The following is a 57,415-nucleotide window of genomic DNA, read 5'->3' as shown; positions in this document are numbered from 1 at the left end:
GTGGGCGTAGTAGCACTAGTAGCAGGCGTGGCGTTAGGATTTTTCATTGCCCGCAAATATATGATGAATTACTTACAAAAAAATCCACCAATTAACGAACAAATGTTAAAAATGATGATGATGCAAATGGGACAAAAACCTTCCCAAAAGAAAATCAATCAAATGATGAGCGCAATGAACAAGCAACAAATGAAATAAGCGCTAAAAGACACTCGCTAAGAGTGTCTTTCTTTTTGTTAGTTATAGTTTTTAAAACTTTTAAAAATTCTGTATTTTTGGTAAACTGAAAACATCGCTCATTTTAAGGGAGGAGGAAAAAAATGAAAGTGTTTATGAATTTAGCGTGGTTTTTTAAACAAGAAAAACGAGCGTACATAACTGGAATTATTTTATTGTTTGGCGTTGCACTTTTAGAACTTGTAGCACCAAAAGTAATTGGAATCGTTGTAGATGAAATTAATGATGGAACATTGACGACCGATAAGTTACTAAAATGGGTTGTACTATTAGTAATTGTAGGCATTACGATGTACATATTACGTTACATATGGCGTATTATGATTTTCGGGTCTTCATTAAAATTAGCTCGCCAATTACGAAAAAATTTATATGAACATTTTACAAAGATGAGTCCATCTTTCTATCAGTCAAATCGAACAGGTGATTTAATGGCACATGCGACCAATGATATTCAAGCGATCCAGCAAACTGCTGGAGCAGGTGTTTTGACGCTTGTTGACTCATTAGCTGTCGGAGGATGTGTACTCGTAGCGATGGGTTTTACAATTAGCTGGAAGTTAACATTATTAAGTTTAATTCCAATGCCGATTGTAGCTATTTCGACAAATTATTATGGAACTTTATTACATAAAAGGTTTCATAAAGCACAGCAATCGTTTTCGGAAATCAATGATAAAGTGCAAGAGAGTATGAGTGGAATGAAAGTGATTCGCTCGCTTGGACAAGAGAAAGAAGATTTGCAGGCGTTTCGAAGAAAATCAGAAGATGTTGTACATAAAAATGTGTTAGTTGCACGTATTGATTCGTTATTTGATCCGACAATCTCTCTTATCGTTGGATTTTCTTTTTTAATCGCAGTATGTTATGGATCGGTATTAGTTGTAAGAGGTGAATTAACAGTAGGTGATCTCGTTACATTTACGACATATTTAGGTACCCTCGTTTGGCCAATGTTAGCGTTTGGATGGTTATTCAATATTATGGAGCGTGGGCGTGCTTCATATGACCGTGTAGAAAAAATTCTTTCACAAAAATCAGATGTAGTAAATAGCGAAAATGCTGTACAGACAATAGCGAGCGGTAATGTTTCGTTTGCCGTTGATTCATTTTCGTATAAGAAAAATGAATTGTTACATTTAAACGATATTCACTTTGATTTGAAGAAGGGCGAAACGCTAGGAGTTGTAGGACGTACAGGCGCAGGGAAAACAACTTTATTAAAATGTTTAATCCGTGAGTATGATCATTTTAATGGTGAATTAAAAATTGGGGAGCGAGATATTCGAGATATAACACTTCATGGTGTCCGTTCTGCCATTTCATACGTGCCGCAAGATCATTTTTTATTCTCAGCAAGTATTGGTGAGAATATTGCCTTTGGAAAGGCGGATGCTACATATAATGAAATTACCCAAGCTGCAGAGATTGCTTGTATTCATAATGACATCCTCCAATTTTCAGAAGGATATGAAACAGTAGTAGGGGAAAGAGGTGTTTCGTTATCTGGTGGTCAAAAACAGCGAATCTCTATTGCTCGTGCTTTATTAACAAATGCTGAAATTTTAATTTTGGATGATTGTTTATCAGCAGTAGATGCAAAAACAGAAGAGACGATTTTAAGTGCCTTAAAGAGGGAAAGAGCAGGGAAAACGACGATTATTACTGCACACCGATTAAGTGCAATTCAGCATGCCAATCTAATTCTTGTTGTTGATGAAGGTAGAATTGTACAAAGAGGTACACATGAGGAATTAATGAAGGAAAACGGCTGGTATAAGGAAATGTATGAAAGCCAGCAATTAGAAGCTTTAGTCGAGAAAGGAGGCGTATGATGGTAGAGAAGAAGCGAAGTGATTTAAGTAGATTGCTTTCCTATATGAAGCCATATAAAGGGTTGCTATCTTTAGCATTTATCTTTTTAGTTGGTGCGACAGTAACGGAAATGATGGGTCCTTTTTTAATTAAACAATTCCTCGATGAACACCTAGTACCGCGGGATTTTGAACGATCAGCGCTCGTTACTTTATTTGTAATTTACATAGTTGCTCATTTATTAAAAGTATTATTTACGTATTTAAATCTATTGTACTTTCAGAACATTGCTTTTAAGATTGTTCAAGATATGCGAGTTGAAGTATATGAACATGTTCAAAAGCTGTCATTAAGTTTCTTTGATCGTACGCCGATTGGTACACTTGTATCGCGTATAACAAATGATACGGAAGCGATTAAAGATTTTTATGTTAGTGTATTATCAACATTTGTGAAAAATGTAGTCTTTTTAGTAGGTATTTTAGTAGCGATGTTTTTATTAGATGTAAAATTAGCGCTATTTTCTCTCGTATTAATTCCGATAATGTTTGCGATTATGGTATTATATCGCCGGAAAAGTGCAGCTTTTTATTTAGAAGTACGTAATCAACTAAGCGTGTTAAATGCAAAGTTGAACGAGTCCATACAAGGAATGAATATTGTTCAAGTGTTCAGACAAGAAAAACGTATGAGAAAAGAGTTTGAAGAAGTGAATAATAAACATTATAGTGCAGGGCGACGTACTTTGAAGTTAGACGCATTACTTTTACGACCAGCTACGGATTTAGTGCATATTGTAGCTATTGCGTTAGTACTAGGTTTATTTGGGATTGATGCTTTAAAGAGCCCTGTTGAAGTAGGAGTTTTATATGCTTTTGTTAACTATATACATCGTTTCTTCCAACCTGTAAATGAGATGATGATGAAATTGTCCTTTTTCCAACAGGCACTTGTTTCGTCATCACGTGTATTTCATTTAATGGACGAGAAAGATTTAGCACCGGTTCAAAAAGGCAATGAGAATCCTCAAGTTGTGGATGGGGATATTGAATTTAAAAATGTTACTTTTTCATATGATGGAAAGCGTGACGTTTTAAAAAATGTATCATTTCACGTGAAACAAGGGCAAACGGTTGCTTTTGTTGGGCATACTGGTAGCGGAAAAAGTACGATTATGAATTTGTTAATGCGATTTTATAATATTAAGTCAGGAAATATTGTAATAGACGGTGTAGATTTAGAAAAATTTGAAGAACGAGAAATTAGAAAGAAAATAGGACTCGTATTGCAAGATGCATTTTTATTTGCTGGAAATGTAAAGCAAAATATTCGTATGTATAATGAAGAAATTACGGATGAAGAAGTAAAAGAAGCTGCTCGATTTGTGCAAGCAAATACGTTTATTGAAAAGTTACCAAAACAGTATGAAACAGAAGTAGTAGAAAGAGGTGCAGCATTTTCAAGCGGTCAACGACAATTAATTGCTTTTGCTAGAACGATAGCAACGAATCCGAAAGTATTAGTATTAGATGAAGCAACAGCTAATATCGATACAGAAACAGAAGAGGCTATTCAAACAGCGTTGCAACAAATGCGAAAAGGTAGAACGACGATAGCCATTGCGCATAGGTTATCTACAATTCAAGATGCAGATCAAATTTTTGTGATGCATGATGGAGAGATAGTAGAAAGAGGAACACATCAAGAATTACTAAGTGAGCAAGGTTTGTATTATAATATGTACTTGCTACAAAATAAAGTGAGTTTGCAAAAGGCCTTGTAATACAAGGTCTTTTTTATTTTGTATACAACATATGTTTACTCTTTGTTTCTATAGCATAAATGTTGTGTCCTCTTATGAAACTTGTACATATTGTATGTATACGAAGTAAAAAAATTGATAGGAGATTTTATATGCAAAACAGATCAAGTTCAAATGTTACGTTTATTGATGTGTCTCATTGGGAAGGGAATATTGATTGGAATGCAGTGAAGGCATCTGGAGTTCCAGCAGCGTATGCAAAAGCGACAGAAGGTGTAAACTACATTGATCCTACTTTTACTAAGAATGTACAAGCAGCACGAAATGCGAATGTATTAATTGGTGCATACCATTTTGCACGCCCAGAACAAAATGATGCAATTTCAGAGGCGAAATATTTTGTGGGTATATTACAAAATAACCAGACAGACTTAATGCCAGTTCTGGATTTAGAATCACCAACAGATCCGAGCAACAGTAATTTAACTGGTAACGCTATATCGAATTGGGCAAGAAGCTTCATAAATTATGTGAAACAGGCTACTGGAAAAGATGTAATGTTATATACAGGAGTTTGGTATATTAATGAGTTCGGAATTAGCGGATTAAGTGATATACCGCTTTGGATTGCTAAATACTCGAGTACACCGCCTGCTGATGCTGGTGGATGGACAGCGTGGACAGCGTGGCAGTACACAGATTCTGGACAAATTTCAGGCGTAGGAAATTGTGATGTATCAGCTGCAGTTTCATTAGAAGCTTTAAAAGGGAATGGAGCAAGTGGTGGAGGGAATGTTTCCCCGCCTAATAATGCAACTCCAGTGTACGGGGTTGCTATAATTAATGGAGATAATGTGAATTTGAGAAGTGGACCATCTTTACAGTCTAGTGTAATTCGCCAATTGAATCGTGGCGAAACATATGAAGTTTGGGGAGAACAAGATGGATGGCTTTGTTTAGGGACAAATCAGTGGGTATATAATGATCCGAGTTATATTCAGTATAAACATTATGTGGCGACTATTACTGGTGATAATGTAAATTTGCGTGATGCTCCATCATTAAATGGAAATGTTATAAGACAGTTACATCAGGGTGAATCGTATCGAGTGTGGAGTAAGCAAGATGGATGGCTTTGCTTAGGGACAAATCAATGGATATACTACGATCCGAGTTATATTCAGTATGGTGTACAATAGAGTGAAAATAAAAGGTGCCCCGTCAGAGGTGCCTTTTATTAAAAATATACAACTTTTACAAAGTCTATATCGAAACCATAGTATACTATAGTAGATATATTTATAAAAAATAATCGAAAATGAAATAAAGGAGTAAAAATATGAATTATGTGCTAATAGGTGCGATTTTAATATTATTAGCTGTAGCATTTGTGCTGTTTTATAAAAATAAACAGTTAGAATCAGAGAGTCAGCAAGTAGAATTTGAAAAGAAACAAGCGATTGAAACGTATAAAAATGAAATTGCAGCTACAGTGATAGAGCATAAAGAACAACAAAATAATTTAAAAAATATGGAACAGAAAAAATACAATGATTTACAAGTAAGTGCAAATAGAGAAATTGAAAATATGCGTATGATGAAAAATCAATTAGCTATGCAGCATAGTAAAGAACGTAGTGAAATACAAAATAAACATAATAACGAAATACATATGTTTCAAAAATTAATTGCAAATTTACGAGAATATACTAAAAACGGTGCTGAAATGAATACGTACGAAACATTACATTATATGAAGCGAGGATTCATAGAGCAAGGCATCATATTAGATGCTGAAATTCAAATCATGCCGAATGTTTTTATTAAAAATAATAGTGAAATAAACGATAATCGAATCCATCATCTCATCTTGTGCAAAACTGGTATTTATCTACTTGAGACGAAAGAATGGGAAGAGAAATTAATTCATGGTTTAACGAAAGAAAATGCTGGTATATATTCATTTATGATTGATGAAATGGGTAAGTATCAACAAGAAGTTGAAAAAGAAGAGACATTTGAATATATAGTAGGTAAAGATTCGTCAACTATACAAGTGAAAAATGAAGGAAATCCAGTATATAAGGTGAAGAAACTATCTCAAATTTTATACAATTGTTTGAAAGAAATGCAGGCTAATAGTATAAAAGAAAAGGTAAAACCAGTTGTATATTTTTATAATGAAAATGGAAAAGAAATAATAGATCTTTCTAGTGAGGAAACACCTAGATTAAAAAATCGGGAGCAAATTGTAACGTTCTTCAGAAATGAAATCTTAGCAGGGAAAGTAGTATATACAGTGCAAGAATTAGAACAGATTCGAGAAATGATTAGCCGGATGAATTATATAGTGAGTTAAAAGGGGAGATCTTTCTGAACGCTATGTTACGTGGCATTTTGTATGTCTATTTTTGTTTGTATATAGTAATGTACATTCTATTTATATTCGTCATTGATATGGTCCATATACCCTTAAGTGTAAGGAGCATTTTTGTAGTATTCATACCATTTGTTTTATTAGTCATGATTCAAAGGGCTATTTTATATGTTTCTAAAAATCGTAATGAAGAAAAGAAGCAAATGTTGGGGGTTTTAATAGTAGCACTCATACCATTAATAGTGTGCACTGTACAACTAAGTGTAAATGAATATACATCAAAGTTTAATCAAAATAGATGGTTAAATCATGCAGATAAGCGGGTATATATGGTAGATGATCTATTACAAAAATATAAATTAATAGGGAAATCAAATGAAGAAATTATACAATTGTTAGGAGCTCCAACGGAAACGAGAAGTGGGGAAGAAGGAGTTACCACTTTGTATTATCTTGGGACTGAACGTGGCTTTATTCCAATAGATAGCGAACAGCTTGTTTTCCAATTTGATAGAGATGGAAAAGTCATGGAATATACGGTGCATAAAGATTAAAGAAACGTAGAGGGAAGCTATATGTTATAGCTTCTTTTTTATTTTTCAATATGTCACGGAAGGGGGAGAAGGTTTTTGAGTGGAATAAGGAATGAAAGCGGAGGTGATGCATATATATAGATGCATTGGGTGATTATTAGTCCGATTGGTGAGGGGTAATAATTAATAAGTACGGACAAAAACCCCACTCATTAAAGTTTTACTTTATCATATTGTATAAATGAAAAGGAGGTAAGACGGTGAAAGCAATCCCGACTGATGTCCTGAGTAAAGAATTGATGGAAAGAGAAGGAGTTATATCTATTACAGTAAAGGAATTTGAAAAAATAGAAGTAGCTGGAGTAGTGGTCGCTGGTCCAGCGGTTATTTTGATTAATCAAGATTAAGTACATATTTTTGAAATAAAAAGCATCCGTCTAGGATGCTTTTTATTTGTATGTAAGGATAAATATGATGGATAATTGTGTTACTGGAGGGAAAGTCTGTGGCAATTATTATAACAATGTTAGTAATGGGTATTTTATTAGGATTTGTTGGAGCTGGAGGAGCTGGGTTTATTATCGCGATACTCACTTTAGTATTTCATATTCCTATTCATGTTGCTCTTGCAACATCTTTAACTGCAATGGCATTTACGACATTATCAGGTGTTGTCAGTCATTACCGTGAAGGCAATGTTGCATTTATTATAGGCGGGATTGTTGGAGGATTTGGCGCAATTGGCTCTTATATTGGTTCTAAATTTGGTTCACTTATACCAGCACATCTTCTTCATTGGTTTACAGCTGGGATGTTATTTTTATCGGCAATTTTTATGTTTATTAAATTAATTATGTTCCAAAACAAAGAACAGTCATCTTTATATAAGCATAAAGAGTTTTCCATGAACTACTTGTTGAAATGTATATGCCTTGGATTAGTTACTGGAATGATGGCTGGTTCATTTGGGATTGGTTCTGCACCGTTTATTCAGCTTGGATTAATGGTTCTATTGAGACTAACGATTCAGCAATCTGTAGGGACAACGATGCTTGTTATATTACCGATTGCAATTGGAGGTGGGCTAGGATATAGTTCGGAAGGATATTTAGATTATATATTGTTATTGCAAGTATTAATTGGGACCATGTTAGGGGCATATATTGGCGCGAAGTTTACAAATTATGCACCGCGAATGCTTTTGAGGTTTTCGATGATTATGACACCGGTTTTAGCTGGATGTATGCTATTGATGGAATAAGGTGAAATTATAATAAGTAGGGGGTTACTGCTTACAAATAGCGGGATAAAATTAATATAGCAAACTATTAATATATTTTACGAATGAATTATGTAGGTAATTCATATTTCCCATATAAAAGGATTTGTTTTAATATTATGAGTGTAAAGTTCGAGTATTCGAAGTACTACTTGAATTATATCCCTATCCCTTTTCTAAAAATGCGAACAAGTTTTGCCCTATTCTATTCAATAGTTAATTGTATAGAAATATATTGTTCGATGACCATTATGGAACGTACATAATGGGAAAATCCCGATCCTTAAAGAGGATGCCCCTAATCTTCATGTGAAAATATGATCGGATAAGAAAGCTGACCAATTGATGGTCAGCTTTCTTTTTGTTCAAAAACAATTTTTTCTTTAATTTCTGTTTGTAATAATACAGTTTTTCCGAAGCGACGTTTGCATTCCGCACGCACTTTTTCAATGGCTAGTAGCTGAGTAGTGGCGGGAACTGTGACAATAGCTTGGCGAGGCTTTCGATTTTCTTCACAAAAGACACATTCCACAACATAATTAGAAATCATATTTTCATCCTTCCAGTTTTAATTTCTAAGAAGGGATTGCCTATGAAGTTGATGTAATCTTTCGTCATTGTTTTATTTTTTTCCTCTTTTTTTCAAGGGGAAAATAAAAAAGAGGGCGAATTTTAGTAGGGGAGGGATGTTTATGGAGAGATGGATAGGTAGTGCAGCGGTATGTGTAAATGAAAAAAAGGAAGTTTTAATGGTACTGCAGGGCAAAGAGGGAGAAGAAAAAAGGTGGTCTGTCCCAAGTGGAGGACTTGAAAAGGGAGAGACACTAGAAGAATGTTGTATTAGGGAAGTTTGGGAAGAAACAGGTTACAATGTGGAAGTTGTAAATAAAATATATGAAAAAGAGGGTATTACATACGGTGTTCCAGTGTATGTCCATTATTATTTTGTTAAACAAATAGGCGGTAATATGAAAATCCAAGATCCTGATGAGTTAATACATGAAATTGCTTGGAAAGGGATACATGAAGTTGAACAATTGTGTTTAGCTTTTCCAGAGGATTATGAATTGCTGTGCCAATATATAGATAAAGAAGCAAGTATGTAAATACTTGCTTCTTTAATGTATCCAAGACAAGAAAAGCGGAACGATAACTAAACTAGCGCCTGCTGTTAAAAGCATAGATAAACTTGCAATTGTTCCTTCCACAGGACCGATTTCGAATGCTTTTGATGTACCGGTTCCATTTGCGCTTGTTCCTAACATAATACCTTTTGCGATTGCTGTTTTAATACGGCAAATACGTATGAGAGAAGGACCGAGCAATGCTCCTGTTAAGGCAGTTAAAACGACAAATACAGCAGTTAATTGTGACATGCCACCAATCATTTCTGAAATAGCCATTGCGATTGGTGTTGTTACGATATGTGGCGCTAAACTATGTTCTAGTGATGAATCAATTTGAAAATAATTTGCTAGTAGTGCTGAAGTAATGACTGATAAAAACGAACCGACAATGACATTAAGTAAGATAGCCATTCCATGTTTCTTTAATAAATCAAAGTATTTATAGATTGGCCATGCAAAAGCAACTGTTGCGGGTTTTAATAATTCAGTTAACCAATGACCACCAGATTCATATGTTTCATAAGGTGTATCTAATCCGAGCAATAAAGCAATTAAAATAATGGGACAGACGAGAAGAGGAGAAAGTAGACTCCAATTCCAGCGTTGATACATTTTTTTTGATAGCCAATATGTGAATAGTGTTAATAGTAAACAAAGAAATCCGATCATTGCGTTGATCCTTTCCGCTTTAGTAGCAATTCTGTTAAAAGTCCTGTAACTAAGGTAACGCAAAGAGTGCTAATCATAATAATTAAAATGAGATCGATTCCATATTGTGTTAGTGTATCTCTGTAACGTATGACAGCGACTGCAGAAGGGATGAAAAATAAAATAAGTTCTTTTAATAAAAAATCTGCTCCGTCCTGTATCCATTCTTTTTTAACTAGGTTAAATTTTAATGAAATTAATAATAAGAAAATACCGATTATACTTCCTGGAACTGGGAGGTGTGCCTGTTTTGCAATCCATTCACCTGTCCAAGCGAAACAAAATAGTAATAAAATTTGTCCGCTTAACTTCCACCATTTCATACAGTAACCACCTCTTTCTTTTGTTACATAAAAATTGTAAAAAAGAATTAACAATTTCTACTATACGTTCATTCAAAATATTTGTCTAATATATAAATTATATGTTATTAATATATAAGACATATTAATCGAAAGTGAAAAGGGTGTCCAAAAATGGAATTACGGCATTTGCAATATTTTGTTGTTGTGGCAGAAGAGTTACACTTTGGACGGGCGGCTGCTCGTTTACAAATGACACAACCACCACTTAGTCAACAAATACAGCAATTAGAAAAAGAAATGGGAGTTACATTATTTTCAAGAACGAAAAGAAAGGTTGAACTAACAGAAGCAGGAGAAATGTTTTTAAAAGAAGTAAAAAAGGCGTTTGAACAAATTGAAAAAGCAGTAGAAGTTGCACAAAGTGCACAAAGGGGAGAAGTAGGATCACTTTCAATTGGTTTTGTAGGTGCGGCGATATATGATATTTTACCATCAATTGTTAGGGAATATAGAAAGAAATTTCCGAGAGTGTCTGTTGCATTACATGAATTGTCAACACCAGATCAAGTTCATGCACTTCATGATAACCGTATCGATATTGGCTTTTTACGTCCACCAATTCCAACGCAATTATTAGAATTAGAGCCAATTCAAAGGTTATCTTGCACTTTGTGTTTACCAAAGGCACATCCACTTGCAGAGAAAGATGAAATACATATAGAAGATTTACGAGATGAGCCGTTTGTATTTATTACGAGACCAGTATGGCCAGCTTTGTATGATACAATTTTATCTCTTTGTAGAGAAGTTGGATTTAGTCCACGTATTGTACAAGAAGCAACAGAGTATCAAACAGTTATGGGGCTTGTAGCAGCAGGGATTGGAATTACAGTAATACCCGTGTCGGCAAATAAGTTATATAAAACAGAAGTTGTATATAAAGAGTTATATGATTCTAATTTCGTTGCAGAAATGTCAGTGGCTTACAAAAAAATGAATAGTAATCCAGAGCTGCTAGAGTTTTTAAAAATTGCAAGAGAGAAGAAAAGAATAGAAGTAGAAGATGAGTAATAGTAGTAACAGAAAATGGATTTGATTCAAATCCATAAAAGTACACCTTATTAAACAATAAAGCGGAAATGCAACTTAAGTTGCATTTCCGCTTTATTGTTCTTTTTTTAGCTCGATACTAAATAGATAAACGTGTTCATTTTCTTTTAAGAGTAAATCAATACCCTTTTCTTCGTCAATTGTAGGAACACTTACAGTTTCTTTACTGGTTTGGATTACAGCAGCTAAAGTTGTTTTTTGATTGTATTTTAAATTTTTTATAGATTGGATTGTAGTAGTTGCAGAGCTATTTACGCTTGGTGGCGCTTCTTCAGGAACAAGTGTTGAACCACCTTCAATATTCAGATACCACTGCCTTTTTTCTTGTATATCTTTATCAAATTGGAAATGTGGTGGTAAAAAAGAAAGCTTTACTTTCTTTTTTGAAAAATGTGAGGTAGCTATATTAGCAATTTCTTTTGTTTTCTTACCATTGTTATAATAATCAATTGTAGCATTTATTTCATCTTTATCATTTTTAAGCGTAACGTTATAAAATATGCTATTTCCTTCTTGAAAAGGAGTCATTTGTAAAATAGAAGCTTGCTCTTTTGTTAATTTGTATGGCTCAACAATGGCAACTTCATTGTTTTTTATTTGGCTACAACTTGTGAGTAATAATAAACACAAGATTGATAGTAATTTTATATGCATGCAACCTCCTCCTTTTTACAATTATATTCTAAATGTGATTTTTTATCATTTCGTTTTCTAGGACTAAAGACTTAGAAGAAATTCCGATTGTAGTGCGATGTTTAAAATGTCATATTTTTATACACTAGTAGTATAGAATGCGTATGTAATAAGGTAGGGGAAGAATTTTATGTCTTTATGTCGGTTAGCGAGAAAAAATATTATAACATTTGCTACCAAAAGGATGAAGCAATTTATGTGGATTGCTATGAGTACTATGATTTTGTTTTTTATGATATCGTTACAATTTAATGAAGGAGCTATTTTGAAAGTAGGGAATGCATTTGTATTTCAAATGTACTTTTACACACTTTTTATTGTACTAATTTTCATATGTATTTTTACTACATATAAAATGATGTACTCCCTTTTGCATGTGAGGAGGGAGGAGTTTATATCTTATGTAGAAGAAAATATGAAAAGAAAAGAGGTACTATGTGTATTATGTCAGGAGCAATTATTCATTTATGGAGCAGCATTTGTTTTTGGATTAATTAATGGGATGCTATTTTTGAAATTATTCACGGTTATCTTTATGAAAATCGCAGGGATACAAGGAATAAATAGTGCGCCAATTACAATATATGCAGTTGTAATTATTAGTGTAATTATGATGACTGTCGTTTTAATATCGATGATGCAATGTTATCGATTTGTTCGAAATTTAAAAGATGAAAATTCGTTGCGGTTTAAAGAAAGGGCATGAGAAAGCATGCTTTTTTCTATTTTACACATAAAAATAATCATGTTACAGTGAAAAGACCTGACAAAGAATGGGAAGGAAAGGTTGTATAGAATGACAAATGAACAATCAATTGTAAAAGTCGATCGGTTAACGAAGCGAATCGGATCAAAGACACTTGTACAAAATATTAGTTTTGAAGTGAAAAAAGGCGAGGTTGTCGGTTTACTCGGACCAAACGGTGCTGGAAAAACGACTTTAATGAGAATGATGGTTGGTATGATCCGTATGACAGAAGGTGAAGTATGGATTGATGGTCAATCTGTGAAACAGCAATTCGAAAAAACAGCTGCGAAAATTGGAGCGGTAATTGAGACACCTGAATTTTATCCTTTTTTGAGCGGCTATGAAAATTTAACATATTTCGGACGAATGAATGGTAATGTGACCGAAGAACGCATCGATGAAGTAGTGAAATTGTTAGGGATGGGACAAGTAATTGATCGCAAAGTAAAAGCGTATTCACTCGGCATGAGACAACGTTTAGGAATCGCTCAGGCACTTATTCACGATCCAGACGTGTTGATACTAGATGAACCGACAAATGGATTAGACCCTAGTGGAATACATGAAATGAGAATGTACATAAAAAAAATTGCACATGAACAAGGAAAAGCTGTACTTGTATCAAGTCACTTACTTTCAGAAGTTGAATTAATGTGTGACAGAGTTATCATTATTCAGCACGGGGAATATGTGGCTACGCAAAATATTCAGCATAGCCAAAGCGAAGAGATGGAGACGATCCGTATACGTGTAGATGATGCGAATAAAGCAGCAGAAATATTAGGGCATGATGTTTTAGTAAAAGATAATGAATTACTTATTAATGTAAAAGATGAAGAAATCCCAAATGTTATTCGTACATTGCTTGAGAAAAATATTCAAGTGTATCGTGTATATGAAGAAAGAAAAACGTTAGAAGAGCAATTTTTAGAATTAACAGGGGGAAAAGATATTGTTTAATTTAGTATATAACGAACTGTATAAAATATTTAAGCGGAAGCGAACGATTATTCCATTTGCAGTTATTGCAGTATTAATAATCGGATTAGGATGGGTTACGGTAAAGTATTTTGAACCGGAAACAAAAGGATGGAAAGTAGATTATACAGAACGAACTGTAGAAATTGAGAAAAAGCTTGGCATGAAAAAAGAAGCTATTTTAGCAGAAAAATCAGGGGATGAGCTTGTAAAAGAATACCAGCTTAAGATGAAGCATTTAGATACGGATACAGCACCGGCAAGCAGTTCTCCACTTTCTTTCATGAGAGATACAGGTTTTATCGTATTTCCAATTTTGCTCCCATTTATCCTCGTGTATGCAAGTACAATTTTTGCGAATGAATATAGCTGGGGAACATATAAATTTTTAACGATACGACCAGCGAGTCGCTTTAAAATTTTAACAGCAAAATTTTTAGCAATTGTTATATTTGCAGCTTTATTATTTATATTTAATATGATCTTCTCCGCTTTATGTGGACTTGTTATTTATAAATTCCAACAGCCTGCATGGAGTGAGTTTATTTTCCAAGATGGAAATATAATAAAACAAAACATTTTTGTAGAAGCAAGTAAATATTATGTTTTATCGTGGTTACCAACGGTTGTGTACGCATCGTTTGCATTTATGATTTCTGTGTTAACAAGATCTAGTGGAGGTGCAATTGGTATTTCACTATTCCTTGCTTTATCAGGCAATATTGCGCTATTAGCAGCCACTAGATATAACTGGGCGAAATATTTATTGCCAGCAAACACAGATTTATATAGTATTTCAAAGAATGGAAGTTTTATTGATGGAGTAACATTCCCGTTTGCATCATGTATGTTGTTACTTTATTTGTTCGTATTTTTATGTATTTCATATACTGTGTTTTTAAAACGTGATTTAACTTAATAAGAAAAGCCGTTCAGGGTGCTGAGATGCACTTTGAACGGCTTTTTTTATGAGAATTGTTTAAGTGCTCTTTCGGCTAGTAAAGCAAAGTATTCTGCACTTATAGGCAGTGCCTCTTCATTAATTGTAAAAGCAGGATGATGCCATTCATGTGTACCGCTCGTTCCCATAAAGACGAATGAACCTGGTATTTCCTGTTGGTAAAATGAGAAATCTTCTCCAGCCATTGACGGACTAGGCGAGATGATATTAAGATTCATCTTTGTGGCAACTTGAGTAGATAAGTCTGTAAGAGCTTTATCGTTGTGAACAGCAGGAGGACCTGAATAAAAACAGAATTTCGTTTTTACACCTAATGCATCAGATACACCTTTAATAATACGCTCCATGAGTGCTGGAATCTTTTCACGTGTTTCAGCTTGGAATGTGCGAATCGTTCCTTCTAACGTAGCTTTTTCAGGAATCACGTTCCACGTATTTCCTGCATGAATATTTGTAACACTAACAACTGCATTATGAGATGAACTTATATTTCGGCTTACAATTGTTTGCAGTGCCATCACAATTTGAGAGGATGCGACAATAGGATCTACTCCAGCATCTGGTACAGCCGCGTGTGTACCAACTCCGTGAATTTCAATTTCAAATCGATCAACTCCGGCCATCAGTGGACCATCTTTAATGCCAATTGTACCTATTGGTAAATCAGGTTTATTATGCATGCCGAAAATCGCTTGCACATTACGTAAATGTCCAGCATCAATAACTTTGCAAGCGCCATTACTACTTTCTTCAGCTGGTTGGAATATGAAGCGAACCGTTCCATTTAGGGAAGATTCTCTTTCTTTTAATAAGAAAGCAGTACCTAAAATAGCAGCTGTATGAAAATCGTGTCCACAAGCATGCATTTTCCCTCGTACTTTAGATGCATAGGACAAATGTGTTTCTTCTTGAATAGGAAGGGCATCAATATCAGCACGAACTGCTACAATTGGTCCGTTTTTATTACCAGACACTTCAGCGATAATTCCTGTTTCTAAATTGGAATCAATGATAGTAATGTTTTTTTCTTCTAACCAATTTTTTATTGCTTTTGTTGTTTCGAACTCTTCATATGATAGTTCGGGATACTCATGTAAATGTCGACGGATGGAAATAAGTTTTTCTTTTAGTTGATTTGAAATAGATACCATGTAGTATGCCTTCTTTCTTGAGCAAAATATTTATCATAAGTATACAACAATAAAAGAGAGGATTCTCAAATGAAAATCCTCTCTCGTTTATCCCATAAAAGCCCGATTGGTTCAACTAATTAAAGTTTCACTTTATGCTGCGACTTTTTTATGCGTATGATGTTTACGATAACGTCCACGCATTGCGTATGCAATTTGCGGGATTGCAATCCCAATTAATATAAGTGATACACCGAACCATTGTGAAGATAGTACAGCCTCTTTTAAAACGAATACTGACATAATTGTTGTAACTGGTAGTTCCGCTGCACCAAGAATAGTCGCTAAGCCAGAACCGATTTTTGGAATCCCGATTGTAAAGGCAATAGATGGAATAACGATACTAAATGTTCCTAATCCTAAACCGTATTTCCAAAGACCTTGAGAAATGGCACCATTAAAAATAAATGTTGGTGGGAATACAATCATGACTAAAGTTAAAGCACCAGTCATTAAGAGAACACCGCGCGGTAATGAAGGTACTTCAACAGCAACTTTTCCGCTTACGAAAATGTATGTTGCGAATGTAACAGCAGATAATAAACCTAAAATGACCCCAGTCGTATCGAAAGCACCTACTGATTGTTCAAGTAAACCACTTGATAAAAATGTCCCTACAAGTAAGAAAATAACAGAAATAACTTTTTCTCTTGAAGGTAATGTTTTTGTTGCGACTGCTTCAATGATAATTCCGACCCAAACGAATTGGAATAAAAGAATAATTGCAATAGAAGCTGGTACAGTTTTTAATGAAGCATAATAAAAAATTCCGGTAAAACTTGCAGATGTTCCTGCAACGAATAAAAGTAATGCTTGCTTTAAAGGAACGCGATGTCTAGAAAATAGAAGTGTAATAGCAAGCAAAATAATCCAACCGAACAAATATTGGCTGCCAATTACCTCTCCAAGTGAAAATCCTTCTGCATATGCAAGCTTAACAAAAATAGCTAAAATTCCATAACTACACGCTCCTAATAAAACTAAAAGAGAATAACGAAGCATGAAAAATTCCTCCCATCTATATGAAGTTGTTCCGTATCGAAAATATATAACTAGAGGGAAGTATACAAAATTAGAAATAAAGGGTCAAATGAAAGAAAAGTATGACATTTTATAGAATAATAATAAAAGTATGATATTTATGCATAATCTTGAAATTTTTAATAGTAGAAGTATTATAAAATAAACTTTGCATTGTATAGAGATAGCATTTGAAAAAAATATTTTTTAAACCAATATGTATATAGACGTACTAGTAACGTGCTAATTATTTGAGAAACTATGTTACCTTTGTTATGGTAATAACAATTAAAGGAGTTTTATAATCCATTTGGGTTTTTTCTATATAATAGAAGGAAATGAAAACGTTTTATTAGAAACTGTGAGGAAGTGCGGTTTTTCTTATTGCCACGTTGTAAAAGTGATTTCACGAATTGTTCATAGTATTTTTATGTGTTTTTGTTACAATATTTAGGGAGAGGAGTGGAATGATGCAAGATATTAGTATTTTTTTAGCGTTTGGCGCCGGGTTCTTATCATTTATTTCCCCATGTTGCTTACCGCTTTATCCGGCATTTTTATCGTACATAACAGGTATGTCGGTTTCTGAATTGAAAGAAGAAAATGCAATGCTTCGCAAAAGAAGTATGATACATACAGCGTTTTTCTTACTTGGATTTTCAATTATATTTATTGCAATTGGATTTGGTACAAGTTTTATTGGAGGAATCTTTACTGACTATAAAGATTTAATCAGACAGTTAGGTGGTATATTTATCATCGTGTTCGGCTTAATTATTGTCGGGGTGTTTAAGCCGAAATTTTTAATGCAAGACCGTAAATTTACATTTAAAAATCGTCCAAGTGGCTATTTTGGATCAGTACTAATCGGATTAGCTTTTGCAGCAGGGTGGACGCCATGTACCGGACCAATTCTAGTGTCTGTAATTGGATTAGCAGCAACAAATCCAGAATCAGCAATGATATATATGATTGCTTACATACTTGGATTTGCAATCCCGTTTTTCGTACTGTCATTCTTTATTACGAAAATGTCTTGGATTAAAAGAAATAGTATGGCCTTCATGAAAGTCGGAGGATATATTATGATTGTTATGGGTGTCTTCCTATACTTTAACTGGATGACGAAAATTATCGTATATTTCTCAAGTTTATTTGGTGGTTTTACTGGTTTTTAGTATTATTCTGCGAAAATGTTGGAAATACTAACGGAAAAGCATATAATGAAAGTATATTTTGCATATAGCCACAAAAAAGGATGAGAAAATATGAACATAGTTCTTTTATCAAGTATCGTTGCTGTTTGTATGGCTGTCGGTGCGATGTTTATTCGTTTAAAAGCAGCTAAGAAACCTGCAACATTGAAAAAAATTATACTTCCACCATTTTTTATGAGTACGGGTGCATTGATGTATGTTTTTCCTGAATTTCGATTAACTCCAGCAGAAATGTTAGAAGCAATTGGTGTCGGTTTGATTTTCTCTATTTTTCTTATTAAAACATCTAAATTTGAAATTAGAGGACAAGAGATTTATTTGAAGCGTTCAAAAGCCTTTGTTTTCATATTAATTGGATTACTTGTAGTGCGGATTGTATTTAAAACCTACTTAAGTCAATCTCTTGATTTAGGACAACTTAGTGGCATGTTCTTCTTACTTGCGTTTGCGATGATTGTGTCATGGAGAATTGCAATGTATCGTTCCTTTACGAAATTACAGAAGGAAATGGAAAAAGAAGATGGTTTTTATAATGAAAAAGATATGAAGCTAACTTAAAAACTGTATATGTACCAAATAAAAAGACAGCGTCAAAGGCGCTGTCTTTTTTATCGAAAATAATATGAAGTTACTTTGCGAGTAAAGATTGATAGTTAGAATAATCAATCTTTTTTTCTTGTAGTTTTTTTATTAAAAATTTATGATCACGCTTTGGTGTGGCAATGATATATCCCTTAATAATCAAGTCTTGTGTAATTTGAGAGGCATTTTCTTGTAATGCAAGTTCCCCGATTTTGCCAGCAATCTTTGATTTTGCAACATCACGAAATAGTTCTGGAACAGGACTTACAAGCTCTTCTAACAATTGTTTTTGTTCGTCAGCCCATAAATGTCTCGTTTTATTTATGTAGTGTTCTTCCCAATCCAAAATGGACATGCCGTCTTCTTTTGGTAAACGTTTTAAAAATTTTCTGAACATAAAGTATCCACCGATAGACATAAGCCCTAATAAAATAACCGTCCATAATACAATGAACCAACTGAACCATCCTTCGAGCACGCATATCCCCCCTTAATGATAGCGGTTTTCTTTTATTCATATTATATACAGTGAGATTCATAGAAAGCAAGAACGCTTGGTCATTTTGACCAAGCGTTATAGTTTAAACGAAGTATAGTTGTTCAACACATAAATTATTATTATCGTCTTCAACATACTCAATAATAAGTGTGCCAACTTTACGATCTTTATCTTCAGTTGTGAAAATAGAGTAAGAAGTAAAACGTGTTTTTGATAGGCCGCTTATATGTGTAGGTAAAGAAATGTAGTCGTTATCGCGGAAGAATTCCATCAGTTCAATATCCTCAAATTCTTTTCGGTCAACTTGTTTGTTTGTATAGCGGCGTTGAAGTTGTTTTAAAGATTCATTCCAAGAAATTGCTTTTGTGTCGTATACCATTGTTCTATCTCCTTACTGTATGTAATTACTAAGAACATACGTTCTAATCTAGTATACTCTTTTTATTAGAAAAGGGAAAGCAAAAAATAATGTAAGCTTGGATTTCCAAGCTTACATTATTGATGCGTCCGTCATAATCTCTATTTTTCATTATAAGTTAGATATGAATAAGAAACAAGATGATATATATAATGTTGAGAGTTTTCAAGATTCTGTATATTATAGGTGTACTAAAGTGTAAGGGAATGAGAGGTGTGGCATACGTAATTTCACTGCAAGGGCCGATGGCTAGCGGAAAAACAACATTAGCAAAAAGGTTAGAAAAGAGAGGGTTTCGAGTTATATATGAAAATCCATATCCAATTGTAGAGAAGCGAAAAAAATTGAATTTAGATATGAATTCAAAAGTAGGGTTTATTATGAATCAAAAAATGTTTATGGAAGCAAAAATAAAGGAGTTTCAAAATGTGAAAGATTCAGTCGTAATTTTTGATCGCGGACCAGAAGACATTGAGTTCTTTACACTCTTTTATCCAACGATTATAGGAGAAGAGTGGGATATAGAAACTGAATTGAAAGATGAATTATATAAATTAAGAGCATGCCGTTCGGATGTGATTTTTTACTTAGATGTTACGAAAAAGAATGTATATGATAGAAAAAATAATGATAGAACAAGAAACAGAAGTACGTTTGCGGAGCAATTTAAATTAGTAGAAACTGAAAAAGACTGGTATAAACAATTTCCTGTAACTTATGTGGACACGAATAGATTAACAGTGGACGATTTAGAGGTATATTTTATGGACTGGTTAAAGGAGAGAGAGCTATGAAAAAAATACTTTTATTTGTATACTCAACATTTGCAGAGTTTGAAATAACAGTAGCAACGGCATTGCTGAAAAATAAATATGAAATCATTACAGCGGGCTTAACTAAAGAATTGGTTATAAGTGAAACTGGATTGCAAGTGCAGCCGCATATAGAAGTAAGTGAAGCACGTGTAGATGAGTATGAGGGGATACTTATTCCAGGTGGAGAAGAAGGACAGTTGGAAGATGCAAAACCTCTTTTTTCAATCATTCGTCAATTTCATGAACAAGAAAAATTAGTGGCGGCAATTTGTGCTGGACCGTATGCACTAGCAAAAGCAGGGTTATTTAAAGGGATTTCTTATACTGCGACTATAGATTATCAAAAATTTGATTGTTTTCCAGTAGAAAATTTCGTGTATGAAGAAGTTGTGCAACACTCAAATATCATTACAGCACAAGGGCATGCATTTGTACCATTTGGAATAGCAATTGCCTCTTATTTTGGAGTGGCAGACGAACATAATACAGATTTTTATTGTGGTAAAGGTAATGTAGTAATGGAGAAACTTTTACGAGAAAACGTGTAAAAGCTAGCAAATGCTAGCTTTTTTCTTTTTGACACCGATAAATTACTAACGTTTTTGGGTCACGCCATATACCGTTATGAAGTGACAATTCATTTTCTACTTCTTCTTTTAGCCATACCTTCATTTCCGCGTGAAGGTATGTATTATCAGGTATATTTAGCGACGGAAACATGCTAGAAATATAGTTTACAATCGGAGTAGCATGATGAAAAACGAGAGCATTATGAATAACTGTTTCTTCAACAGTTGGAAAAACAGATTGTAATATCTCTTTACCGTTTTCTAAACAAAATGGAATGACTGATGATGTTGTTTTCGGTAAATCAAATGCGTCTAACATACGGTTACACATTTCAACTATACGAGGTAGTGTAACGCTAGAATTTGTTGTAGCTAAAAGTGTTCCGCTAGGACGAATTACTTTATGGAATCCTTGAATCGTTTTTTCAACATCTTTCACATGGTATAACATATGTCTTGCAATTATTAGGTCATAACAATTTGTTTCGAAAGGAAGTTTACTAGCATCCCCTCGTTTCCATTCTATTAAGTTATTTGTTTTAGCAGCTTCAGCAAGCATAGCTTCGGATTGATCAAACCCGGTTAATGGGCCTTTATGACCATTTGTTTGTAAAAGGGAAAGGAATTTTCCACTAGCGCACCCAACCTCTAATATATTTTCTTCCCCTTGAAGTTGTAAATGTTCAATGACGATCTTATCTAAATCTACGTGTTTTTCTTCGTAATGTGTATGTGTGTCGATGCGTGTTTGTAAATGGTTGCTAACGTTATACTGACGTTTTACATCATTCATTTTGTCACATTCCACCTTTGTGCAAAATTGTTGGATTGCATGTGTTAATACATCTGTTTTCTTTAAACCTTCGTAATGGAGTGCTGATTCAAACCTTTTAAGTAATTTCTCTTCAATTCGAAAATGAATATCTTTTCGTTTTGTCACTGAAATTTCGCCCCTTTGCATCTGTTAGTGAGACTATAGCATGCTTGGAAATTTTGTGTAAATCATTTGTGTACACAAATGGAGGGGATGAAAAAATTGTTTGAATGTGAGTTTAAACTATTGACGATTTAAACGTTTTCATATATTCTTAAATTAAGTAATATTCAAATAATTCAAAAGAAATGAGAGAGTCACATGCTTCTTCAAGGAACACATCGAATTGGTCGTATGGCCATGCTGTTGGCACTTGCGGATGAGAATGAAAGTCCTGTATTATCCATTCCAAAAGGTTGGAAGTATTGTACGGGGAAAGTGGGTTCGATGAATTCGCAAAAGGTTGTCGCAGCAATGGAAACAGCGGCTAAAAGCAACCAAGTTATTGAAACAGATGTTTACAGAGAAACACATGCACTTTATCATGCAATTATGGAAGCTTTGTACGGAGTGACGAGAGGTCAAATTCAGTTAGCAGACGTTCTTCGTACAGTAGGACTTCGTTTTGCGATTGTGCGCGGTACACCATACGACGGAAAAAAAGAAGGCGAATGGGTTGCTGTTGCATTATATGGAACGATTGGTGCACCTGTAAAAGGATCTGAGCATGAGGCGATTGGTTTAGGAATTAATCACATATGATTTGCCCATAGTCTATTAGTTAGAAGGGGGCCTTACTTTTTTAGGACAGAAGTCTGTCTTAAAAAGATAAGGTCCCCTTTTGCCTTTTTAAGGAGGAAAAATGATGATTACGTTAACAGGACATACATTGACAGTTGAAGAAATGAAGAGTTTATTACTGGAAGGAGAAGGTGTAACAGCTTGTCCAACTAGTATGCAAAAGGTAGCGGAGTGCCGCGAAGTAGTTGAGAAAATTGTAGAGGACGGAAAAGTCGTTTACGGAATTACAACTGGATTTGGAAAGTTTAGTGATGTGCTTATCCAAAAAGATGATGTAAAGGCACTTCAACATAATTTAATTCAGTCACATGCATGTGGGATTGGTGATCCATTCCCGGAAGAAGTATCGCGTGGAATGTTAATTTTACGAGCGAACACGATGCTTAAAGGAGTATCTGGTGTTAGGCCGCTTGTTGTAAATATGCTTCTTGAGTTTGTAAACCGTAAAATTCATCCAGTCGTTCCGCAACAAGGTTCACTTGGTGCAAGTGGCGATTTAGCACCTTTATCTCATCTTGCGCTCGTATTATTAGGCGAAGGTGAAGTGTTCTATAAGGGGAAACGCGTTCATGCAATGGTTGCTCTTACAGAAGAAGGGCTTGAGCCAATTGAACTTGAAGCAAAAGAAGGTCTTGCGTTAATTAATGGTACGCAGGCGATGACAGCACAAGGAGTTCTTTCTTATATAGAAGCAGAAGCAACGGCGTATCAAGCTGAACTAATTGCTTCGATGACAATTGAAGGGTTACAAGGCATTATTGATGCATTTGATGAAAATGTTCATAAAGCACGTGGTTATAAAGAGCAAGTGGAAGTAGCGAGCAGAATTCGTGACATTCTTCATGATAGTAAATTAACAACAAAACAAGGAGAACTACGTGTACAGGATGCCTATTCACTTCGCTGTATCCCGCAAGTACACGGTGCTTCTTGGCAAGTTTTAAATTATGTGAAAGAAAAATTAGAAATTGAAATGAATGCAGCAACAGATAATCCGCTTATCTTTGATGGTGGGGAAAAAGTAATTTCGGGCGGGAATTTCCATGGTCAACCGATTGCGTTTGCGATGGACTTCTTAAAAGTAGGAATGGCAGAACTTGCAAATATTTCGGAGCGCCGTATTGAGCGTTTAGTGAATCCGCAATTAAATGATTTACCACCATTTTTAAGTCCAGAACCAGGACTTCAGTCTGGTGCAATGATTATGCAATATGCTGCAGCGTCACTAGTTTCTGAAAATAAAACGTTGGCACATCCGGCGAGTGTAGATTCAATTCCGTCTTCTGCTAACCAAGAAGATCATGTAAGTATGGGAACAATTGCTTCACGCCATGCACATCAGATTATTCAAAATGCAAGACGTGTTCTTTCTATTGAGATGATTTGTGCGATGCAAGCAGCAGAATATCGCGGAATTGAAAACATGAGTACAGTGACGAAGAGCTTCTACCATCAAGGTCGTCAGCAGGTGCCATCTATTAAAAATGACCGTATATTCTCAACAGATATTGAAAATATTGCGCATTGGTTAAAAACGAATTATTCGATAAAAGAAAGATTAGATGTAAACGCAGCACTATAAAATGAGAAAAGGGAGAGATTGAAATGGAAAAAGTACAACAAACAATTCGCGCGCCAAGAGGTACAGAGTTACAAACGAAAGGGTGGGTGCAAGAAGCTGCACTTCGTATGTTAATGAACAATTTAGATCCTGAAGTTGCTGAAAAACCAGAAGAATTAGTTGTATATGGCGGAATTGGCCGTGCAGCTCGTAACTGGGAAAGTTATCAGGCGATTGTAGATTCATTAAAAACGTTAGAAAGCGATGAAACGTTACTTGTTCAATCAGGAAAGCCAGTTGCCATTTTTAAATCACATGAAGATGCACCTCGCGTTTTGTTAGCGAACTCAAACTTAGTACCAAAATGGGCAAACTGGGATCACTTCCGAGAACTAGAGAAAAAAGGTCTTATGATGTACGGACAAATGACAGCTGGTAGCTGGATTTACATTGGAACGCAAGGGATTCTACAAGGAACATATGAAACATTTGGTGAAGCAGCTCGTCAACATTTCGATGGTTCATTAAAAGGTACATTAACACTTACTGCTGGTTTAGGTGGTATGGGTGGTGCACAACCTCTTGCTGTAACGATGAACGGCGGTGTTGTCATTGCTATTGATGTTGATAAGCGCAGCATCGATCGTCGTATTGAAAAGAGATACTGTGATATGTATACAGAATCATTAGAAGAAGCGTTAACGGTTGCGAACGAGTATAAAGAGAAGAAAGAACCGATTTCTATTGGTTTATTAGGAAATGCGGCAGAAATTTTACCAGAACTAGTGAAGCGCAATATTACACCAGACTTAGTTACAGATCAAACATCTGCTCATGATCCATTAAACGGTTATATTCCAGTAGGCTACACGTTAGAAGAAGCAGCGAAACTTCGTGAAGAAGATCCAGAACGCTACGTACAATTATCAAAAGAAAGTATGACAAAACATGTGGAAGCAATGCTTGCTATGCAAGAAAAAGGCGCAATTACATTTGATTACGGAAATAACATTCGCCAAGTTGCTTTCGATGAAGGTTTGAAAAATGCATTCGATTTCCCAGGATTCGTTCCAGCATTTATCCGTCCATTATTCTGCGAAGGAAAAGGACCATTCCGCTGGGTAGCACTTTCTGGTGATCCAGAAGATATTTATAAAACAGACGAAGTAATTTTACGTGAGTTCGCTGATAATGAACATTTATGTAACTGGATTCGTATGGCACGTCAACAAGTTGAATTCCAAGGGCTTCCATCACGTATTTGTTGGCTTGGTTACGGTGAGCGAGCGAAATTTGGTCGCATCATTAATGAAATGGTTGCAAATGGTGAATTATCAGCACCAATCGTTATCGGTCGTGACCATTTAGATTGTGGATCAGTAGCATCTCCAAATCGTGAAACAGAAGCGATGAAAGATGGTAGTGATGCAGTAGCTGACTGGCCAATTTTAAATGCATTAATTAATAGTGTAAACGGTGCAAGCTGGGTATCTGTTCACCACGGTGGTGGCGTTGGTATGGGTTATTCACTTCATGCGGGAATGGTTATCGTTGCAGATGGAACAGAAGCAGCAGCAAAACGAATTGAGCGCGTATTAACTTCTGACCCTGGTATGGGTGTTGTTCGTCACGTGGATGCAGGGTATGACTTAGCTGTGGAAACTGCGAAAGAAAAAGGCGTTAACATTCCGATGATGAAATAAGGAGGAGAAAACATGCTGGACACTTTACTAATAAATATCGGTCAATTACTAACAATGGATCAAGAAGATGGCTTGTTAAGACGGGAAGCGATGAACACGCTTCCTGTTATCGAAAATGGTGCGGTTGGAATTGAAAATGGTGTAATTACTTTCGTTGGAACAGCGGAAGAAGCGAAAGGATTACAAGCGAGAGAAGTTATTGATTGCGGCGGGAAAATGGTTTCTCCTGGTCTCGTTGACCCGCATACTCATCTTGTATTTGGTGGATCTCGTGAAAATGAAATCGCACTAAAACTACAAGGAGTTCCGTACTTAGAAATTTTAGAACAAGGCGGAGGCATACTTTCAACTGTAAATGCAACGAAACAGGCGTCGAAAGAAGAACTTGTTCAAAAAGCGAAATTCCATTTAGACCGTATGCTATCTTTCGGAGTTACTACTGTAGAAGCGAAGAGTGGTTACGGATTAGATGATGAGACGGAATGGAAACAATTAGAGGCAACAGCACAATTACAAAAAGAGCATCCGATCGATTTAGTTTCAACATTTTTAGGTGCTCATGCAGTTCCGAAAGAGTATAAAGGTAGATCGAAAGAATTTTTACAATGGATGTTAGACCTACTACCAGAAATGAAAGAGAAGCAATTAGCGGAGTTCGTTGATATTTTCTGTGAAACAGGTGTGTTCTCTGTAGAAGAATCAAAAGAATTTTTATTAAAAGCGAAAGAGCTTGGCTTTGATGTAAAAATTCATGCAGATGAAATCGACCCTCTTGGTGGTGCGGAAGCAGCGGCAGAAATCGGTGCAGCATCAGCGGACCATTTAGTTGGTGCTTCTGATAAAGGAATTGAAATGCTTGCAAATTCTAATACAGTAGCAACTTTATTACCAGGAACAACTTTCTATTTAAATAAAGAAAGCTTTGCTCGTGGACGTAAAATGATTGATGAAGGTGTTGCAGTTGCGTTAGCTACAGACTTTAACCCAGGTAGCTGTCCAACTGAAAATATTCAGCTTATTATGAGCATTGCGATGCTAAAATTGAAAATGACACCAGAAGAAGTTTGGAATGCCGTAACGGTTAACTCATCATATGCCATTAACCGTGGTGATGTAGCTGGGAAAATTAGAGTTGGTCGTAAGGCAGATTTAGTTTTATGGGATGCTTACAATTATGCTTACGTACCGTATCATTACGGCGTAAGTCATGTGAATACAGTATGGAAGAATGGTAATATTGCATATACAAGAGGTGAACAATCGTGGAGCACGGCCACTATTTAAAGAAAAATGCAAAGTTTATTGATCGTGAAGTGACGAAATGGAGTGAGATGATTAAAGATTGGGAGGAAGGTGTGGAAATATTCGGTGCTGCCTTAATTGGAGCACCCCTTTCTAAACCGTCTATTAGTCATTCAGGAGCGAGTTTTGCGCCAAAAACAATTCGTGCGATGTTAGATGCATATAGCACATATGCAATTACAGAAGAACACGATATGAAAGAAAGTGTCTTATATGATTGCGGCGATATTACGATGCATGTGACGGATATAAAAGAAAGTCATAAACGAATTGCGAAAACAGTTGGGCATGTAACGAAAGTAAACCCGAACGTGATACCAATCGTTCTTGGCGGTGACCACTCGATTAGTTTTCCGAGTATAACAGGTTTTGCAAACAGTAAAGGAAAGGTCGGAATTATTCAATTTGATGCTCATCATGATTTACGTAATTTAGATGATGGAGGCCCGTCAAATGGTACACCATTCCGTAGTTTACTAGAAAATGATGTCATTACTGGAAAACAACTTGTTCAAATTGGAATTCGTAATTTTTCTAATGCACGTGCGTACCATGAATATGCAATAGAGCATGGTGTAACAGTGTATACAATGAAAGACGTACGAGAGCGAGAAATAAAAGATATTATCACGGAAAGTATTGAAGTATTAAGAAATCAAGGTGTGACTTCTATTTATATTTCTCTTGATATGGATGTGCTAGACCAAGCGTTTGCACCAGGTTGTCCAGCAATTGGGCCTGGTGGGATGGATAGTACGACTTTACTAGATGCGATTGAATTCCTTGGTAAAGAATCGCTCGTTCAAGGGATGGATATAGTAGAGATTGATCCAACTCTTGATTTCAGAGATATGACGAGTAGAGTAGCAGCGCAAGTGATTATGAGTTTTCTTTTAGCGAGGGAAACAGTTAGCAAACAGGTTAGTATATAGACGGAAAAGTAGATATTTATTTATGCCTTATCAAAAACACATCACTACTTAAATGTAGTGATGTGTTTTTGTGTTAAAGGAGAATGAATGTGTGTGGAACCGTTAATGGAATTGCGATTTTTATAGTGTATTGTGTAAATTTAATTTCTTGCTTCTGAAGTATTGACTCGTAAAATAATTTTATGATAAAATAAAAATTTTGCTAAAAAACTAAAAGTATGTTAAGCTTGAGAAGGTTACCATATATGGAGGTGGATTATTTGTTTCAAATTGGTGATAATATTGTTTATCCAATGCAGGGAGCAGGTATAATTAAAGCCATAGAAGAGAAGGAAATCTCAGGAGAAAAACAACAGTATTATGTTATAAAAATGTCGGCTAGTAATATGGAACTAATGATTCCAGCAGGGAGAATATTGAATTCGAATATACGACCAGTTACGGATATAACCGCATTAGCACACATAATGGATATTTTTCAACATGGGGAATCAGATAGATTACTTACGTGGAAACAAAGGTATAAATTGAACACTGATAAAATAAAGACGGGTAAAATGCAAGAAGGTGCTGAAGTTGTGCGTGATTTAATGCGTATACAGAAAGAAAAAGCACTTAATGCAAGCGAAAAGAAGATGTTAGATAACGCATATGAATTTTTGATTAGTGAACTGGGATTAATTGAAGGTATCACAGAAAATCAGATAAAAAGCTTTTGTTAAGGTTCATTACAAATAATGTATTATATCCCAAAAAAGATCTTGAATTTTTTGGGAACATAATTATAGAAAATTTATCATTTCAAAGACATTCAACTCTTTCAAACCACTTTTAGAGCATTACCTCTATTGTTATTACTACAATCAAATCCATTTTTATTTTTTAATTTCATTTATGAATGTTCGAAGTTTAATTGAATACTTCGATAAAATAGTTACTTGATTTTTGCAATCCTGATTCACACTGGCACGGACGAGGAGCCGTAAGGATGAAAGAGAGGTAGGGCTTTCATTGTTTTAGGTATATAAGTTATTATTTTTAGAAGAATACTGAACCATTTTCACTTCTATTGATAAGGTGTTTTTTATTAAAGAGATAAACGAATTGACAGCCATATATGGTCAACAAAAAAGGTTTCCTCCTAAGGAAACCTTTTTAATATTATTTGCAGCGTTTTGTTTTTGAATATTCGAATTTTTTGTTATAAAGTCGTAAAAATTGACGTTACTATCTAAAAGTAAGTATGATGCGATTATAGTAAGATTTTTTAGGGGGGAAGAAAAATGACAAGTTCAAGTAATAAAGCAGCGAGTATTTATGAAGGAACAAATGTAAATGCTGGGGGATTTTTTGAAAACGTTGAAGAAACAAAGTTGTTTGATCCAATTCAAGTTGGAGCTTGGTCTCTTCGTAATCGTATAGTGATGGCACCGATGACAAGATGCTTTGCAGATAATGAGACTGGAGTAGTTGGTGCTGATGTAGTGGAGTACTACAGAAAACGTGCTGCGGATGGAATTGGACTAATTATTACAGAAGGAATTGTCATTAGTCCGAGAGCAAAAGGAAACCCAGGAGTACCAGGTATTTATACACAAGAACAAATCGATTCTTGGAAACCTGTTACAGAGGCAGTACATAAAGAAGGCGGGACGATTATTGCTCAAATATGGCATGTTGGGCGTATGAGTCATCATGAAATAATTGGTGGTCAAATGCCACAAGCACCATCGGCTATCGCTGCAGAGGGAAATGTTCCACGCTTTCGTAAACCGTTTGATACGCCAGAAGCAATGACGTTAGAAGAAATACAAGAAGTGATCGGTCAATACGCACAAGCTGCGAAAAATGCGATCGAAGCTGGATTTGATGGAGTAGAAATTCACGGTGCACACGGATATTTAATCGATCAATTTACGTATGAGTTTGCGAATAAGCGAACAGATAAATATGGCGGTGATTTAAAACAAAGGTTAACGTTTATGAAAGAAGTAACGGCGGCTGTAATAGAAGCTGTTGGAGCTAATAAAACACTTCTTCGTTTCTCTGCTTTCAAAGGTGATAATCCTACTTATATGTGGGAAAATCCTGAGTTTGCAATTGAAACGTTCATAAATATGTTTAAAGAGGTTGGGTTAACGATGATCCATCCTTCAACGATGAATTATACGCAAGAGATTGCTGACGGAAAGAATTTTCATCAACTAGTAAGAAAATATTGGGATGGTACGATTGTTGGGGTTGGTAATTTAAATCCGAAAGAGGCCGAAGAAGCGTTGCAAGAAGGAACGATTGATGTAGCGGCATTCGGAAGACCGTTAATTGCTAATCCAGACTTTGTTCATCGAATTAAACACGCTGAAAGTTTAGTTGAATATGACGCGAAAGAGCATCTTGCTACGTTAGTATGAATAAAGATAAAAGGAGAGCACATCGAGTGTTCTCCTTTTATTATGGAATTTCATAGGGGGAAGCGGGATGAGTGAAACGCTACTCGTTATTATTAGTATATTACTATTTTTAATGTTGCTTTTAATCGTCTTTTTTATCATTACATTTTTTATAAAAAAACGAACACACCATTCTATTTTAAAATTACATCCGTACTTAGGAAGAATGCGCTACTTACTGGAAAAGATAGGGCCTGAATTTCGACAATATTGGTTTGATCATGATACGGATGGAAAGCCTTTCTCACGTTATGATTTTCAAAGTGTTATGTTTTTAGCGAAATATCGCTCTGAAATACTTGGTTTTGGATCAAAACGAGATTTTGAAGCTTCTGGATATTATATTGCTAATACATTATTTCCGATATTAACTGAGGAATTAAGTGTGAATCTCACGCAAGAGCGGGAAGGTAAAAAGTACGTGATTCATAAAGAAGGGTTATTTTCAAGAAGAGAAAAATTGACAGCGGATACAACGAATCTTTGGCTGTACGAAGAAGATGATGCAATTATAGTCGGTGAGAACCGTAAATATCCGTGGAAGCTACATGGCATGTTTGGTGCATCTGCGACTTCTTACGGTGCGATTGGAGAAAATTATATTTTAGCGAGTGGTTTTGGAGCAAAAATGGCAGGCGGATCGTGGATTAATACGGGTGAAGGTGGCGTTATTCCAGAACATTTACACACAGGAGCGAGTATCGTTGCGCAAATTGGTCCAGGGTTATTTGGATACCGTGATGAAGACGGTAATTTTTCAATGGGAAAATTCATGGAGAAAGCGAAAGAAAGTAATATTAGAGCATTCGAATTGAAATTTGGGCAAGGTGCTAAAATACGTGGTGGTCATTTAGAGGGACAAAAAGTAAATGAGAAAATTGCTTTTGTTCGCAACGTCCGAAAGGGAGAGACGATTAATTCACCGAATCGATTTTCATTTTTAAAGAATGCAGCGGATACACTTTGTTTTATTCAACAGTTGCAAGAAAACAGCGGTAAACCAGTTGGAATGAAAATTGTAATTGGTCAGCAGGAGCCTTTGGAAGATTTAATAAAAACAATGAAAGAACTAAACATTTACCCAGATTTTATTACAATCGACGGTTCAGAAGGCGGGTCAGGGGCAACGTATAAATCGATGGCAGATTGTATGGGACTGCCGCTTATTCCAGCATTACTTACATTTATTGATACAGCAAACCATTATGGTGTCCGTAACAAGTTTAAAGTATTTGCATCGGGTAAATTAATCACACCAGATAAAGTGGCGATTGCTTTAGCGATTGGGGCGGATGCTGTAAGTTCAGCCCGTGGGTTTATGATGGCAAGTGGCTGTATTATGGCCCTTCAATGTAATTCTGGTCAATGTCCATCTGGTGTAGCTACGACGAATCCGCATTATCAAAAAGCGTTAGATCCGTATGAGAAGAAGTGGCGAGTCATGAATTATATTATTAGTATGAGATATAGTTTATTTTCATTAGCGGCAGCGGCGGGAGTGAAGAGCCCGCGCCATTTAACTAGAGAGCATATTGTGTTTAAAGACGAGGTGGGGAGAGTAGTTCCTCTTTCGGAATTGTTTCCTATAGTAAATCAAACCTAAAAGTATATTTGATGTGTAAGATTTTTTAGAGGAATAATTATATTTTTGGAAAAATTAGGAGTATAATAGGGGAGTATTTTTGAAAATGACTATTTTTAGGGAGAGATTCACTTGCAGCAAGGTTCGTACAGTATTACAATTTTTTTACTCGTCATAGGGCTCGTTATATTTAGACGCATGCGCTCTATGAATCGACCAATTAATAATAAAGGAAGACGACTACTATTGCCATTATTCTTCTTATTACCAGGTTTTTCTTTATACGCAGCAGCTATACAACTTGCTGGTTGGCAAATTGGTATAGCTGCTGGGATCGGACTGTTATTGTCAATTCCACTTATTATTTTAAGTGGGTATGAAGTCAGAGAAGATGGTCAAATTTATGCAAAAAAAAGTATCGCTTTTATTGCTACATTTTTAGTTATCGTTCTTTTACGTGCTTATTTTAGAAGACATTTACAAGGTCTAGATCCAAAGTCAATCGGCATTCTTTTCTACACTCTTGCGGTTTGTTATATAGTACCTTGGCGTATTGGATGCTATATGAAATTTCGTAAAGTATATGTAGAGAAAGCAAAATTTGAGACGTCAATAAGCTAAAAGTCATACATTTGTATGGCTTTTAGTTTTTAAAATTTATCGGGTAAAGGAATGAAAATAAGGTGTGAAAAAACACTCTTTAATTTTCTGAATATTATTACTTTAATTTCTTGAAAAATCATTGTAATCCACTGGGATAAAGGCGTTTATAAAGGTTTTCACATGTAATGAAAAGTGCTCGTTCACTTGAAAGAACAAAAAATGTTTGTTAAGGTAGGGAACCATAAGTGAAAACAAGAAAAATGAAAGTAAGGACTTATTGACAATAAAAAATAAGTAACTTATAATAAATCTTGAGTTCGAGATAAATAATGTTCATAATGAAAATTTATTATGGTTATAAATCGAACAAATTTTTTTTGTGAATTATCTTGAATTCGAGATAATTCAATAGGTTAGACGCCGATACGTAATTTTTTGATTAATATCTCGAATTCGAGATAAAATTATAATGACGGATTTTACTTTGTAGCATGGACAAAATGAATAATGAATTTAAATGTAAAAGAATTTTTATAATGAAATAAAAAAGGAGTGGAAGAAATGGAAAAGAAAACAATGGGAATCCATCATATTACAGCGATTGTAGGGCATCCACAAGAAAATGTAGACTTTTATGCTGGTGTATTGGGGTTACGTTTAGTGAAACAAACAGTGAATTTTGATGATCCAGGTACGTACCATCTTTATTTTGGAAATGAAGGAGGAAAGCCTGGAACAATTATTACGTTTTTCCCATGGGCAGGTGCTCGTCAAGGTATTATTGGAGATGGTCAAGTAGGAATTACGTCTTACGTTGTACCAAAAGGTGCAATGGAGTTTTGGGAAAATAGATTAGAAAAATTCGATGTTTCGTATACAAAAATGACTCGTTTTGGAGAGCAGTATTTAGAATTTGATGATCCGCATGGTTTGCATATAGAATTAGTTGAAAGAGAAAAAGGCGAATTAAATAATTGGAGTTTTGGAGAAGTTACACCAGAAGTAGCAATTAAAGGGTTTGGAGGTGCTGTTCTTTTATCTACACAGCCTCAAAAAACAGCTGAATTGTTAGAACATATTATGGGTCTTGAGAAAATTGGAGAAGAGGGTGAATTTGTTCGATTCCGTTCTTCTGCTGACATTGGAAATATTATTGATTTGAAATTATCAACAATCGGTCGTGGCCAAATGGGCGTTGGCACAGTTCATCATATTGCCTGGAGAGCGAGTGACGATGCTGATCAGCTAGACTGGAAAGAGCATGTGTCGCGTTTTGGATATCACGTAACTCCTGTACAAGATCGAAATTATTTTAACGCGATTTATTTTAGAGAACATGGTGAAATCTTATTTGAAATTGCAACAGATCCTCCTGGTTTCGCTCATGATGAATCGTTAGAGACGATGGGTGAGGAATTAAAGTTACCGGAACAATATGAACAACATAGAAAACAGATTGAACAAACGCTTTTACCATTTGAAGTGAGAAATTTAGATTAAAGTGATTGAAGGGGGAACAGGATTATGATGAAACATGTTTTTCAAAAAGGAAAAGATACGTCAAAACCAGTGTTGTTATTACTTCATGGTACAGGTGGTAATGAATTAGATTTACTACCACTTGCAGAAATAGTTGATCCGGAAGCGTCGGTATTAAGCGTTAGGGGAAATGTGTTAGAGAATGGGATGCCGCGTTTCTTCCGCCGATTAGCAGAGGGCATTTTTGATGAAGAGGATTTAATTTTCCGTACGAAGGAATTAAATGAATTTTTAGATGAAGCGGCTAAAGAATATAAATTCGATAGAAATAACATTGTAGCTATCGGTTATTCGAATGGGGCAAATATCGCAGCAAGCTTATTATTCCATTACGAAAATGCATTGAAAGGTGCTGTACTTCATCACCCAATGGTACCAAGAAGAGGAATGCAATTAGCAAATTTAGCAGGGAAATCTGTATTTATTGCTGCTGGGACAAATGATCCAATTTGTTCATCAGCAGAGTCAGAGGAATTGAAGATACTATTAGAAAATGCAAACGCGAATGTAACAATGCATTGGGAAAATCGAGGGCATCAATTAACGATGGGTGAAGTAGAAAAAGCAAAAGAGTGGTATGACAAAGTATTTTAAAAAAGAAGCATCTGCTAACGATTAGCAGATGCTTCTTTTTTATTTAAGACTGGATTGCAAGATGAGATGAAGAAAGTGGTAGCTCAATATCAACAATTGTACCTTTATTTAATTCGCTTGAAATGTGTAATTTACCATGATGTTCTTCAATTATTTTGTAACACATCATTAATCCTAGTCCTGTGCCTTTTTCTTTTAAACTATAAAAAGGTTCGCCTAGACGGGAGATACGATCTTCTGGAATGCCACAACCTTCATCGATAATTCGTATTAAGATGAAATTATCCTCTAATGGTTTTGTTTGGATGAAAATATTTCCGCCATTTGGCATCGCTTCTATCGCATTTTTTAATATGTTTATAAAAACTTGTTTTAATTGGTTACCGTCACATTGAATATCATATACGTAATCAAAATGATCCATGATGATATGAACGCTATGCATAATTGCAGTCGGTAAAATAAATGTAACTACCTCTTCAATTAAAGTTTGTATGTTACAAGTTTGGATAGATAATACTTGTGGCTTAGACATCGCCATAAATTGACTCGTGATGGATTCCATTTGTGAAATCTCACTTAACATAACATCGATATACCATTTTTGCTCCTCATTTATTTCAGGGAGGAGCAATGTTAGAAAACCCTTTAGGGAAGTGAGTGGATTCCGAATTTCATGGGCAATTCCAGCTGTCAGTTGTCCGACTACTGCGAGCTTCTCAGATTTTCGTAGTAACTTTTCAGTTTCTTTTAGCTCAGTAACATCTCTCCCCATCACGATAAGACCTTTGCGAGAACCATCAGGATGATAAAGCGGAACTTTTGATATACTTAAGATTAAATCGAAATCATCTCTATGTATAATAAATTCCTCGCCATGAAGAATTTGTCTTTGTTGCCATGCTAGTTCATCGACTTCTTCACAATGTAAAAAAGCTTCTCGGTATGCTTCATTATATTGAATGAGTTCGCTATCTTTTTTCCCGTGGTAAGGTACATGATGGAAGTTGAAGCAAGAAAGTGCGTAGTCATTTGCCTCAAGCCAGCGCCCTTCATGATCTTTAAATATAACAAACGCAGGCATGGAGTTTACTAATGTACGTAATCTCTTCTCACTTTCTTTTAGCATATTCTCAATTCTTTCTGATTTTTCAAGTGGCTTCATAATAGCGTATACACCAGTAAGACGATTTTGAACAAAGATAGGAACTAGTTTTGTCACAACATCTAATAAGAATCCATTTTTATGATAAATAGATAAGATATACTCTTGTTGATTATCCGCTTCAGTATTCTTTATATTTTGTAATACTTGCTCAGAAATATGGGCTCCTAAAATAGAGGTAATATTTTTCTGTTCTAATTCTAAAGAAGTGTAACCTAATATTCTTTCGGCAGAAGGATTTATATGTAGAATAACTCCTTCTAAGTTTAATGAAATAATACTATCAGGATTATGTTCGAACAGAGATGCGTACATTTCTGTTAATGAACGATCTTGTATATGGTTTCGCAAACGTCTAGAAATGTTCGGATGACGTTTTTTTTGAGTTGGTGAATATTTTTTACGACTCATAATAGTTCCTCCGTACAAATAGCATCTAAAAAGATTTGTCTATTCATAACTATAATATAGATGTGATGTGTATTTCTATAAAAAATGGAAGTTATAGAATAAATTTTGTTTTTTTATTTTTTTTGCAAAGTGAATGCAGGATGGTAATAAGGGGAGCTTATATTGTTTTATAACCCTTTTGTAAGTTACAGACGGCTGTTTTCCGTATAACATTAGGGTAGAGGAGGGGGAGAGAAAATGAAAAATTATATTCAAGGGATTGATCACGTGCAAGTAGCTGCACCTGTAGAGTGTGAAGAAGAGGCGCGTGATTTTTATGGGAATAAAATTGGTATGGTAGAAATTCCAAAGCCAGAAGAGTTGAAAAAACGAGGTGGATGTTGGTTTAAATGTGGAAATCAAGAAATCCATATTGGTGTCGAGCGGAACTTTACACCAGCTAAAAAGGCTCATCCAGCTTTTTATGTGAATGAAATTAATGAATTTAAGCAAACACTTATAGAGCAAGGTGTAAAAGTGATTGATGATTATGCACGGCCAGATGTAATTCGATTTTACGTATCAGACCCGTTTGGAAACAGAATTGAATTTATGCAAAATAAAGACTAGGTGTATTCCCACCTAGTCTTTAACTTCTTCTGAAAAGTCCTAACACTTCTACAGTTTCTGTAATATTAACGAATGCATTCGGGTCAATTTCAGAAATTGTAAGTTTCATACTTGCTAATTCTTCACGAGAAACGACCGTCATAAGTACACGCTTTTTCTCGCTTGAATAAGCGCCTTCGCCATCAAGTAACGTTATTCCACGTACAACAGTTGAAAGAAGCTGTTTTTTCATTTTTTCTGCTTCATTTGTTACAATCATAAGTGTAACTTTACGATGTTTTGTATGAACAGCATCAATTACTTTACCAGTTACATAAATTGAAAGTAAGCTTGTAAGTGCAACATCCCAGGTGAAGAAGAATCCTGCGATTATTACAACGACTGCATTTAAAATAATAAGGAATCCGCCAAGTTTAATGTCTCGCTTGCGGGATAAAAGCATACCGATAATATCAAATCCACCAGTGGATCCATTACAGTTAAAAACAAGACCAATACCAGCTCCGGCGATGACACCTCCGAAGATAGAAGATAACAATGGATCTGTTGCTACGACTTTTACTGGAACGTAGTATAATGCAACAGATAATACAACTACAGAGACAACTGTGTTAAAAATTACTTTTTTTCCAAGGCCTATGTACCCTAAAATAAGGATAGGTAAGTTTAATACAAAGTTAATAATGCCTGTGTTTACAGGGGTTACAATCCCTAAAATAATAGCAATTCCGCCAATTCCACTACTTAAAATTTTGTGGGGGATAAGGAAAAGATTAAAGGCAACCGCAATAATAATAGAACCGATAATAACACCAAGGAATCTGACCATTTCTTTCCCGTCCTTCACTGAAAAATTCATATTATTTCAAGATTATATATGATATTGAAAGTTTTGGGTAAAAACAGTTTATTTTGGTAAATTAGATTAATCGAAAGAATTTGAGTATTTTATCATTTGAAAGGGGATACAGTTGTGAAGATAAAAACATATCAACAGAAAAGCCCGTTGAAGCAAGAATGTGAGGATTCTTATTTTTGTAATAAAGATAAAAAGATTTATGGTGTATGTGACGGTGCAACACCACTTGTCCCGTTTCGTGATGAAAATGGACATAATGGAGCATACATCGCTTCGCATTTATTTGCAAATTATTTTACTGCATTACGAGAGAATCATAGTTTACAATTTGCAGTTGCCAAAGCAAATGAAGCATTACAAAGCAAAATGTTAGAATATGAAGTAGACACGAGAAAAAAAGAGCATTTGTGGTGCACATGTATCGCGGCAGTTCAAATAGTTGGTGAGAAAATTGAATATGCGCAGCTTGGGGACTGTATGATTGTCGCAACTTTTCAAAATGGAACGATGCAAGTATTAACGAAAGACACAGTTGAAGGAATTAGTAAACGAGCAAAAAGGAAGAGGGAAGAAGATCGTAAGAAAGGTTTATCTGTGCCGGAAGAACCTGTTTTTCAAGATGTTCGAGAACAATTAAAGTACAATCGTTATCTTGCAAATATGCCAAATGGTTACTCAGTTGCAAATGGAATGAAAGAAGCGATACATTATTTACAACATGGTGAATTACATACAGATGAAGTGAGTGGAATTTTTATTTGTTCAGACGGGTTATTTCACCCAGATTGGTCATTAGAACAAACTGTTGCATATATAAGAAAGAATAGTATAAATGAATATGTAGCAATCATTGAAGAGCTAGAAGCGGAAAAGAGAATAAGGCCAGATGATAAAACGATTATTATGATTGATTTTTAAGAGGAGGCAGTTCAAATGGAAATTAAATATGTCAATCTAACATTTCAAGATGAATTAGTTCCTTTAGAAAAAGTAAATCAACTGATTATCCACCATACAGCTGAAGATGGATGGGACGTGTATAAAACGCATGAATTTCATCAAACTGTAAGAGGGTGGAGCGGGATTGGTTACAACTATTTTATCGAAAAGGACGGAACTGTAGTGGAAGGGCGAGGTTTACATATTGGAGCGCACGCGAAAGACCATAACCGCCATACAATTGGAATATGTATGACGGGAAATTTCGATAAATACGATCCAACTCCTGCACAAGTGAATGCATTATATTCTTTATGCAAAATGTTTATGAAGCAATTTGCTATAAAGAAAGAAAATATACTAGGTCATAGGGAGTTAGAAGGAGTTACAAAAAGCTGTCCTGGTAATCGTTTTTCTATGGTAGAGTTAAGGAAGATATTATCTTAAATATAGAGGAGTAACAACGATGATGAATATAAAAATACCAAATGATAAAAAAGAAGAACTTGTAGCGCAAATTCAGCAATTTTTCGTTGAAGAAGATTTAGATGAAATTGGACGTTTCCAAGCAGAGCGTTTAATAGAAGAAATGGTTAAATTAGTTGGACCATTTGCATACAATCAAGCAATTGGAGATGCAAGAAAGCTTGTAAGTGAGAAATTAACGAATATCGAAGAAGATTTATACGTGTTAGAGAAGAATGAAGGAAAATAAAAAAAGAGCCGATGGGCTCTTTTTTTATTTGATTGATAGCAAAAAAACATAGGGAAAACACGGAAAAGACATTGAAAATACACCTTTTATTTTTAGAATATTCTTAGTTTTAAAATACTTCAGAAAGGAAGATTGTAATGAGATTAACGCCAAGAGAAATTGATAAACTGCTAGTAGTTGTTGCGGCTGATTTAGCTTATCGACGAAAGGAGAGGGGGCTTAAGTTAAACTATCCAGAAAGTATCGCTATTATTACGTATGAAATTTTGGAAGGAGCAAGAGATGGTAAAAATGTAGCGGAATTAATGGAACTTGGAAAAACCATTTTAAGTGCTGAAGATGTTATGGATGGTATTGCAGACATGATATCAGATATTCAAGTTGAGGCAACTTTTCCTGATGGAACAAAATTAGTAACTATTCATCAGCCAATTCATTAAAGGAAGTGAATGTTATGATTCCAGGGCAATATATCCTTGCGAAAGAAGACATAGTATGTAATGGAAATAAAAAAGCAATGAAAGTCAAAGTGATAAATCAGGGAGATAGACCCATTCAAATTGGATCTCATTACCACTTTTATGAAGTGAATGAGGCGTTAAAATTCAATCGCAGTGTAGCAATTGGACAACATTTAAATATTCCAGCAGGTACAGCGGTAAGATTTGAGCCTGGAGATGAAAAAACGATTGAACTAGTTCCATATTCAGGGGAACAAGAAGTATATGGATTTAAAAATAAAGTGGATGGCGATATTCAATCTTACACAAAAAGAGGGAGATAGCATGAGTTTTAAGATGTCACGTAAACAATATGCTGATTTATATGGTCCAACTACAGGAGATTCTATTCGTTTAGCGGATACACAATTATTCGCACATGTTGATCGAAATGCCACTGTATATGGTGATGAAGCTGTCTTTGGTGGAGGAAAATCAATTAGGGATGGTATGGGACAAAATTCACAACTTACAAGAGAACAGGGGGTTGTGGATGTTGTTATTACGAATGCAATTATTATTGATTATACGGGAGTATATAAAGCGGATATTGGTATAAAAGATGGGAAGATTTCAGCAATTGGTAAGAGTGGTAATCCTTCAGTTATGGATAATATTGATATCATCATTGGAACATCAACGGAAGTAATTTCTGGTGAGCGGAAAATCGTTACAGCTGGAGGTATTGATACACATGTGCATTTCATATCCCCACAACAAATTGATACGGCATTGGCTTCAGGTATAACAACTTTAATTGGTGGGGGAACAGGACCGGCAGAAGGGACTAAGGCAACTACAATAACACCTGGATCTTGGAATTTAAGGAAAATGCTAGAAGCAGCAGAAGCTTTTCCTATAAATCTTGGATTTTTAGGGAAAGGAAATAGTTCAAGTTTACCTGCCCTGGAAGAACAAATATTTGCAGGGGCTATCGGATTGAAAATCCATGAAGATTGGGGAGCAACTTCGTCAGCAATTAATCACTCGTTACAGATTGCTGATAAATATGATATTCAAGTCGCTATTCATACGGATACGTTAAACGAATGTGGTTTTGTGGAAGAAACGATAAAAGCTATTGATAATCGTGTTATTCATACGTACCACACTGAAGGAGCTGGAGGTGGGCATGCACCAGATATTATAAAGATTGCTGCGCTGAATAATATTTTACCATCATCAACGAACCCGACCTTGCCATATACAGTGAATACGCTGGATGAACATTTAGATATGCTCATGGTATGTCATCATTTAAAAGCGAATATTCCAGAAGATGTAATGTTTGCAGATTCAAGGATTCGAAAAGAAACAATCGCGGCAGAGGATATTTTGCAAGATTTAGGGGTTTTCAGCATGATTAGCTCTGACCCACGGGGGAGGGGAGGGGTGGGAGAGTTTATTATTCGAAATGGGAAAACCGCCGATAAAATGAAAAAGCAGATTGGTAGTTTAGAGGGAGATAAAGAATATAACGATAATAATAGAATTCAACGTTATATAGCTAAGTATACAATTAATCCAGCTATTACACATGGGATTTCAGAATACGTGGGCTCTATTGAAATAGGAAAGTATGCAGACCTTGTAATATGGGATCCACAATTTTTCGGTGTTAAGCCAGATATGGTTTTGAAAAACGGAATGGTAGTGATGGCATTAATGGGAGACGAGAATGCTTCAATTCCTACCCCACAACCATATTATGAAAAAAAGATGTTTGGTGCATATGGAAAAGCAGTACAGTCAAGTTCGATTACATTTGTATCGAAAGTAGCTTATGAGAATAATATTAAAGAAAAATTAGGTTTAAATAAAGTTGTATTACCTGTTAAAAATACGAGAGAGATTTCGAAGCAAGATATGAAGCTAAATAATGCAACACCAGAAATTGAAGTAGATCCGCAGACATATGAAGTTAAAGTTGATGGACAAGTAATCACGTGTGAAGCAGTAGATGTACTACCTATGGCTCAAAGATATTTTTTATTTTGATATAACGGGGGAGATAAAATGATTATTGAAAAAATTAATAACAACGTATGCAATATGAATGATTTCTCAAACACAAAAAAGCATCTTGATAAGATATTAATTTCTAGTGAGCTTTTACTGAAGAGAGTTCAGAAATTATATTCAGAATCTGGTTTTGAAATTGGGGTGTCTTTAGATAGTGGAGAAACATTAAAGAACGGTGATATTTTATATGAAGATGAAAATCGAATTGTGTATATTGAAGTATTACCAGAAGAGGTAATTGTAATTACTCCAAAATCAATAAAAGAAATGGGGATTATTGCTCATAACTTAGGGAATAGACATTTACCAGCACAATTCGATGAAGGGTGCATGATTTTGGCGAACGACTACTTAGTAGAAGATTTACTTAAAAAGGAAGGTGTTCCTTATCAAAAGGAAAATAGAGTATTACCAAAACCGTTCAAGCATGCTTCGCACAAACATATTTAACCTACTTAACCTACTCCAAATTAGTGATTCGAACTTCCCAACAGGAAGTTTTAGTCACTCTTTTGGATTAGAAACATTTATTCAAGAGGGACAAGTTACAAATAAAGACGGGTTTTTCAAATGGGTTAATCGATATGTAAAAGTCCAATTAACATACACGGACGGCTTAATTTGCAAATATACTTACGAAGCCATTAAGAATAATGAGGGAGAACAAATTACATTTTTAGATGATTTAATAACAGCACAAACATTGCCTTTTGAATGTAGAAAAGCAAATAGAATGATTAGTAAAAGTACTTCTAAATTATTGTGTGAATTGTTCTCGTTTGTAAATTTAAATATATATAAAGAAAATATTATGGGTAATAAATTACAAGGTCATCCGAGTATTGTATACGGAATATTAGGGGCGGAATTGAAAATGACAATAGAAGAAACGCTCTTAGTTTTCTTATACTCAAGTGTTGGAAGTATAATTCAAAACGGTGTGAGAGCCATTCCTCTTGGACAAACAGATGGTCAAAAACTATTACAAGAATGCCATGAATTAATCTGCGAATCTATTGATAGAATTCAAATACTTTCATTAGAAGATTTTGGATTGAATGATCCTGAATTCGAAATAAATCAAATGCAACATGAAGATGTAAATGTAAGGGTCTTCATGTCATAGGGAGGAAGAATAAAATGATAAAGCCTATTAAAATTGGTATCGGTGGCCCCGTAGGTGCTGGGAAAACCATGTTAGTTGAAAAGTTAACAAAACATCTAAATACAGATTATGAAATTGCAGCAATTACAAACGATATTTATACGAAAGAAGATGCAAAGATTTTATTGAAAACAGGTGTTTTATCAGAAGATAGAATTATTGGTGTAGAGACAGGGGGGTGCCCGCATACAGCAATTCGAGAGGACGCTTCTATGAATTTTGAAGCAATTGAAGAACTCATGATTAGACATAATAATTTAGATATTATTTTTATTGAAAGCGGGGGTGATAATTTAGCTGCCACATTTAGTCCGGAGCTAGTGGATTTTTCAATTTATATTATTGATGTGGCACAGGGAGAAAAGATTCCGCGTAAAGGTGGACAAGGAATGATCAAATCTGATGTATTTGTAATTAATAAAACGGATTTGGCACCTTATGTAGGAGCTAATCTTGGAGTTATGGAGCAGGATACGAAAAATTACCGACATAATAAACCATACTTTTTTACAAATTTGAAGGATGAGGAAGGTTTACAAGAATTAATAAATTGGATGAGACAGAACATTATGTTAGAAGGACTGAAAAAATGAAATCCCCTACAGGTGTCTTAAACATTGATATGATGGAAAAGAGACATAAAACCGTACCTATTAAGGTTTATCATAAAGATGCCTTAAAAGTAACGCAGCCAATATATTTGGATGAGTATGGTAGAGCATATTACTATATTATGAATTCTGGTGGAGGCTATTTAAAAGGAGATTTCTATTCTATAAATATAAATGTTGGTAAAGATGCGAAAACATATATAACAAGCCAATCAGCAACGAAAGTTTACAAGACTCCAAATAGTTATGCTTTGCAAGAATTGAATTTTTATATTGGTGAGAATGCTGTTATGGAGTATTTACCAGACCCGTTAATTATGTACAAGGATGCAGCATATAAGCAAAAAACAAATATATATATGCAAAATAATTCTACATTGATTTTATGCGATTCAGTTACGCCTGGTTGGTCGCCAAATATGGAGAAGTTCACATACCAATATTTTGATTCGTTAACAAAAATATATATGGAAAATAAACTTGTAGTATACGATCATTTATTGCTAAACCCTTTCAAAGAGTCGTTAGATCAAATGGGAATATTAAATCAATATTCCCATTATGGTACTTTCATAGTTATTAATGAGAACATTACAAATGATTTAATTGCAACATTGAAAACATCACTTTCTAACACTAACAATATGAAAATTGGAATATCTTCTATACCATGTAAAGGCTTTGTCATTCGCATACTTAGTCATAATACTGAGGATATGGAGTCTATATTTTTTCAGTGTCATCGTTTTGTTAGAGAGAATTGTCTACATGAAGAATTAACATCCTATCGAAAATATTAAGTAGGAGAAGGGGATACTATGACTAATGTGGGATTATTGTTTGTCGGTGCAGTTCTATTTATGAATTCACTAGCAGCTTTTAAACTTATTGATAGCAAAAGTGTAGGATACTTTAATTTATTTGTAGGGGCATTACAAACTTTGACACCATTATATTTATTATTTACAGGAAGTCAATCCGATGAGTGGACTATCCTATCTAATGGAACTATTTTTTTATTTGGTTTTACTTATTTATATGTTGGTCTTACGAATATATTAAAACTTGATTCTTCAGGTGTAGGTTACTATTCTCTTTGGGTTGCTATCATTGCAACGGTTATGGGAATTGTGAATCAATTACATGAGAGTGGTAGTTTGCAAAGTACAATAATTTGGTTCTTTTGGGCATTCCTTTGGTTTTTATTTTTCCTACAAGATGGATTGAAAAAGAAGATTCATATTTATGTAGGTATTGTTTGCTTCATTGAATCTTGGATTACTGCAACAGTACCAGCTCTGTTAACACTTACAAATCATACCGACGTGTTAAATAATTTTGTAATTATTTTAGCGACTATTATAACGATTTTAGTTTTTATTATGGCACTTTTCTTTTTCAAGAGTATTCAATTTAAAGTAGAAAGGGTTAGTAACTATGTGGAAAAGTGAACTGAAAAAGGCAACCAACTTTTTTGTTATTATTATATTTCTTCATGTGCTTGGAATTTTATTATTATTAACGGCGCTATATAAAGGTAATAGCATAATCGGAATGGCTATTATTGCATATTCTTTAGGGTTGCGTCATGCGTTTGATAGTGATCATATTGTCGCAATTGATAATACTGTTCGGAAATTAATTGAAAAAGGTAAAAACTCACAGGGGGTGGGATTTTACTTCTCATTAGGACACTCTACGGTAGTATTTGCGATGATTGTATTAATTGCTTTAATTGGAAAAACGGCAAAACATGGAATGGAGAGCTTTTCAACTATAGGCGGTATTATCGGTACAATCGTTTCTAGTACATTCCTTATCATTATTGGTCTTACCAATCTGTTGTACCTTATTAAAGTGTTGAGAAGCCACGAGGACAAACAGCCAGAAAATTTAGGGTTTATATATCGTTTCACACAGCGCTTATTTACGTTTATTGATAGTCAGAAGCAATTGTATATAATCGGTTTTTTATTTGGACTTGGTTTTGATACAGCGAGTGAAATTGGATTAATTGCTCTTTCTACAGTAACTGCAACAAGTCAATCTATTCCACTTGTAAGTATATTTGCTTTCCCCGTTTTGTTTGCTGCCGGAATGTCATTAATGGATACATTAGATAGTACATTCATGAATACGAATTATAAGTGGGCAATGGAAAATAGTCGAATAAGAAATTCATATAATGTATTAATTACCTCAATATCTGTTATTACGGCTTTTTTAATAGGGGGATATCAACTATTATCTTTGCTTATTGAAAGCTATAATTTACAGGGCCCGTTTTGGAATCTCATACAAGTAGTTAATTTTGATTATCTGGGTATATGTCTTGTTGCATTCTTTATTATTTCTCTTATTGTTTTTGTTGTATGGAATAGAAATGCCTTTAAAGAACCGCTTACAAAGAGCATAGAGAAATAAAAATATATCATATGTCATTTGGTTCATTATGTATATAAAGTAAAATAAAAAACACGTTAGATGAAAATTCATCCAACGTGTTTTTTATTATTTATGTTCCTTATATTCATGTACTTTTTCTTTCGCATTACCAACTGTATCTTTAGCAGTGCCTTTCACCTTATCCCATTTTCCTTCAGCTTGTAATTTCTTATTGTCAGTTACTTTCCCGACAACTTCTTTTACTTCGCCCTTTACCTTATCGATGGCACCTTCTACTTTTTCTTTTAAACCGTGTTCGTGCTTAGTCATACATTTCTCCTCCTTGTAGTTTGATTAGAATTTTCTTTTCATAGTGCAAGTTGAATGATGTATCTAGTAATATCGTAACAAATTTAGTTTGAATATTCAAATGATTAACGGGATAGAAAAGGAATTGTCATAAAATGTTTAAAAATGTAACGGAAGGAGAAAGAAAGTAAATTATATGTCTTTTGCAGTCCATATTGATTTTGTATAAGCGATTTTCATATGGGCACGTTCCATATTATTTTGACTGCCGCTACCGAACCTTGCTTGTCCAACTATTAAAGTACAATTGGATTCAATAGCTGTCTTAATTCGTCTTTGAATTAATGCAGTGTGACAGCCTTTACGCTGAAATTCTGGTAAAGTAGCAGAAGCAGCTAATGATGCGACACCTTTATTTATATACAGGACACCAATACCAGCAGGACTATTTTGAATTTCTGCTATGAAAAAATGCCATCCTGGTTCATTGTAAAGAATTTCGTTATTTTGGCGAACACCATCTTTTGTAAAGGATGGCATATTAAATCCACGTACATATATGTCTGCAAAAATATCAAATTCATTTTCTTTCAGTTTTCGTAATGTAATATTAGAAGGAAGAAGTGATGAACTCTCTCTCGGTATACTATACAAAGCAGTATGGAAGCTAGATTGGTAAAAACCTTTTTGAGATAAGTATTGAAATAGTTCAGTTGTGCCTTGTGCTGGTGTAATTTCAAAACGGCAAGGGATTTGTAGTGATTCATAATAAGAAATGATTGCATCAATCGCATCTGCATTTGTAATACCTTTTACCGTATTAAAAGCAGGACCAGCAATTATTTTTGATGAAAAGGCAGTGGCGCTACCGAATTTTTTCATTTGCACTTGCATGGGGTTTCCGCTTATTGTTTGTAGTCTCTCTAATCTAGAAGAGAGCATATCAATTTCTGCATTTTCAATTTCTGTTGCTATATCGAGTGTCATAACAGTAGTCATAAAATTCCTCCGTTAATAAATATATTTCATAGTATATATACGATTTTTGTTTTGAGATTCCTGTTGTAATGTAGGAGAATAAGAAGTTTTTTGGAAGGGAAATGGAATTGAACTGTCGAAGGGAGTAGAAACAGATTAAAGGTGGTGCTCTCATGAAACAGAAAGACGTGCAGACATGCTCTAATTGTGGTTCTCAAAATATAGGAGAAGGTGAGTTTGTCGGATATGCACAAATACGGAAAAAGGAAACGATGTTCACATCTTCACCGGTGGATGCTTATATTTGTACAGATTGTGGGAATATCCTTTTATTAAAGGTAAGGAATTATGAAAGGTTTAAACAGAAACCTTTATGATTATTGAGAAGTGGTCATATCCAACTTTGTATACGAAACGACTTATGTTAAGGAAAATGAATATGAGTGATAGTTTACATATATATGAGTATGCTACAGATAAAGAGATGACAACTTTTACTGTATGGGATGCTCATCGATCGTTATGTGACACATATAACTATGTAGAAGAAATTGTGGGGCAATATAATGAAGGGCAAGTAGCACCTCTTGGAATTGTATTAAAAGAGGAGAAGAAACTTATAGGCACGTGTGGATTTATAAAATATGATTTGGTCACACATACAGCAGAAATTGCATACGCCTTATCTCGAAAATATTGGGGAAGAGGATTAGCTACGGAGGCTGCATTAGCTTTTTTCTACTATGGTTTTCATGAGTTGCATCTTAATAGTATTGAAGCGGGATGTGATTCAGAAAATGAAGCATCTGAAAAATTAATGAAACGTTTGAATATGGAGTACGAGTGCACGATTCAAAAGGATATGTTCATTAAAGGTAAGTATCGTGACACGAAAAGATATTGTATATCTCGAGAAAGATATATGGATAAATGAAATATTTCATATAAAAAACTCCTTTAAATGAATAAAGGAGTTTTTTTATTTTTTATAACAATAATTACCTTTAATTGTTATAATTGGTTGTTAAGGGGTCTTGGTTTATTAACGCCATAATCATAGAAGGAAAATAGCTAAATCGTCTATAAAACCATTAAATAACACAATCGCAACCGTAAGTTGACAAAGTGCAACCCCGGGAAGATAGAGATAAGGGCAATGTCTACATACAATTTAGGTAAGAAAACAAAGGGGGGCACACATATGGGATTTGGTGAAAAGCTTTTTAAATTAAGAAAGGAAAAGGGCCTTTCTCAAGAAGCATTAGCTGAAAAATTAAACACAACAAGGCAAGCGGTTAGTAAATGGGAAAACGGTCAAGGTTTTCCTGAAACTGAGAAGTTAATAATGATTGGAAATGTTTTTGAAGTATCACTCGACTATTTATTAAAAGAAACTGCAGAGCAAAGTAATGAAAATGTGGATGGCTATTACGTAAGTCAGGAAATGGCAGAAGGGTATATAGTGTACGGACAAAAGATTTCAAAATATATAGCGTTAGGGTTTAGTTTGCTTATTTTGTCTACAATACCGTATCTATTATTTAAAGAAAATGCAACAATGTCGACATTTCTTGTCATTATCATTGCTGTTCTTGGAATTGGAGCAATGATGGCACCTGTAACGATAGAAGAGAGTCGATACAATGTATTGAAAAAGGAAGAACTACTATTTGATCAAAACTTTCTAAAAGAATTGACAAAAAGATATGTGATTATTAAGAAGAAGTATGCTGCGGTAATGATCGTTGGATTTTGTTTTATAGCAGCAGGCGCGATCCCGTTTTTGTTTGAGAAAAAGCATATCACTTCAGGGGAATTAGTTCAGTATTATCCGTACTGTGTTGTACTTATTGCTATCGGAGTTTATCTTTTTGTTCGTGTGTTAGGAGTATGGGAGATATATCGAATTTTAGTAGAAAATAAGGAATACAGTAATCGTTTTATTTTTAAACTGAAAAAGAAAGTAAGAAAAAAGGTAGATAGTTTATAAAAGATAAAAAACATGTTTCGAATCAATGTATTCAAAACATGTTTTTTATCGTTCTGAATTATTTCCAAAGAAATAATTCAGAAAAAACAGAAAAATGTCGTAACCATTTGCGTAATTCTGTTATAATAAACGAAAAATGAAAACGCTTTAAAGGGGGATATAACCAATATGATGATGAATGTACCGCTAACAATTAGTTCTATGATGGAAAGAGCAGAGAAACTGTTTTCGAAGAAAGAAATTGTTTCACGGACACATGATACAGTTACAACGTTAACGTATAAGCAGTTAGGGGAAAGGACGAGAAGACTTTCCAGTGCGTTGAAAAAGCTTGGAATTAAAGAAGGTGAACGTGTAGGAACGTTAGCGTGGAACCATCATCGACATGTAGAAGCGTATTTTGCTATTCCAGGTATTGCTTCTGTTTTGCACACGATTAATATTCGTTTATCTCTTCAACATATTTCATACATTATTCAGCACGCAGAAGACCGAATTCTACTTATAGATGAAGATCTCGTACCGCTCGTTGAAAATATTCAATCACAATTATCAACTGTACAAGCTTACATTATTATGACTGATAAAGATGAACTTCCAAATACTATGCTGGAGCCTGTATATCATTATGAAAAGCTATTAGAAGAAGGCGATCCCAATTTCCAATTTGTAAAAGATATTGATGAAAATACACCTGCTGGTATGTGTTATACGTCAGCGACTACAGGAAACCCAAAAGGTGTTGTATATACGCATCGTAGTACTGTATTGCATTGTATAGCACTCGGTTTAGCTGATACAGCTGCTTTATCGGAAAGTGACGCAGCAATGGCAATTGTCCCGATGTTTCATGTGAACGCTTGGGGACTTCCTTTTGCGGCTACTTGGTTTGGATCAAAACAAGTTCTTCCTGGACCGATGTTTACCCCGAAAATTTTATTAGAGATGATTCAATCAGAAAAAGTGACGTTAGCTGCGGGTGTGCCGACAATTTGGCTCGGCGTATTACAAGAGTTAGAAAATAATAGTTACGATTTATCTAGTATGACGAGAATACTATGCGGAGGTGCAGCTGCGCCGAAAAGCGTTATTAAAGCATTTGAACAGAAACATAATGTTCCATTCATACATGCATATGGTATGACTGAAACGAGCCCACTCGTAACACTTGCACGTTTAAAAAGTTATGAAACAGAATTATCGTATGAAGAGCAATTAGAAATTAGATCAAAACAAGGGTATCTTGTCCCTGGTGTAGAGATGAAAGTAGTCGGTACAAATGGTGAAGTGAAGTGGGATGGTACGGAGATGGGAGAACTATGTTTACGAGCGCCATGGATCGCTGAAAGCTATTATAACGATAATCGTACTGTCGAAGGTTTTCGTGATGGTTGGTTATATACAGGAGATGTCGTTACGGTTGATGAGGAAGGCTGCGTGAAAATTGTTGACCGTACGAAGGATGTTATTAAAAGCGGGGGAGAATGGATTTCTTCGGTCGATCTTGAAAATGCTTTAATGGCACATGATGCTATATTTGAAGCGGCTGTCGTTGCAGTTCCTCACCCTCAGTGGCAAGAGCGACCAATTGCCTGCGTCGTTCAAAAGAAAAATAGTACGGTTACAAAAGAAGAAATATATGAGTTTTTAAAACCACAGTTTGCGAAGTGGTGGTTGCCAGACGATATTGTCTTTATGGAAGAAATACCGAAAACATCTGTTGGGAAGTTTTTAAAACAGGCGCTTCGGAAAGAACTGGAGCATTTGCATAGAGAGAAATAAGTGAATTCTTATTTGTAAACTTAAATGAAATAAAAGTTGACAAAAGAAGGGTGGAAAGATAATATAATTTTCGTGATATGTTATCTAAAACCACTTTTAAGTTTACAAACAGGAGAAGAAAATATGCATACAAAAAAATTAGTTTTCGTCGCTTTATTTAGTTCTATTATGGGAGTGTTAGGGTTAATACCTCCGATTGCTCTTTCTATTACACCAGTTCCGATTACATTGCAATCACTCGGTGTTATGCTTGCGGGTGGATTGTTAGGGTCACGCCTTGGTGCATTAAGTCAGCTTATTTTCTTACTTATTGTAGGAGTTGGAGCACCATTACTTGCTGGTGGACGCGGTGGCCTTGGTGTATTTGTTGGGCCAAGTGCAGGATATTTACTTGGTTACATCATTGGAGCGTTTGTTATTGGTTATTTAATTGAGCGTTTACGTGAAGTTTCTATTATAAAAGTATTATGTATTAATATAATTGGTGGTATTTTCGTAGTTTATGTATTTGGTATTACTGTACAAGCGTTTTTAATGGATGTTTCTGTATGGGAGACAATGAAAGTGAGTGCTGTGTTTTTACCAGGGGATTGTATAAAAGCAATTATCGCGGCGATTCTCGTAACAAAATTACATCGTTCATTGAAACATATTATTACGCCCGCTTTAAAGAATGGAAAATATACAAATGCGGGATGATAAAGGGAAGAAACACGTTAATTCCGTGTTTCTTTTTATTATTTTTGTAAAGAAAGGACGTCTCATATGGGTATTACAAAAGAATACAAAAAGCATGCCTCTTTACAACCAAATAAAATAGCGATAAAGGAAAATGATAGAGTTTTAACATATAAAGAGTGGTTCGAATCAGTTTGTAAAGTAGCAAACTGGTTGCACGCAACAGAATCAAAGAATAAAACAATAGCAATCCTATTAGAAAATCGTATAGAGTTTTTACAACTATTCGCTGGTGCCGCTATGGCCGGGTGGGTTTGTGTTCCGTTAGATATAAAGTGGAAACAAGATGAGCTCAGAGAAAGAATTGAGATCAGTAATCTGGATATGATTGTGACAGAACGATATAAGGTAAATGATCTACCTGATGAAGAAGGAAGAGTAATTGAAATTGATGAGTGGAAAAGAATGATAGAGAAATATCTTCCTACACATTCCACTGTAGAAAGTTTACGAAATGCTCCCTTTTATATGGGATTTACATCAGGATCAACTGGAAAAGCAAAAGCATTTTTACGTGCACAGCAATCGTGGGTTCATAGTTTTGATTGTAATGTACATGACTTTCATATGAAAATGGAGGATTCAATTTTAATAGCTGGGACGCTCGTTCATTCTCTTTTCTTATACGGGGCAATAAGTGCATTATATGTAGGACAAACGGTGCATATTATGAGAAAGTTCATTCCGAATCAAGTATTAGATAAGTTAGAAACTGAAAATATATCGGTTATGTATACAGTTCCGACAATGCTTGAATCTTTATATAAAGAAAATAGATTAATAGAAAATAAAATGAAAATTATTTCATCAGGAGCGAAATGGGAAGCTGAAGCGAAAGAAAAAATAAAGAATATATTTCCTTATGCGAAAAGATATGAATTTTATGGTGCATCAGAGTTAAGTTTTGTAACAGCACTAGTCGATGCAGAAAGCGAAAGAAGGCCAAATTCAGTAGGAAAACCTTGTCACAATGTGCAAGTTCGAATATGTAATGAAGCAGGCGAAGAAGTACAAAAAGGCGAGATAGGAACTGTTTATGTGAAAAGTGATCAGTTTTTTATGGGATACATAATAGATGGGGTTTTAACACGGGAGTTGAATGCAGATGGCTGGATGACAGTGCGAGATGTAGGCTATGAAGATGAAGAAGGCTTTATATATATTGTTGGTAGAGAGAAGAATATGATTTTATTTGGAGGAATCAATATTTATCCAGAAGAAATAGAAAGTGTATTACATGAACACCCAGCTGTTGATGAAATAGTTGTAATTGGTGTGAAAGATAGTTACTGGGGTGAAAAGCCAGTCGCGATCGTAAAAGGAAGTGCTACGAAACAACAATTAAAGAGTTTTTGCTTACAACGATTATCCTCGTTTAAAATACCGAAAGAATGGCATTTTGTAGATGGAATACCTTATACAAATAGTGGGAAAATCGCTCGTATGGAAGCAAAAAGTATGATTGAAAACCGGGAGAAAACATATGAATAAGGCAGTTATTGTAGAGGCGAAAAGAACACCTATCGGTAAGAAGGATGGGATATTAAAAGAGTATGAAGTTCAGCAATTAGCAACGCCGCTTCTTACGTTTTTAAGTAAAGGAATTAAGAGAGAGATAGACGATGTTATATTAGGAAATGTTGTTGGGCCAGGAGGGAATGTTGCAAGATTATCTGCTTTAGAGGCAGGACTTGGCTATCATATTCCTGGTGTAACGATTGATCGGCAATGTGGTGCTGGTTTAGAAGCAATTCGAACTGCGTGTCATCTCATTCAAGGCGAGGCAGGTAATTGCTATATCGCCGGAGGAGTAGAGAGTACAAGTACGTCACCTTTTCAAAAAAGAGCAAGATTTTCACCTGAAACAATTGGTGATCCTGACATGGGAGTAGCAGCTGAATATGTTGCGGAACGTTATAACATAACGAGAGAAATGCAAGACGAGTACGCTTGTCTTAGTTATAAGCGGACACTGCAAGCGTTAGAAAAAGGATATATACATGATGAAATATTTTCTTTTAATGGATTATTAGATGAATCTATAAAGCCAGAAATGAATTATGAACGAATCATTAAAAGAACAAAGCCCGCATTTTTACAAAATGGAACAGTGACGGCAGGTAATTCATGTGGTGTAAATGATGGGGCATGTGCTGTTCTTGTAATGGAAGAGGGACAAGCCCTAAAGTTAGGTTATAAACCTGTCCTTCGTTTCGTTCGTAGTACTGTAGTGGGAGTGGATCCCAATCTTCCAGGGACTGGTCCGATATTTGCGGTGAACAGATTATTAAACGAAATGAATGTAAAAGTAGAGGACATCGATTATTTTGAAATAAATGAAGCATTCGCCTCAAAAGTTGTTGCTTGCGCAAAAGAGTTACAAATTCCGTATGAAAAATTAAATGTAAATGGTGGGGCAATTGCGCTCGGTCATCCGTACGGTGCATCTGGAGCTATGCTTGTAACACGTTTGTTTTATCAGGCTCAAAGAGAGTCTATGAAATATGGAATTGCTACATTAGGAATTGGAGGCGGGATAGGGATTGCGCTATTATTTGAGAAAGTAGAAGACTAGTGAGGTAACTAGTTTTCTACTTTTTGAGGAACATAAACATTGCTGCCAGGCTTCGCTTTCATTTCGTTCCAAGCAGCAATCGCATCAGCTTTTGCTTTTCCTTTATTATTTGGATCTTTGAAAAAGTCACGAGTAAAGCGATTGTATTCAAATTGTGCACCGATAGTTGTTTTGTATGTAGGGTCTTTTTTTCGTTCGTTTTCTTCATGCCAAAAAGCTACCGCGTCTTCATATGTTTTTCCAACATTCTCTTTGAAAAATTTTTGAAGAGCTACTGTAAAGCGGAAGTTTGTTCCGATTTTTTCTTTGAAAAAAGCACGAACCTCTTCGCTACAGCGGTGATTTTTAGTAATAATCGTTTGAAGAGAAAGGTCTTTATAAGAGAGGGGAGCTTTGCTCACTTTTTGCACAGAGCTGTTTTTTAAGACTTTCCCCGTAGTTAAATAATGTGAGATACGCTCGGTTATTTCGGTCTTAGAGCCACTAGCTGGCAGACCATGCTCGCGACAAAATGTTTGCAGTTCTGCTTTTAACCAATAATAATTTTGGAAATCTGTAAGAGATATAGTTTTTGTTAAAGATGGTCGCATGAATGTAACAACTACTTTCTTCCATAATTTTCTTTAATTATAAAACATACGTTCTTTTTATGGAAGGATTAATGTGTAAATATAATGGGAAGAGGAGGTTATATATAGAAAATATAATGCAAGTTCGTGTTACGGGAATTTTAATTGAAGATGAAAAAGTATTGCTAGTAAAGCAAAAAGTGGCTAATCGCGATTGGTCTTTACCTGGAGGAAGGGTAGAGAATGGTGAAACGTTAGAAGAAGCGATGATTCGAGAAATGAGAGAAGAAACGGGATTAGAAGTTAAAATTAAGAAGCTACTCTATGTTTGTGATAAACCAGATGCTAGTCCATCTTTGTTACATATTACGTTTCTGCTTGAAAGGATTGAAGGTGAAATTAAACTACCTTCTAACGAGTTCGATCATAATCCGATTCATGATGTGCAAATGGTACCGATTAACGAATTAAGTTATTATGGTTTTTCGGAAACTTTTATCAATCTTATAAGTGGCGGTTTTGCAAATTCAGGGAGTTATCAAGGGTTGAAACAACATATAGGCCTGTAAATATAGTTGAAGGATAGCCGTTAGCTATCCTTCATAAACATGTTTTACACTGCTGACTGTAAAGAAGAAACAAGCTGATTTAAAAACTCGTCCCCGTGCATAACCGCTTTTCCGCCGCCGCGTGCACTCTTTTTATTTCCGCCACCTTTTCCTTCAATTGCAGGAAGAGCATCTTTTAAAAGAGCATTCATATCGAGCGTTACTGTTTTTCCGCAAGCGAGAATACATTGTAGTTTGTCATCATTTTCAATAACGAAATACGTAATTGCATGCTCTTGTTGTTCTGTAATGATAGCTGATAGTTTTGCAATTTCTTGCATAGAACGATCTGTAAATGCTTTAGAAATAAGTAACCCAGCATGTATTTCGGTGGGCTGTTGTAGTAATTCATTTGCCTCTGCAAATAATAATTTTTCATTCATTGTTTGTATTGTTTTTTCGTTTTCCTTTTGAGAGGTAAGAAGCTGTGCCACTTTTGCTGGGATATCAGTTTCGCTACTGTTTAATTGTTTGGAAACATCTTTCATAATTTGTTGCTGTTGCCCCATTAATTTAAGTGTACGCCAACCAGCGATAAAGGTTAAGCGTATACCACCTTTATTGCGCTCCCATCCTAGTACTTGAATAAGACCAACTTCACCAGTGCGTTTCGGATGGGTTCCACCACAGCCGTTGTAGTCGTAATTTTCGATAATAACAACACGTATATTTTCTGTCATATTCGGTTCTTTACGAAGAGGTAATGTTTTCGCTTCTTCTAAGTTCATCCACTCTATACGGATTGGATGGTTTTCAAAAACAATTTTGTTTGCAATTTGTACTGCTTTTTCAACTGTTTCTGTATGCAGATTTTCTGTTTCTAAATCGATTGTTACCGTTTCTTTACCAAGATGGAATCCAATCGTAGGTATGTTAAAATGGTCCCAAAAAGCAGCAGATAAAATGTGCTGAGCCGCATGTTGCTGCATATGATCAAAACGGCGCTCCCAATTAATTTTACCTTCTACGTCTTCTGTATGTAATTGTTCTGCGATGTAGTGACGAATTTCTCCGTTTATCTCTTCTACATTGATTACATTGATATCATTTAATGTACCAGTATCATATGGTTGTCCGCCACCTGTCGGATAAAATGCTGTTTCATTCAAAACAACGTATAAGTTACCGTTTTTATCATAATCTTGCTTTATAATTTTAGTAGTAAAGTCTTGCTTATAAGCGTCAGTGTGATATAATTTGTGCTCCAATTTTCTTTCTCCTCTCGCATTAACTAGTTTCATTGTAAAGCAATTGAAATTAGTTTCCTAATATTTCAGAAGAAAGAAACTATTTTTAGAATTTTCTTGCTATAATAAGAAGAAAATGCGGGGGTGGAATGAATATGTTATATGAAAATGGCGTAGATAAACTGCTTAGTTTAAGCAAAAATATTTCTGAATTGTATCGAGAATTAAATGAAATGACCCGGATTTTAACGGATTGTAATCGAGAAAGTGTGAAGTTTGATCGGTTATATGTAAAAGAGTTACTTTGGAAGAAAGAAGATGTAATAGAGAAATATGACCAGCTACTTGTACAACTTTGTATTAACGAATGCTTTGATCTAAAAAGTGTCATTACAGGCGAATATAAGTATACATATGAAGAAGTGGAGAACATCGTTTTACAATTTAATGAGAAGTATAATGTTGCAATATTAA

General features: G+C 35.0%; 66 protein-coding genes (2 of these 66 cut by a window edge). 51 read left to right on the top strand and 15 right to left on the bottom strand.

The genetic code is table 11. The annotated features are described in order from the left end of the window. The 8 genes from ES895_RS18470 to ES895_RS18435 form a co-directional block, all read left to right on the top strand. Nucleotides 1-198, top strand: partial view of a YneF family protein gene (locus ES895_RS18470; RefSeq protein ID WP_001123317.1) — the 3' portion only. It extends 24 nt beyond the left edge of the window; only the last 198 of its 222 coding nucleotides appear in the window; its start codon lies beyond the left edge, outside the window; its stop codon occupies nt 196-198. A gap of 122 nt (nt 199-320) precedes the next feature. Next, on the top strand, nt 321-2,072 hold the full coding sequence (locus ES895_RS18465) for an ABC transporter ATP-binding protein (protein WP_000862459.1): 1,752 nt from the start codon (nt 321-323) through the stop codon (nt 2,070-2,072). Beyond that, nucleotides 2,072-3,835, top strand: a complete 1,764-nt coding sequence (locus ES895_RS18460; protein ID WP_000229522.1) for an ABC transporter ATP-binding protein — start codon at nt 2,072-2,074, stop codon at nt 3,833-3,835. The genes ES895_RS18465 and ES895_RS18460 overlap by 1 nt, the downstream gene beginning before the upstream one ends. Before the next feature lie 131 nt (nt 3,836-3,966). Continuing rightward, nucleotides 3,967-5,013, top strand: a complete 1,047-nt coding sequence (locus ES895_RS18455; protein WP_001181406.1) for a GH25 family lysozyme — start codon at nt 3,967-3,969, stop codon at nt 5,011-5,013. 140 nt (nt 5,014-5,153) lie between these two features. Further along, entirely contained in the window at nt 5,154-6,173 is a 1,020-nt protein-coding gene (locus tag ES895_RS18450) for an NERD domain-containing protein (protein WP_001110269.1), read from the top strand. Between the two features lie 23 nt (nt 6,174-6,196). After that, nucleotides 6,197-6,745, top strand: coding sequence for a hypothetical protein (locus tag ES895_RS18445; RefSeq protein WP_000943751.1), 549 nt, complete (start codon nt 6,197-6,199; stop codon nt 6,743-6,745). 239 nt (nt 6,746-6,984) lie between these two features. Next, a complete protein-coding gene (locus tag ES895_RS18440) occupies nt 6,985-7,131 on the top strand; it encodes a BC1881 family protein (protein ID WP_000644411.1) in 147 nt (48 codons plus the stop codon). A gap of 98 nt (nt 7,132-7,229) precedes the next feature. After that, a complete protein-coding gene (locus ES895_RS18435) occupies nt 7,230-7,985 on the top strand; it encodes a sulfite exporter TauE/SafE family protein (protein ID WP_000974654.1) in 756 nt (251 codons plus the stop codon). A 367-nt stretch (nt 7,986-8,352) separates the two neighbouring features. Here ES895_RS18435 and ES895_RS18430 read toward each other — a convergent pair whose 3' ends face one another. Beyond that, on the bottom strand, nt 8,353-8,553 hold the full coding sequence (locus ES895_RS18430; protein WP_000625225.1) for a DUF3903 domain-containing protein: 201 nt from the start codon (nt 8,551-8,553) through the stop codon (nt 8,353-8,355). Between the two features lie 142 nt (nt 8,554-8,695). Between ES895_RS18430 and ES895_RS18425 the strand changes: the two genes are divergently transcribed. After that, complete coding sequence (locus ES895_RS18425) at nt 8,696-9,109, top strand: NUDIX hydrolase (protein ID WP_000442972.1); 414 nt, start codon at nt 8,696-8,698, stop codon at nt 9,107-9,109. A 12-nt stretch (nt 9,110-9,121) separates the two neighbouring features. On the opposite strand, the gene ES895_RS18420 is transcribed toward ES895_RS18425, so the two are convergent. Beyond that, the gene (locus ES895_RS18420; RefSeq protein ID WP_000578965.1) at nt 9,122-9,799 is read right to left on the bottom strand and encodes an LrgB family protein; all 678 of its coding nucleotides are present in this window, start codon (nt 9,797-9,799) and stop codon (nt 9,122-9,124) included. After that, nucleotides 9,796-10,161: a CidA/LrgA family holin-like protein gene (locus tag ES895_RS18415; RefSeq protein WP_000872365.1), complete on the bottom strand. Its 366-nt coding sequence runs from the start codon at nt 10,159-10,161 to the stop codon at nt 9,796-9,798. Before ES895_RS18415 ends, ES895_RS18420 begins: the two co-directional genes overlap by 4 nt. A gap of 153 nt (nt 10,162-10,314) precedes the next feature. Here ES895_RS18415 and alsR point away from each other — a divergent pair, with 153 nt between their 5' ends. Further along, nucleotides 10,315-11,214 (top strand): acetoin biosynthesis transcriptional regulator AlsR, encoded by a 900-nt coding sequence (alsR, locus tag ES895_RS18410; RefSeq protein ID WP_000423234.1) that lies wholly within the window; start codon nt 10,315-10,317, stop codon nt 11,212-11,214. Between the two features lie 93 nt (nt 11,215-11,307). Here alsR and ES895_RS18405 read toward each other — a convergent pair whose 3' ends face one another. Beyond that, nucleotides 11,308-11,907, bottom strand: a complete 600-nt coding sequence (locus ES895_RS18405) for a histidine kinase (protein WP_065703440.1) — start codon at nt 11,905-11,907, stop codon at nt 11,308-11,310. A gap of 169 nt (nt 11,908-12,076) precedes the next feature. On the opposite strand from ES895_RS18405, the gene ES895_RS18400 reads away from it, so the two are divergent. The 3 genes from ES895_RS18400 (at nt 12,077) to ES895_RS18390 (ending at nt 14,591) form a co-directional block, all read left to right on the top strand. Continuing rightward, nucleotides 12,077-12,652 (top strand): hypothetical protein, encoded by a 576-nt coding sequence (locus ES895_RS18400; protein WP_053512832.1) that lies wholly within the window; start codon nt 12,077-12,079, stop codon nt 12,650-12,652. Nucleotides 12,653-12,742: 90 nt separating this feature from the next. Next, nucleotides 12,743-13,654: an ABC transporter ATP-binding protein gene (locus ES895_RS18395; protein ID WP_000180622.1), complete on the top strand. Its 912-nt coding sequence runs from the start codon at nt 12,743-12,745 to the stop codon at nt 13,652-13,654. Next, nucleotides 13,647-14,591, top strand: a complete 945-nt coding sequence (locus tag ES895_RS18390) for an ABC transporter permease (RefSeq protein ID WP_000482759.1) — start codon at nt 13,647-13,649, stop codon at nt 14,589-14,591. Before ES895_RS18395 ends, ES895_RS18390 begins: the two co-directional genes overlap by 8 nt. A 47-nt stretch (nt 14,592-14,638) precedes the next feature. Here ES895_RS18390 and ES895_RS18385 read toward each other — a convergent pair whose 3' ends face one another. Together ES895_RS18385 and ES895_RS18380 are read right to left on the bottom strand one after the other, a co-directional pair. Then, the gene (locus tag ES895_RS18385) at nt 14,639-15,784 is read right to left on the bottom strand and encodes a M20 peptidase aminoacylase family protein (protein WP_000253668.1); all 1,146 of its coding nucleotides are present in this window, start codon (nt 15,782-15,784) and stop codon (nt 14,639-14,641) included. A gap of 132 nt (nt 15,785-15,916) precedes the next feature. Next, on the bottom strand, nt 15,917-16,825 hold the full coding sequence (locus ES895_RS18380) for an EamA family transporter (protein WP_000947046.1): 909 nt from the start codon (nt 16,823-16,825) through the stop codon (nt 15,917-15,919). 322 nt (nt 16,826-17,147) lie between these two features. Between ES895_RS18380 and ES895_RS30230 the strand changes: the two genes are divergently transcribed. The 3 genes from ES895_RS30230 to ES895_RS18365 all read left to right on the top strand — a co-directional run bounded on the left by ES895_RS30230 (nt 17,148) and on the right by ES895_RS18365 (nt 18,618). Then, the gene (locus ES895_RS30230; RefSeq protein ID WP_071686460.1) at nt 17,148-17,297 is read left to right on the top strand and encodes a peptidase T; all 150 of its coding nucleotides are present in this window, start codon (nt 17,148-17,150) and stop codon (nt 17,295-17,297) included. Between the two features lie 16 nt (nt 17,298-17,313). Next, the gene (gene ccdA, locus ES895_RS18370; protein WP_001152676.1) at nt 17,314-18,021 is read left to right on the top strand and encodes a cytochrome c-type biogenesis protein CcdA; all 708 of its coding nucleotides are present in this window, start codon (nt 17,314-17,316) and stop codon (nt 18,019-18,021) included. A 90-nt stretch (nt 18,022-18,111) separates the two neighbouring features. Continuing rightward, nucleotides 18,112-18,618 carry a CcdC family protein gene (locus tag ES895_RS18365; RefSeq protein ID WP_001028440.1) on the top strand — a complete coding sequence of 169 codons (507 nt, stop codon included), beginning with the start codon at nt 18,112-18,114 and terminating at the stop codon, nt 18,616-18,618. Between the two features lie 70 nt (nt 18,619-18,688). Here the strand turns inward: ES895_RS18365 and ES895_RS18360 are convergent, their stop codons facing one another. Both ES895_RS18360 and ES895_RS18355 read right to left on the bottom strand, forming a co-directional pair. Continuing rightward, nucleotides 18,689-19,120, bottom strand: a complete 432-nt coding sequence (locus ES895_RS18360; RefSeq protein WP_000889371.1) for a DUF2621 domain-containing protein — start codon at nt 19,118-19,120, stop codon at nt 18,689-18,691. A gap of 103 nt (nt 19,121-19,223) precedes the next feature. Beyond that, nucleotides 19,224-19,520 carry a hypothetical protein gene (locus ES895_RS18355; protein ID WP_000262400.1) on the bottom strand — a complete coding sequence of 99 codons (297 nt, stop codon included), beginning with the start codon at nt 19,518-19,520 and terminating at the stop codon, nt 19,224-19,226. Nucleotides 19,521-19,765: 245 nt separating this feature from the next. Between ES895_RS18355 and ES895_RS18345 the strand changes: the two genes are divergently transcribed. Both ES895_RS18345 and ES895_RS18340 read left to right on the top strand, forming a co-directional pair. Then, entirely contained in the window at nt 19,766-20,353 is a 588-nt protein-coding gene (locus ES895_RS18345) for an AAA family ATPase (RefSeq protein ID WP_002000475.1), read from the top strand. Next, nucleotides 20,350-20,922: a DJ-1/PfpI family protein gene (locus ES895_RS18340; protein WP_000722228.1), complete on the top strand. Its 573-nt coding sequence runs from the start codon at nt 20,350-20,352 to the stop codon at nt 20,920-20,922. The genes ES895_RS18345 and ES895_RS18340 overlap by 4 nt, the downstream gene beginning before the upstream one ends. Before the next feature lie 13 nt (nt 20,923-20,935). Here ES895_RS18340 and ES895_RS18335 read toward each other — a convergent pair whose 3' ends face one another. Beyond that, nucleotides 20,936-21,883 (bottom strand): class I SAM-dependent methyltransferase, encoded by a 948-nt coding sequence (locus ES895_RS18335; RefSeq protein WP_000166779.1) that lies wholly within the window; start codon nt 21,881-21,883, stop codon nt 20,936-20,938. Nucleotides 21,884-22,078: 195 nt separating this feature from the next. Here ES895_RS18335 and hutP point away from each other — a divergent pair, with 195 nt between their 5' ends. From hutP to ES895_RS18280, 11 genes are all read left to right on the top strand, one after another. Then, nucleotides 22,079-22,519, top strand: a complete 441-nt coding sequence (gene hutP, locus ES895_RS18330) for a hut operon transcriptional regulator HutP (protein ID WP_000926516.1) — start codon at nt 22,079-22,081, stop codon at nt 22,517-22,519. Between the two features lie 103 nt (nt 22,520-22,622). Continuing rightward, nucleotides 22,623-24,140, top strand: coding sequence for a histidine ammonia-lyase (hutH, locus tag ES895_RS18325; RefSeq protein ID WP_000631881.1), 1,518 nt, complete (start codon nt 22,623-22,625; stop codon nt 24,138-24,140). 23 nt (nt 24,141-24,163) lie between these two features. Beyond that, nucleotides 24,164-25,822, top strand: coding sequence for a urocanate hydratase (hutU, locus tag ES895_RS18320; RefSeq protein ID WP_000416946.1), 1,659 nt, complete (start codon nt 24,164-24,166; stop codon nt 25,820-25,822). Between the two features lie 12 nt (nt 25,823-25,834). Continuing rightward, on the top strand, nt 25,835-27,106 hold the full coding sequence (gene hutI, locus ES895_RS18315; protein ID WP_000887540.1) for an imidazolonepropionase: 1,272 nt from the start codon (nt 25,835-25,837) through the stop codon (nt 27,104-27,106). Further along, a complete protein-coding gene (hutG, locus tag ES895_RS18310; RefSeq protein ID WP_000399831.1) occupies nt 27,085-28,056 on the top strand; it encodes a formimidoylglutamase in 972 nt (323 codons plus the stop codon). Before hutI ends, hutG begins: the two co-directional genes overlap by 22 nt. A 260-nt stretch (nt 28,057-28,316) precedes the next feature. Further along, complete coding sequence (locus tag ES895_RS18305; protein WP_170317877.1) at nt 28,317-28,778, top strand: CarD family transcriptional regulator; 462 nt, start codon at nt 28,317-28,319, stop codon at nt 28,776-28,778. Between the two features lie 561 nt (nt 28,779-29,339). Further along, a complete protein-coding gene (locus tag ES895_RS18300; protein WP_000204588.1) occupies nt 29,340-30,467 on the top strand; it encodes an alkene reductase in 1,128 nt (375 codons plus the stop codon). A 67-nt stretch (nt 30,468-30,534) separates the two neighbouring features. Further along, on the top strand, nt 30,535-32,109 hold the full coding sequence (locus ES895_RS18295; RefSeq protein WP_000005165.1) for an FMN-binding glutamate synthase family protein: 1,575 nt from the start codon (nt 30,535-30,537) through the stop codon (nt 32,107-32,109). Between the two features lie 111 nt (nt 32,110-32,220). After that, nucleotides 32,221-32,709, top strand: a complete 489-nt coding sequence (locus tag ES895_RS18290) for a cytochrome c biogenesis protein CcdC (protein WP_002103478.1) — start codon at nt 32,221-32,223, stop codon at nt 32,707-32,709. Between the two features lie 543 nt (nt 32,710-33,252). Continuing rightward, on the top strand, nt 33,253-34,191 hold the full coding sequence (locus ES895_RS18285; RefSeq protein ID WP_000412731.1) for a ring-cleaving dioxygenase: 939 nt from the start codon (nt 33,253-33,255) through the stop codon (nt 34,189-34,191). 24 nt (nt 34,192-34,215) lie between these two features. Then, nucleotides 34,216-34,824: an alpha/beta hydrolase gene (locus tag ES895_RS18280; RefSeq protein ID WP_000975485.1), complete on the top strand. Its 609-nt coding sequence runs from the start codon at nt 34,216-34,218 to the stop codon at nt 34,822-34,824. A gap of 43 nt (nt 34,825-34,867) precedes the next feature. On the opposite strand, the gene ES895_RS18275 is transcribed toward ES895_RS18280, so the two are convergent. After that, on the bottom strand, nt 34,868-36,400 hold the full coding sequence (locus ES895_RS18275; protein ID WP_000087658.1) for a BA3702 family sensor histidine kinase: 1,533 nt from the start codon (nt 36,398-36,400) through the stop codon (nt 34,868-34,870). A gap of 237 nt (nt 36,401-36,637) precedes the next feature. Here ES895_RS18275 and ES895_RS18265 point away from each other — a divergent pair, with 237 nt between their 5' ends. After that, a complete protein-coding gene (locus tag ES895_RS18265) occupies nt 36,638-37,009 on the top strand; it encodes a VOC family protein (protein ID WP_000800767.1) in 372 nt (123 codons plus the stop codon). Between the two features lie 19 nt (nt 37,010-37,028). On the opposite strand, the gene ES895_RS18260 is transcribed toward ES895_RS18265, so the two are convergent. Continuing rightward, a complete protein-coding gene (locus ES895_RS18260) occupies nt 37,029-37,838 on the bottom strand; it encodes a YitT family protein (protein WP_000251344.1) in 810 nt (269 codons plus the stop codon). A gap of 126 nt (nt 37,839-37,964) precedes the next feature. Between ES895_RS18260 and ES895_RS18255 the strand changes: the two genes are divergently transcribed. The 12 genes from ES895_RS18255 to ES895_RS18200 all read left to right on the top strand — a co-directional run bounded on the left by ES895_RS18255 (nt 37,965) and on the right by ES895_RS18200 (nt 46,244). Next, nucleotides 37,965-38,786: a protein phosphatase 2C domain-containing protein gene (locus ES895_RS18255; protein WP_002062026.1), complete on the top strand. Its 822-nt coding sequence runs from the start codon at nt 37,965-37,967 to the stop codon at nt 38,784-38,786. A gap of 15 nt (nt 38,787-38,801) precedes the next feature. After that, nucleotides 38,802-39,254 carry a peptidoglycan recognition protein family protein gene (locus ES895_RS18250; protein WP_000404192.1) on the top strand — a complete coding sequence of 151 codons (453 nt, stop codon included), beginning with the start codon at nt 38,802-38,804 and terminating at the stop codon, nt 39,252-39,254. Nucleotides 39,255-39,273: 19 nt separating this feature from the next. Next, nucleotides 39,274-39,522, top strand: a complete 249-nt coding sequence (locus ES895_RS18245) for a DUF2164 domain-containing protein (RefSeq protein WP_000981075.1) — start codon at nt 39,274-39,276, stop codon at nt 39,520-39,522. A gap of 137 nt (nt 39,523-39,659) precedes the next feature. After that, entirely contained in the window at nt 39,660-39,962 is a 303-nt protein-coding gene (locus ES895_RS18240; RefSeq protein WP_001241328.1) for an urease subunit gamma, read from the top strand. Between the two features lie 14 nt (nt 39,963-39,976). Then, on the top strand, nt 39,977-40,306 hold the full coding sequence (locus tag ES895_RS18235) for an urease subunit beta (protein WP_000612160.1): 330 nt from the start codon (nt 39,977-39,979) through the stop codon (nt 40,304-40,306). Nucleotide 40,307: 1 nt separating this feature from the next. Next, nucleotides 40,308-42,020: an urease subunit alpha gene (gene ureC, locus ES895_RS18230; protein ID WP_135238548.1), complete on the top strand. Its 1,713-nt coding sequence runs from the start codon at nt 40,308-40,310 to the stop codon at nt 42,018-42,020. A gap of 18 nt (nt 42,021-42,038) precedes the next feature. Continuing rightward, a complete protein-coding gene (locus ES895_RS18225; protein ID WP_000582805.1) occupies nt 42,039-42,494 on the top strand; it encodes an urease accessory protein UreE in 456 nt (151 codons plus the stop codon). Continuing rightward, entirely contained in the window at nt 42,472-43,170 is a 699-nt protein-coding gene (locus ES895_RS18220) for an urease accessory protein UreF (RefSeq protein WP_000946573.1), read from the top strand. The genes ES895_RS18225 and ES895_RS18220 overlap by 23 nt, the downstream gene beginning before the upstream one ends. Before the next feature lie 14 nt (nt 43,171-43,184). Beyond that, the gene (gene ureG / locus ES895_RS18215) at nt 43,185-43,802 is read left to right on the top strand and encodes an urease accessory protein UreG (RefSeq protein ID WP_000594928.1); all 618 of its coding nucleotides are present in this window, start codon (nt 43,185-43,187) and stop codon (nt 43,800-43,802) included. Further along, complete coding sequence (locus ES895_RS18210; protein ID WP_135238547.1) at nt 43,799-44,620, top strand: urease accessory protein UreD; 822 nt, start codon at nt 43,799-43,801, stop codon at nt 44,618-44,620. Before ureG ends, ES895_RS18210 begins: the two co-directional genes overlap by 4 nt. A gap of 18 nt (nt 44,621-44,638) precedes the next feature. Next, entirely contained in the window at nt 44,639-45,271 is a 633-nt protein-coding gene (locus tag ES895_RS18205) for an AmiS/UreI family transporter (protein WP_000185993.1), read from the top strand. Next, nucleotides 45,258-46,244, top strand: coding sequence for a HoxN/HupN/NixA family nickel/cobalt transporter (locus ES895_RS18200; protein ID WP_135238546.1), 987 nt, complete (start codon nt 45,258-45,260; stop codon nt 46,242-46,244). The genes ES895_RS18205 and ES895_RS18200 overlap by 14 nt, the downstream gene beginning before the upstream one ends. An 87-nt stretch (nt 46,245-46,331) precedes the next feature. On the opposite strand, the gene ES895_RS18195 is transcribed toward ES895_RS18200, so the two are convergent. Both ES895_RS18195 and ES895_RS18190 read right to left on the bottom strand, forming a co-directional pair. Beyond that, a complete protein-coding gene (locus tag ES895_RS18195; RefSeq protein WP_087967701.1) occupies nt 46,332-46,535 on the bottom strand; it encodes a CsbD family protein in 204 nt (67 codons plus the stop codon). Nucleotides 46,536-46,706: 171 nt separating this feature from the next. Then, complete coding sequence (locus ES895_RS18190) at nt 46,707-47,513, bottom strand: GNAT family N-acetyltransferase (RefSeq protein WP_097814153.1); 807 nt, start codon at nt 47,511-47,513, stop codon at nt 46,707-46,709. Nucleotides 47,514-47,665: 152 nt separating this feature from the next. Here ES895_RS18190 and ES895_RS18185 point away from each other — a divergent pair, with 152 nt between their 5' ends. The 7 genes from ES895_RS18185 to ES895_RS18150 all read left to right on the top strand — a co-directional run bounded on the left by ES895_RS18185 (nt 47,666) and on the right by ES895_RS18150 (nt 54,577). Beyond that, the gene (locus ES895_RS18185) at nt 47,666-47,869 is read left to right on the top strand and encodes a hypothetical protein (RefSeq protein ID WP_000810210.1); all 204 of its coding nucleotides are present in this window, start codon (nt 47,666-47,668) and stop codon (nt 47,867-47,869) included. Then, nucleotides 47,866-48,426: a GNAT family N-acetyltransferase gene (locus ES895_RS18180; protein WP_000582844.1), complete on the top strand. Its 561-nt coding sequence runs from the start codon at nt 47,866-47,868 to the stop codon at nt 48,424-48,426. The genes ES895_RS18185 and ES895_RS18180 overlap by 4 nt, the downstream gene beginning before the upstream one ends. Nucleotides 48,427-48,693: 267 nt before the next feature. Next, entirely contained in the window at nt 48,694-49,482 is a 789-nt protein-coding gene (locus ES895_RS18170; protein WP_000505614.1) for a helix-turn-helix domain-containing protein, read from the top strand. A 168-nt stretch (nt 49,483-49,650) separates the two neighbouring features. Continuing rightward, nucleotides 49,651-51,264, top strand: a complete 1,614-nt coding sequence (locus ES895_RS18165; protein ID WP_135238545.1) for a long-chain fatty acid--CoA ligase — start codon at nt 49,651-49,653, stop codon at nt 51,262-51,264. A gap of 123 nt (nt 51,265-51,387) precedes the next feature. Then, on the top strand, nt 51,388-51,963 hold the full coding sequence (locus tag ES895_RS18160; protein ID WP_000556954.1) for a biotin transporter BioY: 576 nt from the start codon (nt 51,388-51,390) through the stop codon (nt 51,961-51,963). A 66-nt stretch (nt 51,964-52,029) separates the two neighbouring features. Beyond that, complete coding sequence (locus tag ES895_RS18155) at nt 52,030-53,493, top strand: acyl-CoA synthetase (RefSeq protein WP_048568329.1); 1,464 nt, start codon at nt 52,030-52,032, stop codon at nt 53,491-53,493. Further along, on the top strand, nt 53,486-54,577 hold the full coding sequence (locus ES895_RS18150; protein ID WP_087967710.1) for an acetyl-CoA C-acyltransferase: 1,092 nt from the start codon (nt 53,486-53,488) through the stop codon (nt 54,575-54,577). Before ES895_RS18155 ends, ES895_RS18150 begins: the two co-directional genes overlap by 8 nt. Before the next feature lie 8 nt (nt 54,578-54,585). Here the strand turns inward: ES895_RS18150 and ES895_RS18145 are convergent, their stop codons facing one another. Next, nucleotides 54,586-55,167 carry a DUF6434 domain-containing protein gene (locus tag ES895_RS18145; protein WP_097814151.1) on the bottom strand — a complete coding sequence of 194 codons (582 nt, stop codon included), beginning with the start codon at nt 55,165-55,167 and terminating at the stop codon, nt 54,586-54,588. A 59-nt stretch (nt 55,168-55,226) separates the two neighbouring features. On the opposite strand from ES895_RS18145, the gene ES895_RS18140 reads away from it, so the two are divergent. Further along, nucleotides 55,227-55,715: an NUDIX domain-containing protein gene (locus tag ES895_RS18140; protein WP_114159861.1), complete on the top strand. Its 489-nt coding sequence runs from the start codon at nt 55,227-55,229 to the stop codon at nt 55,713-55,715. 44 nt (nt 55,716-55,759) lie between these two features. On the opposite strand, the gene ES895_RS18135 is transcribed toward ES895_RS18140, so the two are convergent. Next, nucleotides 55,760-56,962: an alanyl-tRNA editing protein gene (locus ES895_RS18135; RefSeq protein WP_167754520.1), complete on the bottom strand. Its 1,203-nt coding sequence runs from the start codon at nt 56,960-56,962 to the stop codon at nt 55,760-55,762. Between the two features lie 134 nt (nt 56,963-57,096). On the opposite strand from ES895_RS18135, the gene ES895_RS18130 reads away from it, so the two are divergent. Next, on the top strand, nt 57,097-57,415 hold the 5' portion of the coding sequence (locus tag ES895_RS18130) for a hypothetical protein (protein WP_000965133.1). 89 nt of this gene lie beyond the right edge of the window; the window shows 319 of its 408 coding nt (coding positions 1-319); its start codon is at nt 57,097-57,099; its stop codon lies off the right edge, out of view.

The sequence above is a fragment of the Bacillus sp. 007/AIA-02/001 genome, from assembly GCF_004634455.1.
Taxonomy (GTDB): Bacteria; Bacillota; Bacilli; order Bacillales; family Bacillaceae_G; genus Bacillus_A; species Bacillus_A cereus.
Note: the sequence above shows the minus strand (reverse complement) of the source record. Positions and strands in the feature narration are given on the sequence as shown.

Coding starts and splice junctions, on each gene's coding strand:
- ES895_RS18465 (WP_000862459.1), top strand. CDS start 321: ATGAAAGTGTTTATGAATTTAGCGTGGTTTTTTAAACAAGAAAAACGA.
- ES895_RS18460 (WP_000229522.1), top strand. CDS start 2,072: ATGGTAGAGAAGAAGCGAAGTGATTTAAGTAGATTGCTTTCCTATATG.
- ES895_RS18455 (WP_001181406.1), top strand. CDS start 3,967: ATGCAAAACAGATCAAGTTCAAATGTTACGTTTATTGATGTGTCTCAT.
- ES895_RS18450 (WP_001110269.1), top strand. CDS start 5,154: ATGAATTATGTGCTAATAGGTGCGATTTTAATATTATTAGCTGTAGCA.
- ES895_RS18445 (WP_000943751.1), top strand. CDS start 6,197: ATGTTACGTGGCATTTTGTATGTCTATTTTTGTTTGTATATAGTAATG.
- ES895_RS18430 (WP_000625225.1), bottom strand. CDS start 8,553: ATGATTTCTAATTATGTTGTGGAATGTGTCTTTTGTGAAGAAAATCGA.
- ES895_RS18425 (WP_000442972.1), top strand. CDS start 8,696: ATGGAGAGATGGATAGGTAGTGCAGCGGTATGTGTAAATGAAAAAAAG.
- ES895_RS18420 (WP_000578965.1), bottom strand. CDS start 9,799: ATGATCGGATTTCTTTGTTTACTATTAACACTATTCACATATTGGCTA.
- ES895_RS18415 (WP_000872365.1), bottom strand. CDS start 10,161: ATGAAATGGTGGAAGTTAAGCGGACAAATTTTATTACTATTTTGTTTC.
- alsR (WP_000423234.1), top strand. CDS start 10,315: ATGGAATTACGGCATTTGCAATATTTTGTTGTTGTGGCAGAAGAGTTA.
- ES895_RS18405 (WP_065703440.1), bottom strand. CDS start 11,907: ATGCATATAAAATTACTATCAATCTTGTGTTTATTATTACTCACAAGT.
- ES895_RS18400 (WP_053512832.1), top strand. CDS start 12,077: ATGTCTTTATGTCGGTTAGCGAGAAAAAATATTATAACATTTGCTACC.
- ES895_RS18395 (WP_000180622.1), top strand. CDS start 12,743: ATGACAAATGAACAATCAATTGTAAAAGTCGATCGGTTAACGAAGCGA.
- ES895_RS18385 (WP_000253668.1), bottom strand. CDS start 15,784: ATGGTATCTATTTCAAATCAACTAAAAGAAAAACTTATTTCCATCCGT.
- ES895_RS18380 (WP_000947046.1), bottom strand. CDS start 16,825: ATGCTTCGTTATTCTCTTTTAGTTTTATTAGGAGCGTGTAGTTATGGA.
- ccdA (WP_001152676.1), top strand. CDS start 17,314: ATGCAAGATATTAGTATTTTTTTAGCGTTTGGCGCCGGGTTCTTATCA.
- ES895_RS18365 (WP_001028440.1), top strand. CDS start 18,112: ATGAACATAGTTCTTTTATCAAGTATCGTTGCTGTTTGTATGGCTGTC.
- ES895_RS18355 (WP_000262400.1), bottom strand. CDS start 19,520: ATGGTATACGACACAAAAGCAATTTCTTGGAATGAATCTTTAAAACAA.
- ES895_RS18345 (WP_002000475.1), top strand. CDS start 19,766: ATGAGAGGTGTGGCATACGTAATTTCACTGCAAGGGCCGATGGCTAGC.
- ES895_RS18340 (WP_000722228.1), top strand. CDS start 20,350: ATGAAAAAAATACTTTTATTTGTATACTCAACATTTGCAGAGTTTGAA.
- hutP (WP_000926516.1), top strand. CDS start 22,079: ATGCTTCTTCAAGGAACACATCGAATTGGTCGTATGGCCATGCTGTTG.
- hutH (WP_000631881.1), top strand. CDS start 22,623: ATGATTACGTTAACAGGACATACATTGACAGTTGAAGAAATGAAGAGT.
- hutU (WP_000416946.1), top strand. CDS start 24,164: ATGGAAAAAGTACAACAAACAATTCGCGCGCCAAGAGGTACAGAGTTA.
- hutI (WP_000887540.1), top strand. CDS start 25,835: ATGCTGGACACTTTACTAATAAATATCGGTCAATTACTAACAATGGAT.
- ES895_RS18300 (WP_000204588.1), top strand. CDS start 29,340: ATGACAAGTTCAAGTAATAAAGCAGCGAGTATTTATGAAGGAACAAAT.
- ES895_RS18295 (WP_000005165.1), top strand. CDS start 30,535: ATGAGTGAAACGCTACTCGTTATTATTAGTATATTACTATTTTTAATG.
- ES895_RS18285 (WP_000412731.1), top strand. CDS start 33,253: ATGGAAAAGAAAACAATGGGAATCCATCATATTACAGCGATTGTAGGG.
- ES895_RS18280 (WP_000975485.1), top strand. CDS start 34,216: ATGATGAAACATGTTTTTCAAAAAGGAAAAGATACGTCAAAACCAGTG.
- ES895_RS18275 (WP_000087658.1), bottom strand. CDS start 36,400: ATGAGTCGTAAAAAATATTCACCAACTCAAAAAAAACGTCATCCGAAC.
- ES895_RS18265 (WP_000800767.1), top strand. CDS start 36,638: ATGAAAAATTATATTCAAGGGATTGATCACGTGCAAGTAGCTGCACCT.
- ES895_RS18260 (WP_000251344.1), bottom strand. CDS start 37,838: ATGGTCAGATTCCTTGGTGTTATTATCGGTTCTATTATTATTGCGGTT.
- ES895_RS18250 (WP_000404192.1), top strand. CDS start 38,802: ATGGAAATTAAATATGTCAATCTAACATTTCAAGATGAATTAGTTCCT.
- ES895_RS18245 (WP_000981075.1), top strand. CDS start 39,274: ATGATGAATATAAAAATACCAAATGATAAAAAAGAAGAACTTGTAGCG.
- ES895_RS18240 (WP_001241328.1), top strand. CDS start 39,660: ATGAGATTAACGCCAAGAGAAATTGATAAACTGCTAGTAGTTGTTGCG.
- ES895_RS18235 (WP_000612160.1), top strand. CDS start 39,977: ATGATTCCAGGGCAATATATCCTTGCGAAAGAAGACATAGTATGTAAT.
- ureC (WP_135238548.1), top strand. CDS start 40,308: ATGAGTTTTAAGATGTCACGTAAACAATATGCTGATTTATATGGTCCA.
- ES895_RS18225 (WP_000582805.1), top strand. CDS start 42,039: ATGATTATTGAAAAAATTAATAACAACGTATGCAATATGAATGATTTC.
- ES895_RS18220 (WP_000946573.1), top strand. CDS start 42,472: ATGCTTCGCACAAACATATTTAACCTACTTAACCTACTCCAAATTAGT.
- ureG (WP_000594928.1), top strand. CDS start 43,185: ATGATAAAGCCTATTAAAATTGGTATCGGTGGCCCCGTAGGTGCTGGG.
- ES895_RS18210 (WP_135238547.1), top strand. CDS start 43,799: ATGAAATCCCCTACAGGTGTCTTAAACATTGATATGATGGAAAAGAGA.
- ES895_RS18205 (WP_000185993.1), top strand. CDS start 44,639: ATGACTAATGTGGGATTATTGTTTGTCGGTGCAGTTCTATTTATGAAT.
- ES895_RS18200 (WP_135238546.1), top strand. CDS start 45,258: ATGTGGAAAAGTGAACTGAAAAAGGCAACCAACTTTTTTGTTATTATT.
- ES895_RS18195 (WP_087967701.1), bottom strand. CDS start 46,535: ATGACTAAGCACGAACACGGTTTAAAAGAAAAAGTAGAAGGTGCCATC.
- ES895_RS18190 (WP_097814153.1), bottom strand. CDS start 47,513: ATGACTACTGTTATGACACTCGATATAGCAACAGAAATTGAAAATGCA.
- ES895_RS18185 (WP_000810210.1), top strand. CDS start 47,666: ATGAAACAGAAAGACGTGCAGACATGCTCTAATTGTGGTTCTCAAAAT.
- ES895_RS18180 (WP_000582844.1), top strand. CDS start 47,866: ATGATTATTGAGAAGTGGTCATATCCAACTTTGTATACGAAACGACTT.
- ES895_RS18170 (WP_000505614.1), top strand. CDS start 48,694: ATGGGATTTGGTGAAAAGCTTTTTAAATTAAGAAAGGAAAAGGGCCTT.
- ES895_RS18165 (WP_135238545.1), top strand. CDS start 49,651: ATGATGATGAATGTACCGCTAACAATTAGTTCTATGATGGAAAGAGCA.
- ES895_RS18160 (WP_000556954.1), top strand. CDS start 51,388: ATGCATACAAAAAAATTAGTTTTCGTCGCTTTATTTAGTTCTATTATG.
- ES895_RS18155 (WP_048568329.1), top strand. CDS start 52,030: ATGGGTATTACAAAAGAATACAAAAAGCATGCCTCTTTACAACCAAAT.
- ES895_RS18150 (WP_087967710.1), top strand. CDS start 53,486: ATGAATAAGGCAGTTATTGTAGAGGCGAAAAGAACACCTATCGGTAAG.
- ES895_RS18145 (WP_097814151.1), bottom strand. CDS start 55,167: ATGCGACCATCTTTAACAAAAACTATATCTCTTACAGATTTCCAAAAT.
- ES895_RS18140 (WP_114159861.1), top strand. CDS start 55,227: ATGGAAGGATTAATGTGTAAATATAATGGGAAGAGGAGGTTATATATA.